Source organism: Bacillus cereus group sp. BcHK124 (genome assembly GCF_027712065.1).
Classification (GTDB): domain Bacteria; phylum Bacillota; class Bacilli; order Bacillales; family Bacillaceae_G; genus Bacillus_A; species Bacillus_A pacificus.
In genome coordinates this window covers 57672-115342 of record NZ_JAQFPJ010000010.1, presented here as the reverse complement: position 1 = coordinate 115342, position 57671 = coordinate 57672, and the positions used below count along the sequence as shown (strand labels likewise).

Below are 57671 nucleotides of genomic sequence, written 5' to 3'. Positions count from 1 at the left end.
ACAGAAAATCATTTGCTGTCACACTGTCTCCATTTGACCATTTTGCATCTTTACGCAAATCAAATGTATATTTTTTACCATCTTCACTTCTTTTAAACGATTTTGCTACTGCTGGAATCGGCTGATCTTGATCATCTAATACATACAACCCTTCAAATATGTTCTGCATAACGTGCGCTGACGTACCATCCATCGTTTTCGCTGTATCAAGTGAAGGAATTTCTTCTGATACTGTTACATTTAATACTTGTTTTTTTGCCTCTCTGTCACTTTTATTCGCTTTATTATTACAAGCTGTTAATAATAAAGATGTAACAAGTGCCATTACCATTAAATGGCTCTTTTTTCGCTTCATGAATCGTTCTCCTTAAATATAAAATATTATAAAGCGTTATATATTATAGCAGAAATATGAACAGAAAGATGCGACATTCTTTTGAATATTTATTCGTTCAAAAAAAGCTACTCTTTTAAAAAGGATAGCTAAATATTGAATGTTTAATCTGCGCTGTTCGCTCAAGTGTTTATAAAAAACTCTTATTGCATACCTCCTTTTTTATTTTAACTTTTCTCTGTTTCATGTAAATGCCCCCATAACTAACTTAATAGACGTATAGGTTACAGTTTGGTTAGGATATTTTCGTATCTCCATTCAGCAATGCCACTTTGTTTTTTGGAATTCAGGTTAAGTAGAAAATGATATTTTACAAATCTTATACACTTAAGGATTTTGTAAGAATCAAGTAAGAAAAACGAGAACTTTGTTTCGTATAGTCAAAATATAAAGTGAAGGAAGAAAGAGAGGGTTGAAGCTGCCAAAGCGATTACGACAAAACAAGAACTGTTGGTTTTAGATGAACATATCAATGGTTTAGGCGTTTTTACAACAAAACCTTAATTTATCATACCTGTTTTTTACCATCACATATTGGAGGTTAAAACATGAATAAAAAAAAGAAAATACAAAAATCAGTACTTTCCTTTACCCTGTTCTTTTCTTTAGGCATTTCATCTTTTCCGCTTACAACAGCTATTCACGCAGATACACGTGAGGAACCATCTGTAGAAAAAAAACGAGTCTCTTTAACGGAGCGTACATCATTATTTTTTGAATATCTCCAGCAAGGTAATTATGTAGAGGCACTTCAGTTGACGTCTGCTGCTTTTCAATCCAAGTTCACAGCAAACACATTACAAAACTGGTGGACACAAAGTGGTTGGAGCGTGATAAAAATCATAGGAACCCCCGTGATAAAAGAACGAAACTTAGTCCATCAGACGGTGGAAATTTCAGGAACTACCCAAGGTACTACCATACCGTTACTCCTTAAATTCACACCTGGGGGGAAAGTAGATGAGGTTGGGGTAAGGACGCCTCCGGAATCTTATATTATCCCGCATCCTAGCTATGATCAACCTGCTTTCTATCAAGAACGTGAAATCGTCATTGGAAATTCTACCTATCCGTTACCAGCCACATTAACAGTTCCGAAACATAAAGCTGGTGAGAAGGTACCCGTAGTTGTTCTTGTTCATGGTGCTGGCATCCACGATCGCGATAGTACATATATGGGAACAAAAATTTTACGAGACCTTGCGGTAGGCCTTTCGTCCAACGGAATTGCAGTGTTGCGCTATGAAAAACGCACCTTAGAACACGCATTAAAGATGAGTGCAGAACCTGTTACGTTAGACCGTGATACTACAGATGATGCCATATATGCAGCAAAATCAGCAGCACAGCAGGAAGGCATTGATCCAAACAATATTTTCATTCTTGGACATAGTCTAGGAGCTGGCACAATGCCGCGTATACTAAGCAAAGCACCTTCCTCACTTGTTAGAGGTAGTATCCTACTCGCACCACCTGCACGGGCATTAACTGACATTGCCATTGATCAGAATCAATACCTCGGGGCGCCAAAGGAAGTAATGGATGAACTAAAAAGACAAGTCGCTTTTATCCAGGATCCTACTTTCAATCCTAACCACCCTCCAGCTGGCTACAATTTTGGGTCACCCCATTTTATGTATGATGTTTCTAGGTGGCGTCCAGTTGAAGAAGCAAAATCACGAAAAGAGCCTTTACTGATTCTGCAAGGAACACGCGATTATCAAGTAACAGTAAAAAATGAATATACAAAATGGCAGGAAGGGCTTTCAAACCGCAAGAATGTTCAGTTCAATGAATACCCAAAATTGAATCATTTCTTCACGGAGGGTGATGGGGCATTAAGTCTTCCTAGTGAATATGAAATTCCTGCTAATGTTCCTGAGTACGTTATCCAGGACATTATTAAATGGGTCAACGAGACAAAAAAATAAGAAACATTTAAATCCTTCATATAATCATTATTACGTGAAGGATTTTTGAAACTAGTGATTTTATCTAAATCATTCTCTTCTGTTTTATTAATAAAAAAGTTCAGACAAAAAACAGGCTGTGGAGAAGTCTTTCTCCACAGCCTAAAAATACCTATCTTTGCAAACCTCGTTTATATCGACTCGCTTCAAATATAATACGCTCTTCATCTAACGTTTTACATTCGCTATTCCAAACGACACGTTTTCCGTTAATAATTACATCGCTTATATCTTTTCCACTAGCTGCATATACAAGGTGTGATAACACTTCATCCGCTGGTTGTAAATGAGGCTTATTAGACGGATCAATTGTAATGAAATCAGCGTACTTTCCAACCTCAAGTGATCCTGTTTGTTTCATGCCGATTACTTCAGCCGCTCCTTTAGTTGCAAGTGTAAGAGCTGTTTCAACCGGTAACGCTGTTGCATCTCGATGAATACCTTTTTGTAGTAAAGTCGCTATACGCATTTCTTCAAACATATCTAAATTGTTGTTTGATGCCACACTATCTGTTGCAATACCTACTTTCACTCCTGCTTCTAGCATCGCTTTTACATTCGCTATACCAGAACCTAGTTTTAAATTACTATTCGGGTTATGTGCTACTCGAACATCATGTTCTGCTAAAAATGCACGCTCATTGTCATTTAATACTACACCGTGTGCAATAACTGTTGGGCGTTTAAACAATCCGCAACTTGCTGCATATTCTACTGGACGTTTTCCGTACTGTGCTTCAATATCACGTACTTCACGCTCTGTTTCCGAAAGATGTATATGAACCATCGTTTGATTTTCTACTGCAATACGAGCGCACTCTTCTAACAGTTCTGTACTGCATGTATATGGACTATGCGGTGCAACCATCGTAGTTAACATACCACTTTCGTTATAGTAACGCTTCACATATTTTTCAGCTTCTTCAATGGCTTTTTTTTCATCATCTTTCGTTCCGAAGCTAAATAAAGTTCTTGAAACAGCAGCTCGCATCCCGCTCCTTGATACCGTTTCCATAATTGCATCTTGATCTACTCCAATTGGATTAAACATATCAGAGAATGATGTTGTACCACTTTTCACCATTTCAAGTAATCCTAATTCCGTACTAGCGACCGCAAGCTCTGGAGTAAACTGACTTTCAAGTGGCCAAATTCTCGTCTCAAGCCACGGCTGTAATAACATATCATCACCAATACCTCTTAAGAGACTCATTACAACGTGTGTATGTGTATTTACAAGCCCTGGTAAAACCCACTTTCCTTTCATGTCAATTACTTCATCTACTTCAAAATCATTAGCGAATTCTCCGCTCTTCACATCTATAATTTGATCATTTTCTACAATGATATATCCATTTTCTATCACTTCATTTTGTTCATTCATCGTTACGATTGTAGCGTTTACATAAGTTGTTTTCAAAAGTATTTCCCCTTTCAACTCTATGAAGTTCCCTTTAATAAGTTACCACCATTATAGTAACTTATTAAAGATTAAGAGTCAAAAGATAATTTCAATTCTTTCGTTATCTTTTTCTTCAACATGCTATATTGTTTTTCATTTACATCATCCACTCTAATCTTCCCCTACTATTAATAGTTTTACACATCATATTTCAAAAGAGGCAGTAAACGATCCTTAAAGACCGTTGATGGTGTCTCTCCGATTAACTGTGCGCCCATTTTCAAGTAATATCCTTTTGCATTCGGATCACTATCAATCGTAAAACTTTTTAAGCCTAGTTCATTTGCTTTTTCTATTACATACTTCCAAATTATTTTCCCGTAGCCTTTCCCTTTGTAACGAGGATGAATGTACAGGAAATCGAGAGCTTGATCATTACGTAAAAATGAGAAAAATCCAATCTTCGTATTATCGTTTTCAAAAACATATACAAAATTATTATTTATATACTCTTCTGTAATAGTTAAATCTTCCTTACAGGCAATTATGAATTCTTCACTATAATCCCACGTCGCTTTTGATTGTAGTGCGAGTTCACTTAATTCATTTGCTTCACTTAATAACGCTTCTCTTATCTTCATGATTCTTTCTCCTCACCTTCGATATGTAAACTATTAAAATGATTCGAAAAGTAATTAAAAAACCCTCTTATTTTCATAAATCTTTATTATAATCAGTACGGCCTGTAACAATGTATTTAAAGAAAAAAACGCCATCTTTGAAAGTTGGCGTTTTCTTCTTCTAAAATTTTTTTCAAACTCAATCTTTCGTTTTACTATTTCTAACGATACACCTATACAGTTTCTACTACCGCTTCAAGCATTGTTCCATTTTTAGCATAATTCGTATGCCAAGAAAAAGCTTTTTCTAAAACATGAGGAGTTTGTCCACCTCTCGTTTTAGCTTCTTCGTAATAAGCTCTTAGCTGATCACGATACATTGGATGTGCGCAATTCTCTATAATTAATTCCACTCTTTCTCTTGGGGCAAGTCCTCTTAGATCAACATACCCTTGTTCAGTGACGATAACATCTACATCGTGTTCCGTATGGTCCACATGTGAAACAAAAGGAACGATACTTGAAATGTTACCACCTTTCGCAATCGATTTCGTAACAAAGATAGCTAGGCGAGCATTTCTCGCAAAATCACCAGAACCACCGATACCGTTCATCATTTTTGTGCCTAAAACGTGAGTAGAGTTCACATTTCCGTATATATCTAATTCTAAAGCAGTATTAATCGAGATTAATCCGAGGCGACGAATGATTTCAGGATGATTAGAAATCTCTTGCGGGCGCATCATTAATTTGTCACGATATTTTTCAAAGTTGGAAAATACTTTTTGCATTTTCTCCTCAGAAAGTGTGATTGAGCAGCATGAAGCGAAATTGACTTTTCCAGCATCCATAAGATCAAAGACCGCATCTTGTAAAACTTCAGAATACACTTCTAAATCTTCAAACTCCGAATCTAACATTCCATGAAGAACTGCATTAGCCACTGAGCCAATTCCTGATTGTAGCGGCGCTAAACGATTTGTTAATCGACCTACTTCGACTTCTTTTCGAAGGAACTCTATTAAATGCTGTGCCATAATAACAGTTTCTTCATCCGGAGGAACAATTGTCGATGGTGAGTCTAATTGGTTCGTAAACACAATCCCTTTCACCTTTTCAACATCGATTGGAATGCCAATCGTTCCAATTCGATCATCCGTTTTCACAATCGGAATTGGAAGTCTTTCTCCTTGCTTACCTGGTTCATATAAATCATGCAGTCCTTCTAACTGCGTGGATTGAGCCATATTCATTTCAATAATAATGGACTTAGCATTTAAAGAAAACGCTAAAGAATTTCCTATTGAAGTTGTCGGAATAATCATGCCATCTTCAGTAATCGCAACCGCTTCCAAAATAGCAAAATCTACATCCATAACGTCAGCGCGAAGTAACTCTGCTGTATGAGATAAGTGCTGGTCCACAAATAAAAAATCTCCGTTATTAATTCCTTTTCGCATAGTCGCATCAGCTTGGAAAGGCAATCTTTTCCCTAAAATTCCTGCTTCCGCAAATAATTTATCTACATCAGAACCTAAAGAGGCACCAGTATAAACATTTACTTTAAAAGATGTATCATTCTTAACTCGGTTTACAAGCGCAAATGGGACTGCTTTTACATCACCTGCACGTGTAAACCCACTTAAGCCTAAAGTCATTCCACTTTCAATCCATGAAGCTGCTTCTTCAGGTGTAACTACGCGATCTTTCAGACGTTCATCCCTAATTCTATCCAAATTATTCTCCATATGTAATCCCTCTCCCTGTGAATATTCATAATTATTTTACACTTTAACAGTATCTAAATAGGGATTTCAGTATACAATGGCAAAAATTCAGACAAAACAGCGAATCTAACCTCTAAAGCAGAATAATTTAGAATCCTAGAAGCTTACGAAAATAACTAGCATATGATTGACTCACTGGTACCCTTTCTCCGTTATCCATTGAAAGTAAAAAAGTAGAGTGGGTATCAGGATAAATCGCTTTAATATGATTCACATTTACTATAAAGGAACGGTGGCATCTAATAAACGAATCTTTCGGAAGTAAGTATTCAAATTCTTGTAGAGAGTACTTATGTGTTCCTGTTAACTCTTCTGAATTCACATACGTCTTTTTATCTTTAGCTTCTAAATACATCACCTTTGAAAAAGGAACTGGAACCCATCCGTCTGTTGTTTTTAAAGTAACGACTGACTTTCCATCCGTTAAAGCTGGATAAATTGCCGTCACACAACCTTCAATCTGGCCATTATTTGAAAATGGTACCGCCATTCCATGATAAGGAATACCGAAAACATCTCGGTTAATAAACTCGGAGGCTTTTTGCTTCGTTACCATTGCTTTATGAGCAATCGTTCCTTCCTTAATAGGATCCCCGGCGCTAATCTTTAAATCAATACGTTTACTTGGCCGATAGTAAATATATTCTTCCTTATTCGAAACGGCGATTGATATTTCATCTGAAAATAATTCCCCAACAACATCTAGTAGTATACCTAACGTTTTATCTTCCATAGTATTAACACCTCATTTACTATTATACTACTATTATGATTTATAAAACCGTTCAACAATTTGAATGGTTTTATAAACAATTTAGTTCACCTTAGCCCCATAACACCTTGCTACTGCAACTGCCTGCGCTATATCTAATTTTACATTTTTCAAATCGAAACTTGTAAAATCAATTCTATCAACTATCGCTCCTTTTAAATTTGCACCGCTAAGTTTCGCCTTACCTAACTGTGCACCAGTTAAATCCGCTTCACGTAAATCTGCTTTTTCTAAATTACATTCATATAGGTCAGCTTCCACTAAACGTATACCCTTTAACATTTGTTTACTTAAGTTCGCAAACCTTAAATTCGTGTATGACCAATCACCCGATATGATAGTTATTCCATCTAAATTCGCTTCTTCAAAATCAGAGCCAGTCATTTTACATTCTTCAAACTTCGATACAAATAAATTCGCACCAACAAGCTTACAATTTGCAAATGTAGTTCCTTGATGGATAGAAGCGTTAAAAAGAGCACCGGTAAAATCACATTCTATGAAATTACAATTTTCAGTAGAAATTTCTGATGCATCTATCCCTCTAAAACGGCATTTTATGAACGTACAATTCTTCAATTCCTCTTCTTTAATCAAAATATCTTGAAAATCTATTTCTACATATTCTTTATTTACAAATTCACTCATAACTATTCCTCCATCTCCTTAAAGAAACCTCACTTCAAAAAGTGAGGTTTCTTCTCATACAATATGTCCATCTAACCAAGAAATCAAATCTTGAAATACTTCATCTCTATTTACTTCATGGAACATTTCATGTCTTCCATTTTCATATAAACGCAGTGTTACATCTTTCACACCGCATTTTTTATAATTTTCATATACTTCTTTTACACCTTTCCCCATATCTCCAACAGGATCACGATCTCCTGAAAAAATATGTATTGGAAGGTTTTGCGGTGTTTTCTTAAACTCTTCTAGTTTATTTACTTCTAACACACCAGAAAATAATTCTCGATAAAAACTAGTCGTACAAATGAATCCACATAACGGATCCGCAATATATTTATCTACTTGGCTGTTATCTGAAGATAACCAATCAAATTTTGTACGATTTGGTTTAAAGTGTGAATTGAAGTTTCCGAAAGATAAAAAGTTTAGCATCGGACTTTTCGTTTTTGCCCCGCGTAATTTCATCTCAATTGTCGCTACTTTATGACCGATACTTCCTAGAAGCCCTGGGTTTCCACCAGTTCCTGAAATAAGGAATCCATCATATAATTCACCTTTCAGTTGTACAGCACGTCTTGATAAAAAAGAACCCATACTATGTCCAAGTAAAAATAACGGGCATGTCTGCTCTTTTCTTATCGTTTCAGATACAAATATAACATCAGATACAGCCTTACTCCAACCTACATTTGGTTCAAAATGACCATAATCCTCTTCTCTTTTCACCGTTTTCCCATGTCCTTTATGATCATGCGCATAAACACCATACCCTGCTTCTAATAACGCATCAATAAAGTCTGTATAAACACCTGCATGTTCTGTCATACCATGTGCAATTTGAATAATCCCTTTCGGTTCACCTTCTGGTAACCACTTGCGTAAATAAATTTCCGATCCATCCATTGCCGTAACGAAACTTTCCTGTACGTTCATTTCGTCAGCCCCCAACTCTATTATGTATCTCAAAAATGAATATCTATTCATTATTCTTATTATGTATTATATGCAATTGCTTTCATTATGACAAATGCCTTCCTTTTCCGATTAGCTTTCAAACTATTTCTGTTGACGAAAACAACACAAAATTATATAGTTACTTACATAAAGTAATTATTATATTTTTAGGAGGTTTCTACTATGATGCCATCACTATTTTTAGCACATGGTTCACCAATGCTCGCTATTCAAGATACAGATTATACAAGTTTTTTAAAAATACTTGGAGAAACGTATAAACCGAAAGCAATTGTTATTTTCACTGCTCACTGGGAAAGTGAAGTATTAACGATTTCCTCATCAGATAACGAATATGAAACAATTTATGATTTTGGAGGTTTTCCTCCAGAGTTATACGAAATTAAATATCGTGCAAAAGGTTCTTCTAGCATTGCATCCATGTTAGAAACAAAGTTTAAAAACAAAGGTATTCCAGTCCATCATAATATGACGAGAGGTTTAGATCATGGCTCATGGACACTCTTGCATCGCATGTATCCAGAAGCAAATATTCCTGTCGTCCAAATATCAGTAAATCCATTCCTTTCTGCAAAAGAACAATTTAAGATTGGAGAAGCATTAAAAGGACTTGGACAGGAAGATATTTTAGTAATCGGTAGTGGTGTTACCGTTCATAACTTACGAGCACTGAAATGGAATCAAACTACGCCCGAACAATGGGCAATTGAATTTGATGATTGGATTATTAAACATATGCAGGCTGCTGATAAAGATGCATTATTTAATTGGGAGAAAAATGCCCCTCATGCACAATTAGCAGTACCAAGAGCAGAGCATTTTGTACCTTTATTTATCGCTATGGGAAGTGGTGAAAATAGCGGTGAAGTCATTCATCGCAGTTACGAGCTTGGTACATTAAGTTATCTTTGTCTCCAATTTTAAAGAAAAAAGGATGAAGCATTCATTGCTTCATCCTTTTTTCTTTCACTTAGTTAACTAACTTCCAAATGTCGTTTCTCTGATACCTCTTCGTTCTTATTATGAAAATAAACCCAAATGCACGCAATAAACAATAGTGATGATGTAGAGAAGAAAACATATTGGAAACCAGCATGCGCTGCAATTTGTCCACCAAGTATTGGTCCAATCATATTTCCTAAAAACTGAAACGATTGATTATACCCAAATATTCGCCCCGTTACATGGGTTGGTGTATGTTGTTTTAGTAGAGTTTGTACGGAAGGTAATAATCCTGCTTGTGCGATACCTAATAAAAATCGAAGAATTAATAGTTGCCAAGCTGAGGTTACAAATGCTTGTGGAATAAAAATAATTCCTGCAGCAAACAACGCTACAACTAACGTTTTTTGAGGACCGATATGATCTGATAATCGTCCGAGTCTTGGTGCTGCCAAAATAACAGCTAATCCTGTCGCTGACATAACAGCGCCCGCAATTGTTTCAATATGCGCAGTTTGAGGACCAACTAAATTTTTCACGTATAATGTAACAATTGGCTGAACAGACATATTAGCAAGTTGAATAATAAATGTTGTTACAAACAAACTAATAATTAAATGCTTAGCTGGAACCATCGTCCATACTTTTTTCGTTTGTACTTTTTTTGCTTGAGCAGAGTGATTTTCTTCATGTAAGAAGAAAAAAACGATGAGAAAGGAAAGGAATAAAAAAGCTCCTGTAACAAGAAAAACATGGCGCATTACAATTAACTCAGACAAATATCCTCCAAGTAATGGACCAAGTAAAGAACCGCTCACGCCACCAGTTGAAATTGTAGAAATTGCCCAACCTGAATGTTCTTTCGGAGTTTCTGCTGCAATAAATGTCATCGCGGTTGAAAGGAAACCAGATACTGCTCCCATTAAAAATCTTAGTGCGACTAATTGATATACATCCGTTACAAACCCCATAAGCGTCATAATAATCGCCATACCAAGGCTAGCACGAATTAGCATCAATTTCCGTCCATGTATATCACCAAGCTTTCCCCATATTGGTGATACGATCGCACCCATTAAAAATGTTACACCAAATGCAAGTCCCGACCACTGTGCAATACTAGAAGTGCCAGTCACACCTAATTCCTCAATATAAAAAGATAAAAAAGGAATTACTAAACTCATACCGGCTGCAGTGGTAAAACAACCTAGCCAACAAATCATTAAATTTCGTTTCCAGCTGGCCATTTTCACACCTTCTTTCTTTAGATACCCATTCTACACCCTTTCTTGTAAAAAGTTTAGTAATTTGCTTTATATGTAAAATTTACTACAAAACCCGCTATTTTCTAATAAGAATCACTACATCTCTACATTATTTTCATAATAAAACCAACTCCACCTAAATGAAGTTGGTTAATAATCCATGATTGGTATTAAACGCGCATTACAACATCTCTCATAAAACTCAACCGGACCTGCTTGTCCAATAATTGCATATTCATATCCATCTTGCTTCATACTATGCAGACTACAATGTAACAATTGCTTCCCTACACTTTTCACACGATTTTGTTTCGCCGTGCCCATTGGACCAAACAATCCTTTCTTTCCTCTCACTACGTCATAACAAGCGAAACCTACTATCACTTCTTTTTGTTCTGCTATATAAATAGGTACATTTTCTTTATATGTACGAAATCCGTACTCTATCGAATGTAACCAACGTTCACCAAATTCCTCACTAACAAAACTTACTAATTTCCCAAAATCAGAAGAGTTAGCCTTTCTAACATGACAAGTTAAATGAGTATAAGCAGGAACAAAACATTTTAAATCAACCGCTAAATCTCTTGGCTCTTCTACAATACGTAATATCTCTTTTTGTATTTGTGGATTTTCAATAAACGTATCCGCGCGAAAGAGTGCATATATAACATGTCCTTCGTTCATTAATACTTGCTGAAAACGTTCCATACGTTTCTTCGCTATTTGTAAAATTTCTAGCACCTTATAAGATACCTTATATTGCCCTATTTTTTCATACTCTTGATCCGTTAAATCGTCTTGTTTTCGTAATGAAAGTTTTTCTAAAAAATCCGTCCCCACGTTACGAAACAAATACATATACAACTCGCTGCATACGCCAGTACCTTCTTTACACATGCCAATAAATAAATGAACTGGTTGAATGATATTACTTTCTCCCTCTTCTGCTGCAATCTTCAATATGTTATGAACACGTTTTGTAAATTGAAATTCCTCCATATGTACCTTCATCCCCTACTACTTTACTATTAAACCGTAACCATAAATAAGTGAAACAATGATTCCAACTATCAATATACCTGGCAGTAAATTTGCCACTTTAATTTTAATAATACTAAGTAAGTTCAATCCGATAGCGGCTATCATAATACCACCTGTAGCTGTCATTTCTACTATAAATTGATTCATTAATTCTTTCGGGACCAAACTATTAATTTGTGTTGCAAAAACTGCGATGCCACCTTCATATAAAATTACTGGAATCGCTGAAAATACTACGCCAATCCCTAGAGTTGTCGTTAATATAATAGAAATAAATCCATCGATAATTGCCTTTGTAAATAAAATATCGTGATTTCCGCGAATCCCACTGTCGAGTGCACCAAGTATACCCATCGCACCAATTGCAAATATTAAAGTAGCTGTTACAAAACCTTCTGATATACTCCCTTTCCCTTTCGATCCAACTTTATTTTCTAGCCAATCTCCTAACTGTTTTAACTTTCCCTCTAATTGTAACCATTCCCCGATAACGGTACCAATTACTAAACTTAGTATGACAACAAGAAAATTTTCACTTTTCAATGCCATTTGAAGTCCAAGTACAGTAACCGCTAAACCGATTGCATGCATAATTGTTCCCTTCATACTTTCTGGAATTCTACTAAATAATTTACCTAGTAAAGTACCACATATAATGCAAATTCCATTTACAACTGCTCCTAATATAACCATTTCTCATTCTTCACCCTTCAAATTCTTTATTTCTATATTTTGGTTTATTCATTGATTTACAGGTTATCTATATGTTAACTTAATATTGAGAATATTAACAAATGTTTTCCACTGCATAAACCGCATTTTTTATATCTGTACATAAACCAATTACTTTTTTGTAGACTCATTGCTAATTGAATTGCGGGATAAACTCAAAAGGGAAGGTATTTATGAAAACTTTACTAAAACGATTTTTGTTAATAGCCTTTTGCATTACGCCAATTGTTGTATTAATTAACCACTCTTTTACTTCAAAAGCGAAAGACAAACCCGATTTCCAAAACAAATCTAGCAAAACTGCTTCAACGAGCGAGAAGAAAATAGAAAACCCGGAAATTACCCTCACCTTTTCTGGTGATACAATGTTCGATTGGCAATTACGTCCGGTAATCGAAAAAAACGGGGCTGATTATCCATTCCAACATGTAAAAGAAGAAATAACAAAAGCTGATATTTCTTTCGTTAATTTAGAGTCAGCATTTACAACGAGAGAAAAGAAAGCTCCAGGACAACTGTTTTGGATTAAAAGTGATCCATCCACGCTTCAAGCTATAAAAAACACCGGTTATGACATCGTAAATATCGGGAATAACCATACACTTGATTATGGGCAAGATGGATTATTAGATACAATCTCTCATGTAGAAAAATTAAAGTTCCCTTATATCGGAGCCGGAAAAAATGCAAAAGATGCATATACAGCACGAGAAATGACTGTAAAAGGAAAAAAATTCAAATTTCTTTCCTTCGTTCGATTTATGCCTGATACGAATTGGGTAGCTGGTGACAATAAACCTGGTGTTGCGAATGGGTATGATTTAAATCTCGTAACAAAAACAATTAAAGAACAAAAGAAAGACGCAGACTATTTAATCGTCTATATGCATTGGGGCGTTGAGAAATCAAATCGTCCTGTAGAATACCAAAAACAATATGTACCTAAAATGGTTGAAGCAGGGGCTGACGCGATTGTCGGGAGTCACCCGCATTGGTTACAAGGATTTGAGTATTATAATAAAGTTCCTATCGCTTATTCATTAGGTAACTTTTTATTCCCAAGTTATGTGAACGGAAAAAGTGCCGAAACTGGCGTATTAACTTTAACTTTTAAAGGAAAGGATGTCCAAATGTCATTCAATCCTTATATCATCCGTAACAATCAAGTTTCCCCTGTAAATGAGGAAGAAAAGAGAAAAGCTCTACAATACTTACAAACAATTTCAACTGATGTAGACATTGATGATACAGGGAACATAAAAAACAAACGAAACTAGACAACGCAAGATCTATTTCTCTGTAACATACTTTGCAGAATAGGTGATGAACATGCTGAAAGATTTATTAGAAAATGTAAGTTTGTTAGAAAACATTTATAAAATATCTATAGCCGTTCTACTTTTATGTTCATTTTTCTCTGTTAGACTTCTAAAAAAATAAAACGCGAGCGAAAACTTACTACCTTTGAATTTACTATGTATGTAATTATTCGCATTGCGATACTCTTTTGGTTAACTAGCTTTATCCTTCTTGAATATGGAAAGTATATAGTTTAACTATAAAAAAGATAGAACAAGCAGCATTTCCATTGCTTGTATCTATCTTTTTTATTTGGATGCTAACTCTTTCCTTCTATTAAATAAGTAAATCAAACAAAACAGGATTTTTATTAAGCTCCATAAATTGAATGTTATTTTCTTTAAAACGGGTAATTAACTGCGCGTAATCTTCTTTATGTTTTAACTCTACTCCGACTAACGCTGGACCATTTTCCTTATTATGTTTCTTAATATACTCAAAGCGCGTAATATCATCTTCTGGTCCTAATCCTTTATCAAGAAATTCTCTTAGCGCACCTGAACGCTGCGGGAATTCAATGATGAAATAATGTTTTAATCCTTCGTAAATGAGAGAACGTTCTTTCATCTCCTGCATTCTATCAATATCGTTATTTCCACCACTTAATGTGCATACAACTGTTTTACCTTTAATTTCATCCTTGTATAGATCAAGTGCTGCAATAGAAAGTGCACCAGCAGGCTCTGCTACAATCGCATTTTTCTTATACAGTTCTAAAATCGTCGTACAAACCTTTCCTTCTGGTACTAAAACGATGTCATCAATTACATCTTTACACGTTTCAAATGTTAACTTTCCTACCTTTTTAACTGCTGCTCCATCAACAAAACTATCTATTTTCTCCAATGCGACATTATCGTTTTGAAGAAAAGCCTCTTTCATAGATGCTGCTCCCATTGGCTCTACCCCAATAACCTTTGTAGCAGGACTAACACCTTTCACATATGTACCAACACCTGATGCTAATCCACCGCCGCCAATTGCTGTAAAGATATAATCCACTGGTTTCTCCATATCATGCATAATTTCAACTGCCACTGTTCCTTGACCAGCAACCACATACGGATCATCAAATGGATGAACAAACGTCATTCTATTTTCTTCACAATAACGCTGTGCTTCTTGAAAAGAGCTATCGAATGTATCACCAACTAATACAATCTCTGCGAAATCACCACCGAAAAATTGTACTTGCGATACTTTTTGTTTCGGCGTCGTTGTTGGCATAAAGATTTTTGACGGAATCTTCAATAAATTACACGTATAAGCTACCCCTTGTGCGTGATTACCAGCGCTTGCGCAAACAACACCGTTTTGTAATTGTTCTTTCGGTAAGCTTTGAATTAAATTGTACGCACCACGAATTTTGAAAGAGCGAATCAATTGTAAATCTTCTCGTTTTACATAAACGTCACAATCATATTTCTCAGATAAAACTGTATCACGTTGTAACGGTGTTTTAATAACGATATCTTTCATGCAATTATGAGCCATTAAGATATCTTCAATTTTCACTCTCTCCTTTACCTTTTGCACCATTTCATATCATCCTTATCTCTTTTTAATTAGCTCAATCAAAATTCGGGACTTTTAAGACTGCACCTGTATTCGCCGATGTTACCATTTGTGCATAACGCCCAAGCCAGCCCGTTTTCACTTTCGGTTCTGGTCGTTTCCATTCTTTTTTACGCTTATCTAATTCTTCGTCACTCACTCTTACTTCTAACAACCTTTCCTCAACATCAATACAAACGATATCCCCTTGTTCAAGAAGTGCAATCGTCCCGCCCGCAGCTGCTTCTGGTGAAATATGCCCTACCGAAATACCACGTGAAGCACCAGAGAAACGACCATCCGTTAATAGCGCAACATCTGCACCTAATCCCATGCCAGCAATTGCTGACGTTGGTGCTAACATTTCCGGCATACCAGGGCCGCCTCTTGGTCCTTCATAACGAATAACAACTACATCTCCTTTCTTCACTTTCCCAAGCATAATACCCGCAAGAGCCTCATCTTGTGAATTAAAAATAACGCATGGTCCTTCAAATCGTTTTACTTCAGTTGCTCCGCTTTTAATAACTGCTCCATCTTTCGCGAGGTTTCCTTTTAATATACGTAATCCCCCTTCTTCACTATGAGGGTTTTCAAGAGAATGAATAACTTCCTTATCTTTAATCTCTGCATGAGCAATATTTTCTCTTAATGTTTGCCCCGTAGCAGTAATACGATCTAAATGAAGTACTCCTTCTTTTCGGCTCATCTCTTTCAAAATTGCACTAATCCCGCCTGCACGATCAATATCTTCCATATGCCAATTGGAAGCAGGGCTTACTTTACATAAATGTGGTACACGCCTTGAAACGGCATCAATACGGCTCATATCATAATCTAGTCCTGCCTCATGTGCGAGTGCTAATGTATGTAACACTGTATTTGTTGAACCGCCCATCGCCATATCAAGCGCGAACGCATCATCAATTGCTTCTTCTGTTACGATGTCTCTCGGTTTAATATCTCTTTCAATTAAAATCTTTAATTTCTCTGCTGCTTGTTTAATTAATTCTTCGCGTCTTGGATCAATAGCTAAAATACTACCGTTACCAGGAAGAGCTAAACCTAATACTTCACATAAACAATTCATAGAATTCGCTGTAAACATACCAGAACAAGAACCACAAGATGGACAGCCATGATCTTCAATATCCTTTAATTCTTCTTCTGAAATTTTCCCAGATTGATATGCTCCTACTCCTTCGAACACAGAACTTAAATCGACAACTTCTCCTTTAGATGTTTTTCCGGCCGCCATCGGACCACCTGAGACAAAAACAGTTGGAATGTTAATACGAAGTGCCGCCATCATCATACCAGGTGTGATTTTGTCACAGTTTGGAATACAAATCATACCATCAAACCAATGGGCATTTACAACCGTTTCTACTGAATCTGCAATAATTTCACGACTCGGAAGCGAATAACGCATACCGATATGCCCCATCGCAATACCGTCATCTACTCCAATTGTATTAAATTCAAATGGAACCATACCTGCTGCACGCACTGCTTCTTTAACAAGTTTCCCAAACTCATTTAAGTGCTTATGACCTGGAATAATTTCAATAAAAGAATTACAGATTGCTATAAACGGTTTATCAAAATCTTCATCTTTCAAACCAGTTGCTTTTAATAAACTACGATGCGGCGCTTTATCAAAACCTTTTTTAATCATGTCACTTCTCATCTTGTCAAATCCCCTCTTACGTATTTTTCACTTGCAATCTATTACTCTATTTCTTTACTAATTCTTTCGGTGCATCAATCCAGCTCATCATTTCACGAAGCTCAGCCCCTACTTTTTCTAACTGATGATTTTGCTCTGCTTTTTTCATCGCATTATACGTTGGACGCCCAGCTTGGTTTTCTAAAATCCATTTCTTCGCGAATTCACCTTGCTGAATTTCTGTAAGTACTCGTTTCATTTCTTTCTTCGTTTCATCTGTAACAATTCTCGATCCTGTTACATAATCTCCGAACTCTGCCGTATCGGAAATAGAATGGCGCATGTTCGTTAAACCACCTTCGTACATTAAATCAACAATTAACTTTAATTCATGTAAACATTCGAAGTATGCAATTTCAGGGCGATATCCGCCTTCTGTTAACGTTTCAAAACCAGCTTTCACAAGTGCAGTTACACCTCCGCAAAGTACCGCTTGCTCACCAAACAAATCCGTCTCTGTTTCTTCTTGGAATGTCGTTTCAATTACACCTGCACGTGTACACCCTACACCTTTTGCATACGCAAGTGCTACATGTAATGCGGTGCCCGTTGCATCTTGATGTACTGCGACTAACGCCGGAACACCATTTCCTTCTTGAAATACACGGCGAACGAGATGTCCTGGACTTTTTGGCGCGACCATCGCTACATCTACGTAACTTGGCGGATTAATTTGTCCGAAGTGAATATTAAATCCATGTGAGAAAAGTAACATTTGCCCTTCACGGAGATTCTCTTCTACCCCTGCTTTATACACATGTGCTTGCTGTTCATCTGGCAGTAACATTTGTACAACTTGCGCGGTTCGAACTGCTTCTGAAACAGACATTACTTCAAATCCATCTGCTTTTGCTACTTCAAAAGACTTACCTGGTCGAACACCAACTACAACTTCCACACCAGAATCACGTAAATTTTGTGCCTGCGCATGACCTTGAGATCCATAACCAATTACCGCAACTGTTTTCCCTTGTAATAACTCTACATTTGCATCTTTCTCATAATACGTTTTCATATTCGATACACTCCTTATAATTTATTTACTTGCAGTACATCAATTAATTTTTTCAACTGACTAACGAGTAATGTCGCTTCATTTTCAGTACAAACTGCTGTGAGTTTCATTTCAGAAACGCCACTAGTATCTCTTTCGTTTAAATGTAAAGAAGAAATATAATAGCCACGCCGAGCAAAAATCCCACTTATACGTAATAAGACGCTTGGCTCGTTATGAATAACGAGTGAAAAAGTATGACTCATTCTTCCCACCTCTTCATAATCATTTCGTTATTCCCTTTATTTGGCGGAACCATCGGAAATACGTTTTCACCTTCTTCTACACAAAAATCAACTACGACAGGACCTTCATGAGCAATTGCTTCTAACATCACTTGTTTCGCCTCTATTGAATTTGTAGCCCTTAACCCCTTCACTCCATAAGCTTCTGCCACTTTCACAAAATCTGGCGATCCAATTTTTGATTCTGATAAACGATTTTCATAAAACATTTCTTGCCATTGCCTTACCATCCCTAAAAATTTATTGTTTATAATAAATACTTTTACAGGGATGTTATTTTCAGCAATTGTTTGTAGTTCTTGAATATTCATTTGAAAAGAAGCATCACCCGCAATACAAATGACGAGTTCTTCTTCTTTCGCAAGCTGAGCACCAATTGCCGCCGGGAAACCAAACCCCATCGTTCCTAGTCCGCCAGATGTGAGAAAAGTTCGTGGATTTTTCGCTTTATAAAAATGCGCAGCCCACATTTGATGCTGTCCTACTTCTGTCGTAACAATCGCTTCACCATTCGTTAATTCACTTACTAAGCTAATAACATGCTGCGGTTTTAAATCACTTTCTTTTTGATTATAGGAAAGAGGGTATTCTGCTTTCCATTCCTCGGTTTTCGTAAGCCATTCATCCGTCTGTGTACAAATCGGCATATGTAACAACATGTGTAACGCTTTTTTCACATCCCCAACAACTGGATATTCCACAGTTACATTTTTATGAAACTCCGAAGGATCTATATCAATATGTACCTTTTTTGAATAGGGAGAAAAGAGTTCTAATTTTCCTGTTACACGATCATCAAAGCGAACACCTAAAGCAAGTAATAAGTCACATTCTGTTACTGCCATATTTGCAGCGTACGTTCCATGCATACCGAGCATTCCTAAAAATAATGAATCTCCCGGCGGATATGCACCTAGTCCCATTAAAGTTGACACGACTGGAATACGATTTTCTCTCGCAAATTTGATAAGTTCATCAGATCCACCTGAATGAATGACACCTCCTCCAATATAAAGAAGTGGGCGTTTCGCTTTTGAAATTTCTTTAGCTACCTCTTTCAGTTTCATACTGTCTGGCATAGGCTCTAGTTTGTACCCTGGAATCTCAATCACTTCATTGTAAAAACTTGTTACATTTTCATTTTGAATATCTTTTGGAATATCAATTAATACCGGCCCCGGCCGCCCGCTTTCGGCGATGTAAAAAGCTTCTTGTACGATGCGTGATAAATGATTCACATCACGAATTTGGTAATTATGCTTCGTAACAGGTACTGTGATTCCAACAACATCCGCTTCTTGAAATCCATCTTTACCAATTAAAGACTTTGCAACTTGCCCTGTAATGACAACTAAAGGAATCGAATCCATATAAGCATCCGCTAAACCCGTAACTAAATTCGTCGCCCCTGGGCCAGAGGTAGCAAAGACTACCCCGACCTTTCCAGAAGCTCTCGCATATCCTTCTGCCGCATGAATGGCAGCTTGTTCATGACGAGTTAAAACGTGCTTCAAACCACTTCCGTATAACGCATCGTATACTGGCAAAATCGCTCCACCCGGATAACCGAAAACAGTCGTTACACCCAATTTCTTCAAACATTGAATCACGTGCCCAGCGCCTGTCATTTCTTCATACTGTAACTTCTCATACGCTGTATACTGCTGCTTCATTTCAATTAACTCCTCTCTTTATTTATGCTAAGCTTTCCGTCAGCCCGGGGACACGTACTCCTCTTTCTCTCGTTAATTTTTTAAATTCTTCGGTCAATTGTTTCGTTACACTTCCTGGTTTCCCATCTCCAATTTCTCTTGAATCAACTTTTACAACTGGAATTAACTCCGCTGCCGTTCCTGTTAAAAACACTTCATCTGCTACATATACGTCATGGCGAGTGAATGGTCTTTCCTCACACGGAATATTCAGTCGTTCACATAGCTCGATAACACTATTTCTTGTAATACCTTCTAATGCTCCTAAATAGGATGGCGGGGTTAATACTTTTCCATCTTTCACAACGAAAACATTATCTCCAGATCCTTCACAAACATATCCTTGTTGATTTAACATAAGAGCCTCTAGCACTCCTGCTTGTGCCGCTTCAATTTTTACAAGTACGTTATTTAAGTAGTTCATCGACTTAATGCGTGGGTCTAATGCATCTGGTGTATTACGTCTTGATGCAACAGATACAACGCTTAATCCATTATCGTAAAATTCCTGTGGGAATAACTTTAATTGTTCTGCAATGATAATAACGCTCGGTTTCACACAACTTCTCGGATCGAGCCCTAAGTCCCCTTTTCCTCTTGAAACAATTAACCGAATATAAGCATCTGCATACTCATTTTTTTGAAGTGTCTGTAAAACCGCTTCTTCCATTTCGTCAACCGTCAGCGGGATTGTAAGTAAAATAGATTTTGCCGATTCATATAATCGTTTTACATGTTCTTTTAAACAAAATACATTTCCACCGTAACTACGAATCCCTTCAAATACACCGTCTCCGTATAAAAAACCGTGATCATATACTGAAACAACTGCCTTTTCTTTTTCTACAAATTCCCCATTCATATAAATGTACTGATTTCCCATCTCACATCGCTCCTCTTTTTTTCTCTCTATTTTTGCAATCTATTTCTATATCGATTGCTGAGATGAGTGTTTTTTAACAGAATATTCAGTATATAAACCTTAAAAATATACTCGTCTCAACAATCGATTACATACATACTTGTAGCGATCCATTGCTGAGACGAGGGAATCGTGGTACCACTCAGCTTCCTTACACTTCTCACGAAATATAAGCTCTGCAAGTCCAATTAGACTTTTGTTTTTCTATCGGAAACAACTCCGCTACTTTTTACTAGTTTTCAAAAGTAGTGCTCCGAGGTGATCTTCAATGATGAAATTGTTGCCACCCTCACAGCATCTGGGTAGCTCTCTGAAACAATTTTTATCATTTACTCTCCTCTTCTACGCATTCTCTTATTTTTAAAAATAAAAACTCTCGCCTCAGCAATCAACTACTACAATTTAGTAGCTTTGATTGCTGAGGCGAGAGTTTCGCGTTACCACTCAGCTTCCTTATACTTCTCGCGAAATATAAGCTCTGTAGGTCCAATTAGACCCCCGTCCTTTTACCGGAGACGATGCCGTCGCTCTCTACTCAGTTTCCCTTTCGCAAGCGATGCTCCGAGGTGATCTTCAATGATTCGATTGTTACCACTCTCACAGCCTAGGAGCAGCTCTCTGAAACGATCATAACCATCTACTTTCCTCTTCTTTGCATATACAACATATAAAGTTAGAAAATTCTTAATTAACTTTTATTTGTTACACGTATTATAGGACGTTGTTCTTTTCATTGTCAACATGTTTTTTCAAAAAAATCAAAATTGGAATACATTACTTACATACACTCATATATTACTTAAGTATGTTTGCATTACTACATAAAGAAAAACTTATAAAGTTTACGAGGAGATGAGGAGACTATGTTAAAAGGGAAAGTAGCGTTAGTTACAGGAGCAAGCCGAGGAATTGGACGAGCGATCGCTAAACGTTTAGCAAATGACGGTGCATTGGTTGCTGTTCATTACGGTAATCGAAAAGATGACGCTGAAGAAACTGTTCATGAAATTCGATCAGAGGGTGGTCAAGCTTTTTCTATCGGCGCAAATTTAGAATCCTTACACGGTGTAGAAAACCTTTATAACGCTTTAGATACTGAATTACAAAAGCACACTGGTGAAACACAATTTGATATTTTAATAAACAATGCTGGCATTGGTCCTGGTGCTTTTATTGAAGAAACGACTGAACAATTTTTTGATAGAATGGTTTCAGTAAATGCAAAAGCACCATTCTTTATCATTCAACAAGCACTTCCACGTTTACGTGACAATAGCCGAATTATTAATATTTCATCCGCTGCGACCCGCATTTCTTGCTTCTCCAGACAGCCGCTGGGTTACTGGACAATTAATTGATGTGAGCGGAGGATCTTGTTTATAAAAAACATATATTTTCAAATCTTTTTTATTGCGCAATAAAACAAATTGTATAATACTATATAAAACATATATATTTAGGAGGATTACAGCAATGTCCGAAAAAACATACGAACTCGCAACCTTTGCAGGCGGTTGCTTTTGGTGCATGGTAAAGCCATTTGATGAACTTCCTGGCATTCATAAAGTACTTTCCGGCTATGCAGGTGGTCATGTAGAAAACCCAACATATGAACAAGTAAAAGCGGGTACATCTGGTCATTTAGAAGTTGTACAAATTACATTTGATCCTTCTATTTTCCCATATGAAAAATTACTGGATTTATATTGGCCACAAATCGATCCAACTGATGATGGCGGACAATTTTTTGACCGTGGTCCATCTTATCGCACCGCTATTTTTTATCATACCGAAACGCAAAAAGAGCTTGCTGAAAAATCAAAACAAGCTCTTGCAGAAAGCGGTATGTTTAAAGAGCCAATCGTAACTGAAATTCGCCCGGCTGCACCTTTTTATGAAGCCGAGGAATACCACCAACATTTCTATAAAAAGAACCCAGAAAAATATGCTACTGAGCAAAAAGAATCTGGCCGTGAAGACTTTATAAAAGAAAATTGGCAAAAGAAATAATAAAAACGCATCGTGCTTTTTAGTACGATGCGTTTTTATTTTTGATAAAAGTACCATACAATGATAAAAACAACAGCTGTTAATGCCCAAAGTACTATCTCGTTTTTCACCCTACTCTTTTTCTGATTCATTCCATCCCCTCCTAGTAACAATTAAGCATAGTCAAGACTTCTTTTGTTCAATTGTCCACTGGATAAAAGTAAATAAATCCTTACATATTCTTATAATAAAACCACCAATAATTCCAATTGCAATTGAAATTACTAACATCTTTCCAAAACTAAAAGAATTTGTATATGTTATGTAGAGAACGATACATATAAGTAAAACATCCAGTAAAGAAAGTAAAAACCTTTTAAACATTCCTTTTTCTCCCCTTTACTTTATTTATCTCTTCTACTGTCAACTTTGCAATAAAGTTTGTTCAAAAATTCCATTTAGACAATCATTTTACGAAAAACAATAAGAATCCCTTTTCAAAAGGGATTCTTATTCAGCAGATTTAAGTTTAATTATTTTCTACATATCCTATTCCATAATTACTCCTAAATAGAATAATATTACTAATGATTTATTGTAAATTGACTATTTTCCAGGCAACCGGATGTTACGCCAGCTACTTACGTCACATTGACCGTATGTATTTTCACCTACTGCTACCACCGTGCCGTCTGATTTCAGGCCGACTGTATGTGCACAACCAGCCGCTATCGCTACAATATCGCGCCAATCACTTATATTACATTGACCATACTCATTCCACCCCACCGCCACAACGGTACCGTCTGATTTCAGGCCGATTGTATGATTCGTACCAGCTGCTATCGCTACAATACCTCGCCAGCCACTTACGTCGCATTGGTTATGTTTATCATTCCCCACTGCAATCACTGTGCCGTCCACTTTAAGGCCAACAGTATGAAGATACCCAGCCGCTACCGCTACAATATCTCGCCAGCTGCTCACATCGCATTGTCCATATCGATTATTCCCCACCCCCATCACTGTGCCGCCCACTTTAAGACCGACTGTATGCCAGTCACCCGCCGCCGTAGCCACAATATTTCGCCAGCTGCTTACATTACATTCTCCTTCTTTATTTCGCCCTACTGCCATTACCGTTCCATCCAGTTTAAGGCCAATGGTACGACGCCACCCAGCCGCTACCGCTACAATATTATGCCAGTCGTTCACATCACATTGACCATGCTTATTCCATCCCACCGCTTCCACAGTATTATTACTTTTAAGAGCGATTGTATGAGCATTACCTGTGTTCGTCGCCATATGAACATTGCCCGCTGCGACGGCTTCAATATTACACCAACTGCTTACATTGCATTCTCCTTCTTTATTTCGCCCCACTGCCACAACTGTGCCATCCGATTTAAGAGCAACGGTATGACCACGACCTGCTGCTATCGTATTTTTAGGCCACCGTTTCACTTTTAATACCTCTTCTTTCGGTGAAATATAATTCATGTTTACCTCCTTGCATATAAACAACCGTGTCCAATTAGATATTTTCATCAAATTTCATTATAAATGACCTGACTTTTTTTATAAATCTACAGCTACAAAAGAAACCTGTTATTACTTCTTCCAAAATAAAAGACCTCCAGTTTAAGCACTAGAGGTCTTCCATTTTATTTCTTTAATCGCTCAATAAAATCATGTAATTTATCAAGTGACTTCATATTCTGATTACAAGCTACACCATCTTTGCAAATATAGTTTCCCTTTTTAACGAAAGTTCCTGGTATATCACCTTTAATTTCAACTAAAAACATCCCAACTTCTTCATGTCCATGACATAATGAACAAATGCTTTTTTTATTTAAACTTTGGAACGTTCCTTGCAGACCAACAAACTTATTTTTATCATTTTTCGCTATAATAAATTTCCTGCTTGACCCCTTATCAACCCAACTTAAATAAGATATTTCTTTCATATCTATTTCTTCCATATCGGGAAGTTTTAATTTTTTCGCTTTAGGAAATAATTTTTTTAATGTTTGTGCTGTCACTTCCTGAAAAGGAATGACATACGGATTTATTTTCATTAAGAATGCTTCTGCATCTTCTCTATTTTGAACTGTTAATACCGTATCGATTAACTCTTTCTGTTCATCTGTTAAATTCTCAAATACATGTATTATCTTTTCAATCGCAAGTGATTTTAACGCTTGAATAACACCTCTATCATTTGCAGTTGCATGCCCGTTTGCTAAATTATAAGCTTGTGATTTTATAAAATTGTATTGATCACTTCTAATAAATGCTTCCATCTTTATCACTCCATACAAATTGTTGATCTAGTTTTATTGTATACAATGATTACGTTTTTTGATATGTAAAAGATAACTTGGAAACAAACATTACATACATAGCTTGTACTCTACCGCTGCATTTCCTGACAAAAGAAGCCATCATCTGTTTTCCATTCCGCATATAATACGTCTTCAAACTTAGTAATCCCCTTTTGTTTTATTTGCTTATACAGCCATCCTTCATCAAAACCAGCTTCTCTCAAATTATCTTTCACTACTTTTCCGTCACTAATTAATGAAATTGGTAAGTATACAGGCTTATGTTTTAAACTTAAATCATTTATAGTAGGAGATTCATATTCGCTCTTTTTCAGAACACTTATGTTTCCGTTAGGTTCCAATATCATATATTCAACTTCTCGAATCGAAAAAATATCTTTTTGTTGTCTAAGCATTTGTTGTAATTGATTAATATCCAAATGATTTGAATTTAATTGTTCTCGGTCAATCTTTCCGTTACGAATAATAATGGAAGGATACCCTTCAAAAAACCTTCTTGTTCCTCTTATTTTTTGCGTTATCACTTCTATTGAATAAATTAAAATTACCCATACAAATACTGAGTATAAAATAGACCACACTTTAATTTTAGGGTCATATATTGAATTTCCAACAAGCTCACCAAGGACGATAGCAGAAATAAAATCAAAGGGGGTTAGCTGTGATATTTGTGTTTTCCCTAATATTTTCGTAGCAATTAACAGCACAAAAAAGCCAACTAAAAGCTCTATCGTTATTTGTCCAATATGATTCATAGAAGCTCACCTTTCTACTTTTCAAGTGCTCGGTATAACTTTTAATAAAAAAACGGCACATTTTTTCTATTAGTATGCCCTGTCACAGTCCATATATCCAATACATATAAAACAAAAAGAGTCTGATGCAAAATAACATTTGCATCAGACTCTTTTTCTCTTATTTAGAATACACAATTTTTTTAATCGTTTCTCCGGAAAGAAAATACTCTTCTGCAAGTTGATGAATAGCAATTCCGCTTTTAAACGCTTCTTTAATCGCTTTATTTCTTTCATCTAATTGTTTTCTTCCTCCAGATCGTGTGCCCCATTTATAATGTTTCGTTTCTTGTTTTGGAATGTAAATTGTTTCACCTTGTATATACTTTTGAATTTCAGTAATTAAACTTTCTGGTAAAACCGTCGCTGCTTTAACGTATTTCATTTCTGCTCGCCCCTTATTTTTTATGGTTCATTTCAATAAGGTGCAAAGCCAAATATAAAAAATGATACGAGCTCATTTAGGCGATTGTATATTACTTGTCTACCTCACGCAAAGTATCGCCATTTCCATACTTGGCTTTGCATGAGACGCTGCAGTGTCCGGCAATTGAATTGTAATCGCCATGTAAACACCTCCTAATATACCTTTTTCATTACATTATATGATAAATTCCTTCCTCTTGCATCCACATCCTTTTTAAAGCATGAAACTACTTAGTTTGATATAATACTTTTTAGTCCAATCGAAAAGTATAGTGAGGTTGCTTTATGAAAAAGAAAATAATCATTACAATCGTTACATTATTCAGTATTACTGTAGCATTATTTGGAACATACAAATTGATGAATGCAAGAAGCTTTCAATTGTTTGGAGATTTAACAAATCGAGTAGAAACAAATGAAAAAGTGATTGCTTTAACTTTTGATGATGGCCCTACTAACAATGTAAAACAAATATTACCGCTACTAGATACATACAATGCAAAAGCTACTTTCTTTTTAATCGGAAATGAATTAGAGAAAAACCTATCGTTAGGAGAAGCTATCGTACAATCTGGACACCAAATTGGAAACCATACATATTCTCATAACAGAATGGTTTTTAAAACACCTTCTTTTATTAAAGAAGAAATCGAAAAAACAAATTCATTAATCCGCCAAACAGGATTTACAGGCGCAATTGATTTTAGACCACCTAACGGGAAAAAACTAATTGGCCTGCCCTATTATTTAAAGAAAAACAATATCGAAACAATCACCTGGGACCTTGAACCTGATACTTTTTATAAATCTGCAACTGATAAAATTGAATATATTAATAAAAATGTAAAACCAGGTTCTATCATTTTACTGCACTCTATGTATGATGAGTCTAATGAAAATTTACAGACCATAGAAGGTATTTTAGACTCTTTAACTAAAAAGGGCTATCAGTTCGTAACAGTAAATGAATTGCAAAAAAGAGCAAAATAAAAAGGTAGCGTATCCAGAGCGATACGCTACCTTTTTTAAATAATGCCAAGTACATTTAAGAATACGATAATAATCGCAATTGGTGCGATGAAGCGAAGTAAGAATAACCATAATACAAACAATTTATAGCCTTTATTTTTACTTACACCAAGCTCTCTCATTAATACATCTTTCTTCATTTTTAAAGGAACAAAGATAGAAACTAATAAAACACCCAGTGGCATGAGTACGTTACTAACTGCATAATCCGCTAAATCAAAGACTGTCTTTCCGAAAATCTTCAGATCGCTTAATATACCAAATGACAATGCTGACGGTACTCCTACAACGAAGATTAATAAACCTACGATTAAAGCCATTTTTTCACGTTTCCCTTTACCTTTTGCAGTTAAAGATGCCACGCTAATTTCTAACATCGAAATCGCTGATGTAATAGTAGCAAAGAAGAATAGTAATAAGAAAACAATGAAGAATAATTTTCCAAATGCCATTTTACTGAAAATAGCTGGCAGTACGATAAATAATAACCCTGGTCCTTGAGATGGTTCCATTCCAAATGCGAACACTACTGGGAAAATTGCAAGTCCTGCAAGTAATGTAATCACAAGCGTTAAAGCTACGATAGAAAATGCTGAACGCGGTAAGCTTTCTTCTTTCGGCAAGTATGAGCTATACGTTACCATTACTGCTACTCCGACTGATAGTGAGAAGAACGATTGCCCCATTGCATATAAAATGACTTCTGATGTTACGTTTGCGAAATCAGGTTGTAAGAAGAAACGAACTCCTTCTCCCGCACCATCTAACGTAAGTGCACGAACGATTAATACAAAGAATAAAACGAATAGTGCTGGCATGAAATATTTATTTACTTTTTCAACACCATTTTGTACACCTTTACTTACGATGAAAATAGTAATAAGGATGAATAATAGCTGTGAGCCAACTGCTAAATACGGATTGGAAATGATTTCACCAAACGTAGCTTCGTATGCCCCATTTCCTTCCCATAGTCTACCTGTAATTGCATTCCATAAGTATAATAAAATCCAGCCTCCTACAACACTGTAGAAAGAAAGTAATATGAAACATGTTACAATCCCTAATTTCCCTAACCATGGCCATAGTGTTTTTGGTGCGATTTCTCTATACGCATCAACGGCCTCTTTTTGTGTACTTCTTCCGATAACAAATTCAGCTAATAATAGCGGTAAACCAATTAATAATGTGAAACCGATGAAAATAAGGAAGAACGCGCCGCCCCCTCCAATTCCGGCCATATACGGGAACTTCCAAATTGCCCCTAGACCAATTGCTGAACCTGCTGCAGCTAATACGAAACCTAATTTCGATGTCCATTGCTGTGAATTCATTTGTTAATCTCCTCTCTTTATCTTTTTCTGTTTTACAATTCGGTATTTATATTGTTCTATCCACACTCTTTTCTAATACGTTCACTTCCTCTCTACTAATAAAAAACGCCCCTACGTAAATACGTAGGGACGACAAAAATATCGCGGTACCACCCTAGTTATGAAGATACAACAAAGTTAGGACCTAAATAAAAAACGCCCCTACGCAAATACGTAGGGACGATAAAATATCGCGGTACCACCCTAGTTATGAAGCCACAACAAAGTAAGACCTAAATAAAAAACGTCCCTACGTAAATACGTAGGGACGATAAATATCGCGGTACCACCCTAGTTGTGAAACAATCTTCACCACTTTATTTGATAACGGTATAAACTACCGTCTTTCATTTCCTCGTAATGTGAGATTTATGAAAGATGCTCCAGGACGAACTTCATGAATAATCTATATACTGATTCACACCAACCATCAGCTCTCTGAAATAGGGAGATATTCACTACTATACCCTTTCATTGCCCAAATATTATTTTCCGAATTGATTACTATCATTTTTATCATACATTAAAAATAGTGTCAACTTATATTTTGAATTTTTATGTATTACATTCTATTTAAAAATTCAAAATATGACTTTTAAATGAATAGTATTAGAACATTTATGGTTTATACTGTATTAACTTCCCTAGCAGGTTTATAGTAGTATACGATGAATGCAAGACAGCAAGAGTAGGAGGAAAGAATTTTGTCTACGTCAAAAGTTTTAAAAGGAACTGCTTTATTAAGCGGGGCCACAATGATTTCACGTATATTAGGTTTTATATACTTCTTCCCTTTTCAATTACTAGTTGGAACGCAAGGGGTTGCTTTATATGGATATGCATACTCTTGGTACGGTATTTTATTAAGCTTTTCAACAGCGGGTATTCCTATTGCCGTTTCCAAATTCGTTGCAAAGCATAATGCGCTTGGTGATTATAGTACAAGCAAAAAATTATACAACTCTAGTGTAAAATTAATGTTGTTTATGGGCTTTTTAGGATTTTTAATTTTATTTATTGGAGCACCGTACATATCACAATTTATTATTCGCTCGAAAACGCCAGATCCACAATTTATCGCTGACGTAACACTTACGATGCGAGCATTAAGTTTTGCACTTATTATCGTACCAGCTATGAGTGTTACACGTGGTTATTTCCAAGGATTTCAACATATGAAACCAAGTGCTGTTTCTCAAGTCGTGGAACAAATTGCACGTGTTGTTTTCATTTTAGTTGGTAGCTTCATCGTCTCAAAATTATTAGGGGGTTCAGTAGCTTCTTCGGTTGCAGTTGCTACGTTTGGAGCTGTTATCGGAGCACTTGCAAGTGTCTCTATTTTAATGATGTACTGGAAAAAATATAATGGGTTAAAACCTCCCGAAGGTGAATTAAAATCAAGAGCATCGAATATCCCATTAAAAAATATTTATATAGAATTACTTCGCTATGCAATCCCAATTGTATTTGTCGGCATCGCAATTCCACTTTACACGTTAGTAGATCAATATACTGTAGCTGATGTCCTTAGAGCGATGGGAGAGCCGTTAGAAACAGCAAATGCAGTTTTCGCTTATATAACGAACTATGCCCAAAAGTTAATTATGATTCCAGCTTCACTTGCAACTGGATTCTCCTTAACGATCATTCCGGCTATAACGAAATCTTATACAAGTGGGAAATTAGAAGAATTACAAGAACAAATTTCAAAGATATTTCAAGTCTTGTTATTCTTCACGATCCCGGCTGCCTTTGGTCTTGCTAGTATCGCTTACGATGCATTCCGTATGGTTTATGTAAATCCTGAAATTGCACTTGGTGGATCACAATATTTAATTTCATTCGCACCGTCTGCTATATTAAGTGCGATTTTCACAGTTTCAGCAGCTATTTTACAAGGAATCGATTATCAAAGAAAAACAATGATTGCATTCTCAGCCGGGATTCTCGTTAAAGTTGTAGTAAATACACCGCTCTTACATTTATTTGGCGGACACGGTGCTGTACTTGGAACCATTCTTGGATACCTCGTTTCCAATAGTATTATGTTGTACTGCATCGTTAAGTTTGCGAAATTTAAAATTGGTGAGACAGCAAAAACAGTATTTCTTATTACAATTTACTCCGCAGCAATGTCTGCTGTTGTGATGGCATTAAAATCAATTTTAACATGGTTAATTCCTGGACAATCTTATATCGAATCACTTCTCATTGTTGTTATATGCGGCGCTGTAGGAGGACTTGTTTACCTTTTATTCGTATTAACTAGTGGACTTGCTTCACATATTCTCGGTGATAGAATTCAACGCTTACCTATACTGGGGAAATTAGTAAAATAAAAAACAAAGAGATGTAACAAGGGTTACATCTCTTTGTTTTTTATTTCGCATATTGAATACGCTTTTGCTGTTCAGCAATATGTAATTCCGGAGCATGGTGTTCTACTAACTGTAATAGCTCCTCGATTAACACTCCTAACTCCTGTATACTATACTCCGGTTTCCCTATTAACGTATTCGTCATACGCTCATATAAGTTTTCAGGCTTAATAATCATTCGTTCCACATTATATGGCATCCATTTAAACGCTGGGTGATGTACATACATTTTATTCAAACCAAATAAGACCCCAAATATATTTCTTTGCGCTTCACAAATAACATCATATAGCATAAGCCAATCTTTTCGCTTTAAAAGAGCCTCTCGATTATGCCAGCGATTGCTTAACCAAAGATTTTCTGAAATCATCCGTTTCGCTAGGTCTTCTGGATATGCCAACACCCTATCTTTTAATTCATGTACTTTCTCTTCTCCATACAAACTAACACCATCATGAATGGATGATACGATACATTGTTTTTCATAACTTATATCATATTGAACCACCACATCCTCAATAACTTTCTCTACTGTTTCTGTTAAAAAGTTACTAATCTCTAATTTAATTCCTTCTTTCGTCAAATATGTTTCTGACCATTCTTCTTCCTCGTAAGGATGGTATGACAAAATTGTTCCACCAATATAGTTAATAGGCCCTTTACGATCCTCATCCTCTGGTAGCATTGACCATAAAATATGTAGTTCTATATCTGAATGTTCATCTTCTAGCTTTCTAGCTACTGAACCAGCTAAAATAATAGCCTCCACTTTCGGATTTTGCCTATAAACCTCCGACATTTCTATTGCTTTCTCTTTTAATTCCACTTCATTTCCCCCTATAATTGCAGTACACATTTAACTTTTCATTTATCTATTTCGATATTATGCATTGCACTCCCTTTTCAATGTTCCACTAAATCATATTTCTACCCAATAACGCTGAACAATTTCCCCAGTATGAGAAGAAACTACTTCATTTTCTAGCACACCGCCAACCTTTTGAATCGTTTTAGCCGAAGCAATATTAGCTTTATCGCAAGTTATTAACACTTTCTGCAACCCTAACTTTTGCGCTTCATATAATGCGAGTTTCAATTGTTTTGTCGCGTAACCTTGACGACGTTTATTTGGATGGACACTATATCCAATATGACCACTTTCCCGCAATAATTCTTCGTTTAATCGATGTCTAATATTCACAAAACCTATAAGTTCCCCTTTTTCAAAACTTAAAAATTGACTAGATGGTACTCGATTACCTTGTAAGTTTTCTCCCGCTTCTTGTATACTCACTTTTTCAAACCATTCATCGAGAGAATCAAAATTTTGTAAAGAACTACTGCCATGTGGTTGTTCTCCTGATTGTAAAAACGCATGTTTATATTCCATAATTTCTCCACTATATTCATGTGTTGGTTTTAATAGTTTCATTTTTATTCTCCCCCTCTTTACAACCTAAAACAAACACCTTACTCGTAACAATTTCACGAGTAAGGTGTTTTTATCATTTTCATTCAAATAATCCCATACTCAAATAACGCTCCCCTGTATCAGGTGCAATACATAAAACTTTTTTACCAGCGCCTAATCGTTTTGCAATCATAATTGCTGCATAAACAGAAGCACCAGAAGACGGCCCAACTAATAACCCCTCTTGTCTAGCTAAGTTTCTCATTGTCGTTAAAGCCTCTTCGTCTGCAATTTGAATAATTTCGTTATACACTTCCGTATTTAAGTTTTTCGGGATAAACCCTGGACTTGTTCCTACTAGTTTATGAGGACCCGGAACACCGCCTGATAAAACAGGAGATCCTTTCGGTTCTACTACTGCAACATATAAATTTGGTAGTTTCTCTTTTAACGTTTCACCAGTCCCAGTAATCGTTCCACCAGTTCCTGCCGTTGCTACGAATGCATCAAGCTCTCCATCCATTTGTTCATAAATTTCAAGTGCAGTCGTATAACGGTGAATATTCGGGTTTGCTGGATTTTCAAATTGCTGCGGAATAAAACTATTTGGAATTTGCTTTTGCAATTCTAACGCCTTCGCAATTGCTCCTGGCATTCTTTGTTCTGCCGGTGTTAAAACTACTTCTGCTCCGTATGCTTTCAATAAGTTAATTCTTTCTTTAGACATATTATCCGGCATAATTAAAATCGCTTTATATCCTTTTGCGGCTGCATTCATTGCTAAGCCTATTCCTGTATTTCCACTTGTCGGTTCAATAATTGTATCTCCTGGTTTGATGAGACCATTTTCTTTTGCAACGTGCAGTAAATTATAAGCAGCGCGGTCTTTCACACTGCGCGACGGATTAAACATTTCTAGTTTTACATACACCTCCGCTGCGTCTTCTGGAATAAATTTAGATAATTGGACGACAGGTGTATCTCCTATTAATTCTGTTACGTTTTCACATAATTTCATAGCGCATCCCCTATTCTATCGTTTTCTTATCACTTGGTAATAACCAAGAAGTGAGTCCAATTAATGGTAGACAACTACATAGTAACATAATGAATTGTAGACTATATATATCAGCCAATTTCCCAAGGACTACAGATCCTAAAGCGCCGAGTCCAAACGCAAGCCCTACAATTAATCCAGATACCATTCCTACTTTTCCAGGAACAAGCTCTTGTGCATAAACAACAATTACACTAAAACTACTTGAACTAATAAAACCGATACATAAAAATAGCGGTACGACCCACACGAGCGAAACGTGAGGTAATAAAAGTGCAAGTGGCGCTGAACCTAGCATTGAAAATACAATAATTGTTTTCTTTCCAAATCGATCTGCTAACGGTCCACCGAAGAAAGTTCCTAGCACACCGGCAATCATAAATGCGAATACGAAATACTGGGCATTTTTTATAGATAAACCGTAATGCTCAATTAAGTAAAATTGATAAAAATTCCCGATACCAGCACCGTACCAAGATCGTACAAAAGTAAGAAACACAAGAAGTAAAATAACAAATTTAATATGTGTACTGACAATCGCATTTTCCGCCTCAAGCGCAGCCCTCTTTTTTCTTCTCACAGCACCAGTTGCTAATTCATTCCTATACCAATTTGATACGAAAATTAATAATACAATTCCTACCGCCGCAAAGGCAGTAAAACCTAAAGAACCAATTTGACCGAGTGGAACGAAAATTAATGCTGTAAAAATAGGAGCTAGAGAATTCCCTGTATTTCCTCCCACTTGATAAATTGCTTGCGCTAAACCTCGCTTTGCACCAGCTGCCATATAAGCAACTCGAGCCCCTTCTGGATGAAAGACTGCGGAACCCAATCCGATAAATAAAACAGAAATAATAACAATAATAAAGTTCGGTGCAAACGCGAGTCCAATCATCCCAAGCATACTCGAAAACATTCCGAGCGGTAATAAAAATGGTGACGGTTTCTTATCCGAATACATACCAAAAACCGGTTGCATAATCGATGATGTCATATTTAACGCAAACGCAATCCACCCTACTTGCATATAGGATAAATTCATCGTTTTTTCCAAAATAGGAAACAACGCGGGCACAACTGCTTGCATCGAATCATTTAAAAAATGACCGAAACTAATCGCAAATAATATTCGATATATTGTCGGTGTTTCTACTCTGTTTTTTTGCGAAACTGCCTGCATATGTGAATCTCTCCTTTCTGTAAAATATATATATTTATTACAGTAGGTGTAATAAATTCTGACTTTTGAAACATTTCTATTCTATACTGGTTTCATTTCTTTTTCCAGAAATATCACTTCTTACATAATATATTTTTTCTATACGTTTTATCGGATTTATTTATAGAAATTTTCTATATTTTCTCTTATACTAAGGCAGAGATGAAGGAAAGGATGACAACTATGAAGAAAAAAACAAAGGGAATCGTTGCACTCTCAATCACATTATCTATGTTTTTAACAGCATGTGGTCAAAAACAAGAGGCAACAACTACTGGAGAAAAGAAAAAAGAATCTTCAAAACAAGTATTAAACATTGTAGAAGCTGGGGAAATTTCTACACTTGATTCATCTATCGCAACCGATGGATTTTCTTACGCTGCATTAAACAACGTAATGGAAGGATTATATATGCCTGGGCCTGATAATAAACCTGTTCCTGCAGCAGCTGAATCATACAAACTGAGCGAAGACGGAAAAACATATACATTTACATTACACGATTCAAAATGGTCAAATGGCGATCCAGTAACTGCTCATGATTTTGAATATGCATGGAAACGTGCCGTAAATCCAGAAACTGCTTCTGAATACGCACATATTATGTTCGATATTAAAAACGCAGAAAAAATAAATAAAAAAGAATTGCCAATTGACTCATTTGGTGTAAAAGCAATTGACGATAAAACATTAGAAGTACAGCTAGAACACCCTGTCCCATACTTTTTAGGTTTAATGGGATTTGCAACATTTTATCCTCAAAACAAAAAGGTTGTAGAAGCACAAGGGAAAAATTACGGACTTGAAGCTGCAAATGTAGTTTATAACGGACCTTTCCAATTAAGTGAATGGAAACATGATACAAGTTACAAAATGACAAAAAACCGGAACTACTGGGATAATAAAAATGTGAAATTAAATGAAATTAATGTAAATATCGTAAAAGATACTTCAACAGCTGTTAATTTATTTGAAAGTAAACAAGTAGACCGTATTACGATCAATTCAGAGTTTGTTGATAAATATCAAAAAGATCCGAGCTTAAAGAAAATGGAACGTCCTTCTGTGACATTTTTCCGATTTAGTCAAAAGAACCCTTTATTAGCAAACAAAAATGCTCGTAAAGCTATTTCGCTTGCTTTTGATAAACAAGGAATCGCAACAACGATTTTAAACAATGGTTCTATACCTGCGAATGCATTCGTTCCAAAAGGATTCGTAAAAGGACCTGACAATAAAGATTTTCGCAGTACAAGTAATGTAAAAGTAGAAACAAATGTGAAAGAAGCTAAAACACTATGGGAAACTGCGAAAAAAGAAACAAATTTACAAAACGCTTCTCTTTCAATCATAACAACTGATGAATCTAACGATAAAAAAATTAGTGAGTTTTTAAAAGGTGAACTGGAGAAAAACTTACCTGGATTAAAAATCACATTACAACCACTTCCAGTAAAAGCATTTTTAGATCGTGAAGGAAATGGTGATTTTGAAATTTCACTTTCTACATGGGGACCAGATTATCCTGATCCTACAACATTTTTAAATATGTTCGTCACAGACGGACCGTTTAATAAGATGAGTTACTCAAACAAACAATACGACGAATTAATTGAAAAAACGAGCTCTACTTTAGTAACTGACTTACCAGCACGTTGGAAAGCGTTCCAAGATGCAGAGAAAATCTTACTTGAAGATGATGCAGCTATCGCTCCAATCTTCCAATCAGGACTTGTATATTTAGAACGTCCAACAGTAAAAGGTGTTGTTGTTCGTCCATTTGCAGGAATTTATTCTTATAAGTGGGCCTCTATTACGGAATAAGAAAAAGGCGATCCTAAAACATATTAGGATCGCCTTCTTTCTTAAATTGCAAAACGCTTATATTTTTCGTAATCGCTCGTCTTACATTCCACTTCTAGTTTCGTACCTTCGTTTTCATAACTCGTAGATAGAACGTGCGCATGAGTATTGAAATAAGAAACTACCTGTCCTTGATCATACGGAATTAACATTTCACACTTCGTATACTCTTTATAAATGTGTGAGCGAATCATTTCGACAAGCTCTTTTATTCCAACATGTTTCTTCGCCGATAAATAAACACGGTCTTCTTGTACTTTCGGAATTTCAACATCTACCATATCTGATTTGTTATAAGCATAGATTGTTGGAATATTTTCTACTCCAATTTTCTTTAACGTTTCATTTGTAATATCAATTAACTGTTCATAATTTGGATTTGCATAATCTACAACGTGAATAAGTAAGTCTGCTTCCGCTACCTCTTCTAATGTTGACCGGAATGCTTTCACAAGATGATGCGGTAATTTACTTACAAATCCAACTGTATCTGTTAATAAGAATGATTTATTATCTGGTAAATCAATATTTCGCACCGATGTTTCTAACGTCGCGAATAACATATCTTTTTCAAATACTTGTTTTTCTTCTGTCCCATTATAAATTTCAAGCATCGCATTCATCGTTGTTGATTTTCCTGCGTTCGTATAACCTACTAATGCTACAACAGGAATTTCATTTTTCTTACGTTGCTTTCGCTGCGTTTGACGCTGCGCAACAAGAGCTTCTAAATCTTTATTTAAAACTGAAATTTGTTCTTCAATTTTACGACGATCCAACTCTAATTTCTTCTCACCGACACCTTTATTTTTCGTACCAACACCGCCGCTCTGTCTTCCTAACGACTCACGAAGACCAATTAAACGAGGCATCATATACTGAAGGTGGGCCACTTCTACTTGCAACTGCGCTTCTTTCGTTTTCGCACGTTGCGCAAAAATGTCTAAAATTAATATGGTACGGTCAATTACTTTACAATCTAAATCTGCTTCTAAATTTCGAATTTGAGAAGGCGATAATTCGTCATTAAAGATGACCATATTCGCACCTACTTCATTTACATAGGCTGCTACTTCTTCAATCTTTCCTTTTCCAATATAATGGGATGGATTTACACGTTGTAAATTTTGCGTCACTTGTCCAATTACCTCTACATCACAAGCTTCTGCAAGATTCGTTAGCTCTTCCATCGAATATGCAAAATCATCCTCATTACCTAAATTTACTCCAACTAAAACTGCTCTTTGTAATAATTCTTCCATATATTTATTCCTCCATTTCGATTACGTAAAATAAAAAACACAGGTCGCTGCCTGTGTTTTCGTAAACGGATAAGGGTTCACCAAAGAAATAGAAGAAAGTTGTGCTTTCATCCTATCTCATAGTTAAAAAGTCCCAAGATCGTATGCGTATCCACAATAAGTGTTCACCTATACAATCCCATTCTATTTATAAAGGCAAAACAAAAAGAGGGCGTATTCGTCCCTCCCTCTTTTTCACATATAAGCTTAATAAAGGGTTCCTTTAAAATAGGCAGACCAATCCCGTTCACTCTGCACACAGACAGAGCCTTTGAGCGCTATTCAATTATTGGCACAAAGTATTGAGACGTAATCTGATTAAGATCAAAGGAAGCCCCTCCGTTCATTTTAAGTTACATAAAGTGTAGCATAAGTAATTCGCTTTCACAAGATTAAACCACCTATAGAAACAGAAAGAAAATCTTTATATATTTACTTTAATCGTCATTTTTTGCGAGTTCTTCTCACAACAAAAACAATGATTAATAATAGACAAATGGAAATGATAGCAACTTGCCACCAACTGAAACCGCTCACCATCTCCCCTTTTAAATCCACTTTCTTCGTTGGAACAGACTCTTTTGCAATTTGACGTAAAGCCACTTTGTCCGCCCCTGCCTCATCTAATCTCTTCGTTCCACTACAACTATTTGTGTGTAATTGTTTTTCAGATCCTCTTTGAGAAGAATATATTAAGTACTCTCCTCCTTCCACAAAATGAAACACACAATCACCACCATTTGTATATACAATAATTTGCGAAGAATTTGTCCCTTTCCAAATTTTCTTCACTTCAAATAATACTTCAATTCCACCTCCTTCTTTCCTTCCAACCTCAATTACTTGTCCCTCAAACACTACATCGTTTTTTTGAAAAGCCTCTTCTGCTGATACGTTAATACAATCACAAGCATAAGATTTCTCTGGAAAAATAATAAAAATAAAGCTACAAATAATGACAAAAGGCAACATGCGTAAAACTGTTTTCAAGGAGCCCAACTCCCTTCATTATCAATTTTAGAAACTTCTCGTATATTATTTTTACAACACTCGCTAAATTCCTCCATAGTAAGCTAAGTCGTTCAATACACTAAAAATCTATATTGACATTTTTATAACCTGATATTAGTATCAGGTTATAAAATAAAGTTAGGAGCTGTTCCTATGAATTCTAAATCCCGTATTACTGCAATTGGTACTCATGTTCCAGAACAAATATTATCAAATCATGATTTAGAAAAAATGATCGATACGAATGATGAATGGATTGTACAAAGAACAGGAATGAAGGAAAGAAGAATCGCTAGCGAAGATGAATACGCCTCAAACTTAGCCATTAAAGCAGTTGAAAATTTATGTACAACATATAAGAAAAACTTAGAAGATGTCGACTGTATCATTGTCGCTACTACTACTGCTGATTACGTTTTCCCTAGTGTTGCTTGCCAAATACAACAATACTTCAACATACCTCATACAATGGCATTTGATTTAAATGCCACTTGCGCTGGTTTCACATATGGCTTGCACGTCAGTAATAGCTTGATTACTTCTGGATCACATAAAAAAGTACTTGTCGTAGCGACAGAGACATTATCAAAAGTTACTGATTACACCGATAGAACGACCTGCATTTTATTTGGCGATGGTGCTGGAGCTATTTTATTAGAAAGAGATGAAAACAAACCAAGCTTTATCGCGTATCATATGGGCACAAATGGGCACGGCGGTATTCATCTATATAGAACAAACTTATCTACTACTATGAATGACACCCCACTGCAAACAAATGAAAAAATCGTTCAAAATGGAAGAGAAGTATATAAATGGGCAACACGTACGGTGCCAGCAGGTATAAAAGAACTATTACATACTGCAAATATGCAAAAAGATGATATAGACTGGCTCATTCCTCATAGCGCTAACTTACGCATGATTGAATCTATTTGTGAAAAATCTCAAATTCCAATACAAAAAACATTAACGAGCGTGGAATATATGGGGAATACATCTTCTGTCTCTATTCCACTCGCTCTAGATTTAGCTAGAAAAGAAGGGAAATTAAATAACGGAGACACACTTTTACTGTACGGATTTGGTGGTGGTCTTACACATTTAGGTCTTATTGTGGAGTGGGATTTAAGTTAAGTGCATGAAAAAGAGGTTCTAGTCAATAACTAGAACCTCTTCTTTAATTTCTTTCTCCTTTTCGAGACCATATCACAACAGGAATCAGCATGAAAGCTAACACTCCTCCAGCTAATGACAATGCCGCATAACTTGAATTCGCTACTACCATTCCTGACATCGCTCCACCAGAAGCTCCAGCTAACGCAATAAACACATCTATCTTCCCTTGTGTTTTTGCACGTGTGGAAGGTATAGTTGCATCAACAATTTGAGCAGTACCACTGATTAAACCGAGGTTCCACCCTAATCCAAGTAAAGACAAAGCAACGATTATTAGTATTAAAGAATCACTCGGCGCTATCGCAGCTATGACACCTGCTGCTAATAAGATTACTCCACCAGCTATACTCATCGTAGTTCTGCCAATTTTATCAATTAATATTCCTGTAACGAGAGATGGAAGATACATTGCACCTACATGAAAACCAATTACAAGACCTACTGCACTTAAAGCATGACCATGGTGCCCCATATGAACTGGCGTCATTGTCATAATTGCAACCATCACGATTTGTGTAAGTATCATTACGATAGCTCCAACCGTAATGCCTCTTTTATTTTCTTTCGCTTCTTCTGTTACTGGTTGCCCTTTATATGTATGCTCTTGTTTATATGTTTCTATCATATTAGCAATAAGTAACGGATCTGGACGTAGCATAACAAAAAGGACAAGACCCGCCAGTATAAACGCCACCGCTGATAATATGAACGGACCAGCAAGTTCAGGAATTCCAATTGAATGAGCAAACCTTCCCATTACACCTACTAAATTGGGACCTGCGACCGCACCAAAAGTCGTCAGTACCATCGTAATACTAATAGCAGTTGCTCTTTGCTTCTTATTCGCTAAATCCGTTCCAGCATAACGCGCTTGTAAATTTGTAGCTGTGCCCGCGCCATATATGAGTAAAGAAACTAGTAAAAGAATAATACTATTTATTAAAGCTGCCAACACAACGCCAATAGCTCCTAGTCCGCCTACTATAAAACCTGCTGCAAGCCCTACGCGGCGACCATACTTTTGTGATAACTTCCCAACAAAGAAAGCCGCTATCGCAGATCCCATCGTAAACATAGCAGCCGGTAAACCTGCAAATGCATCTGTCCCAAGCATTTGCTGCGCAAGAAGTGCACCTACCGTAATGCCAGCAGCCAATCCTGCTCCGCCAAACATTTGTGAAATACTTACGATTATTAACGTTCTTTTGTATAATTTTCGTTGTCCCTCTTCTGTATACATACGATTACTTATTAAAGCCCCCGCCTTATGTAACAATTCTTCATCCTCCCTTTAAAATTAAACCCTCTTGTTAATGTACTATGTTTAACGTTACATATTCAATGCCATTTTCCATTCTTCTCTTTCATTCTAAAAAACTTTCTAACCAAACTCGACTTCTCTCATGCTATATTAAAAATTCTACCATTCACAATATGTAATCAAAAAACAAAAAACAGGCTGCTATTAGCCTGTTTTCTTTACACTTCCTCTACTACTCTTCCACTTTTCTTTTTACTCAAAACCTTTCTTTCCGAAAATAACAAACTTACTAAAGCACAAATTAAAATAATTGGCACACTCGCTTTATATAAATCTGTAAAACTCATCGCCATCTGACTCTTAGCATAATGGTTTACATCATTCGAAAATGCGAGTACTTCTTTCTTTATACTTTCCTCTTGTTTTTCAACTTCATTTGTCACTTGATTCATAACTTCTTCTCTTTTTATATCTCTATATTCTACTGGAACAGCATTTAACACTTCATCTACTTTTTGGTGAATTAATTCGTCTTTTTTCTCTTTATGTAACCCTACAAATTTTTCATTTTGATGCTTTTCTACATTCGTTTCTATACTTTGATTCTCTATTTTTTCTTTTGTCATTTGTAATATCTCCGCTTGCTGAGCATTACCTACATGAATATTACGCACCTTTTCTTCTGCATAACGATATACATTCTCTTTATTTACAGTTAAGTTGTGAGTTAAGTTAGATACAAATATTGCGACCGCTAAAACAATACCTACTTGCCGCAACATTGACACGACACTTTGAGAAGCAGTTAATAATTCCCCTTCAAACGAAGAAGCACTTAAAACTGTAATTGGACCTACTACTAAACCATACCCAACACCCAATATCATACATGGAATAATAATTTCTATATTTGTTGAATTAACATCAATCATTTGCAACCAATAATAAGATAAGCCCATCACAAGAAAGCCTGATAAAATAATAGTTACTTTTCCGAGTTTTTTAATTAAAGTTGCTGCAGCTGGTGAGACAAAAAATATCATTGCTGAAATAGGTGTCACTAAAAAAGCTGCTTCAATTTCCGTTCGACCTTGTATTTTCGTCAAGAACGTCGGAAGCAATACAGTAACTCCAATTAAAAATACATTACTTAATATAACAACGATAGATGCTCCAACAAACATTCGATCTTGAAATAAATTTAAATTCACCATTGGATTATGAACCTTTCGTTCCACTAGAACAAATAGAATAAGAGAAATAGTGCTAATTGCATAACAAGACAAGGCTATATTACTTTGCCATCCCCATGTATTTCCTTTTACTAATATGAGAGTAAAAGAAAAAATTGCTAAGCTACTTAATAGTAGTCCTACCCAATCTATTTTTGAGATAATACGTTCTTCATTTTTTATTTGTAACATAATGCAGCATAAAATGATTCCAAGAATACAAATTGGAACATTTACGAAGAACACCCATCTCCAACCGAAATTTTGTGTAATAATTCCACCTATTACTGGACCCATCGCAGCTGATAGTCCCTGTGTTACTCCCAAAATCGCAAGTGCAACATGCCTCTTTGCTAATGGCATAGCTGATACGCCAATTACCATACTAGTTGGAAATAAAATCGCTGCACCTACACTTTGTATAAAGCGAGAAAAGATAAGAAAATCGCCCGTATTAGCAAAAGCACAAAGTACTGATCCACCACCAAAAATTATCAAACCAACAATATACATCTTTGCTTTCCCAAAAATATCAGCTATCCGTCCTAGCGGAATAGCGAGTACAGCTATTGTCATTGTATAAACATTTAATACCCAAGACATCTTTTCTAATGAAGTATTTACACTCGTTTGTATCGCTGGTAAAGCTATATTCATGATTGTCGTATCAATCATACAAAGAAATATACCTAAGCACATTAAAAAGACAATCTTAATACCCTTTGATTGTTCCATGTTCTTCTACCCCTTTATTTATTATGAACGTTTTTTCACTCTTCCATTTTATTGTGTTCTTTTGCTTCTAGTTGCTCTAGTTTTCTTTTCAAAGTCTCTACTTGAGCACTATACGATGCGATTCCTACATCAAGTGAAATTTCCTCAACAAAAGTAATACCTTCTCTCCACTTTTCATATTTCAGACGTAGATCCGCAATGTATGCTTCTTTCCTTTCAATTTCGTCCTTAATCCATTTTTTTATCGCCTGACCATCGCTGTAATTACCGAAATACATCCTCATTAAAAAATCTGAACGTAAAACATCTTTCTCTACATCCGTTTGCATGTATTGATAAAACTCTTCACGCCCTGCATCTGTAATAAAGTACATTTTCTTATTCGGTTTCCCTTCTTGCATAACAACTTCTTTTTTTATTTTCCCCTCTTTTTCCAACTGACGTAACGTTGGATAGATCATCCCAAAACTTCCATCAAAGAAATGAGTAAATACATCTTCAAACACAATTTTAATATCATAACCAGACAATTCTTTTCCCATTAATAAACCTAAAACAACATCTCTTCCTTTCAAAATAAGACCCCCACATAGTATATAATCAATAATCATATTAACAATGTTAATATGATTATTGATTATATACTTTATTCTGTTATTTGTAAAATGTTTCTAAATAAAAAACACCCTGTAATTTTATTGTTCAAAATTACAGGGTATTTCTACTTTATATTTCATAAACAAACTTTGTACTATTTTACAACTACATCTTAATTCATTTTAAAATCTTCTGTCTTACCTTCTTTCATCTCATAATAATACGAAGGTAATTCTATATTATGTTCTAACAGGTAATCCTCAATTAACGAAATAATTACTTTCAACGTTTTCAATCTAGCGTATAATTTATCGTTACTCGCAATAATTTGCCACTTCGCATTTGGCTTATTTGTTTTTTCAAACATTTCTTCCATTGCTTCAACATACTCGTCCCATTTTTCACGGTTACGCCAATCTTCATCTGTAATTTTCCATCTTTTCAAAGGGTTGTTCTCTCTATCTTTAAACCTTTTTAACTGTTCATCTTTACTAATATGATAGAAGAACTTCCCGATTATATAATGATCATCTGTTAATAGTTTTTCAAAATCGTTGATCTCGTCATACGCTCTCGTCCACTCTTCCTTTGTAGCAAAACCTTCAACCCGCTCAACTAACACACGGCCGTACCATGAGCGATCAAAAATAGTAATTTGCCCGTACTGAGGAAGTTTACGCCAGAAACGTTGCAAGTAATGGTATCGTTTTTCATGAGGTGCTGGTGCTCCAATTGGATTTACTTGAAACCCACGCGGATCAAGGTGTTCCGTCACTCGTTTAATCGCCCCACCTTTTCCAGCCGCATCCCAGCCTTCCATAACGAGCATAACTGCAATTTTTTCTTCTTTTACAATTTGCTGCAACGCTAATAAGCGCCTTTGATATTTTTCAAGTTTCTTATTGTACTTAGATTTCGATTCAATTCTTTTCGTTACATCTACTTTAGCAAGAACTCCATTTTCCATAAAACAAATCCCCCTTGTTGTATGACAATGTTATCTTACCATACTTTTGGTAATTTCTTCATAATTCTATTCCCTTTGACTTATACTTCAAATCGAGAACCAAAATGATAAATCACATCCGTACATACTTTATAGCACATCATCAACAAATGTATATTCCTATTAATATTTCAAACAAAAACAACCATCAGCTGATATATAAACAAGATAATGGTTGTTTGAAAATAAAAAGCTCTACGTGTTAACTATTCTCGATAAATATCTTCTAAAATTATATCTTCATTGACTTTTCCTCACATTGATTCAACGCTACATAACAAGCTCCATATACACCAGCATCATTATGTAATGATGCTAAAGCGATTTCCACCTTATTTTGATAGATATCCATTATTTTGTCATGGAACCTTTCTTGAATTTGTTTCAAAAATGGTTCACCTTGCTCTGTAATACCTCCCCCAATAATAATTAATTCGGGGTTAAATATATAAGTAATATTTACTAAACCAGCAACAACATACTGTAGAAACTGTTCATATACATCCTTTGCCAATCGTTCTCCTCTGTACATACGTTCTATAATTTCTTCACCTGTGATTGTACCTATCTCTAGCCCTTGAATTTTTGATGCTTCTTTATACTGACGAATCAATGCCGAAGTCGATGCATATCTCTCATAACATCCCTCTCCGCCACAACTACATTTTTCTCCATTATGAACAATTATCATATGACCAAGCTCTCCTGCTAATCCTTTCACTCCCTGAAGCATTTTGCCATTTATAATGATTCCACTACCAATTCCGGTTCCAAGTGTGATTAAAACAATATGTTCTTTCCCCTGCCCTACTCCTTTCCACATTTCACCGAGACAAGCTGAACGAACATCATTTTCAATACTCGCCACATACCCTGTCTCACTATAAATGTAATCTGCTATTTTTGTACCGCTATATCCCGAAATATTGGCAGAATACAGAACTTCCCCCTTGATATTATCAATAATCCCACACGATGATACACCTACAGAATGAATTTTATAGCTCTTTTCAAACTCATATATTACTTCACAAATGCGATACAAAATTTCTTTCTTTTGATTTTGTACTGGTGTTGTTATTTTCCCTTGTTCATGTACCATTCCTTGTTCATCAATCATTGCATATTTTATAAAAGTTCCTCCAATATCAAAACAAGCAACGTACTTCCCCATATTTCTCCCCTTCCTACTTTTAGACAATTGTAATTTCATTATAGAAATTCTCTACATTTTTAAGCTGTATGTAACCTGTTATTTCCTCAGCTGCGTTAGCCATTCCACACGCCACCGAAAAACGAAGTGCATCCTTTATCCCATACCCCTTTGCGAGTGCTAACGTTATTCCTGCAACCATTGCGTCACCTGAGCCAACGGCATTGATTGTTTTTATTTCTGAAATAATTGCCCTTATGCTTTCATCTTTCGTAATAAGTATCGCTCCTTCTCTTCCAAGTGATAACAAAACATACTGCACGCCCCCCTCGCAGATTTTAGTTGCTTCCGCAATCATTTCTTCCTGTGACACACGTTTTTTTTGAAGCAACTGACAAATTTCTTGCCTGTTTGGTTTAATTAAAAATGGTTTTCCTTGTATGCCATGCAATAATGGTTCTCCACTTGTATCTAATATGAATTTTTTACCGTTTTCAGCCGCCTTTTGTGCCAACTGTTGATAAAATGAATTTGGAATACCCTTAGGTAAACTTCCCGATGCAACAATAAACTCAAAATCTTTTACTATCCTTTCATATTTTTTTATAAAAAGAGCTATTTCATCCTCTGAAATAGCTGGTCCTGCTTCTAATACTTCAGTAGCTGACGCAGATTTTTTTGTGATTAACGCTATACAATTGCGAGTTTCTTCTTTAACGGAAACAAACTCATCAATAATTGATAAATCTTTCAATCTTTTTCTTATGAACTCACCATTACTACCACCAAGTAACCCAGCTCCTGTTACTTCTTCTCCAAGCAAACGAAGTACTCTCGATACATTAATGCCTTTTCCACCCGCAGTTTTTTCATAGTCTTTCGTACGATGTATTTTGTTTAGTTTTAATTCTCCTAATTCATATCGCATATCAACAGATGGATTCAATGTAATTGTCGCAATCATAAGAATATCTCCTTACACACGATTTAAACTTTTGCACATCTTTATTTTATCTGCAACAACCCGTTTCATCGCCATAATTGCATCTGAAAAATATTTACGCGGATCATTTTCTTCTGGATGAGAATGTAGATAATGGCGTAATGCTGTTCCGAATGCAATTTTTAGCTCTGTTGCAATATTTACTTTACAAATTCCTAAACGAATCGTTTCTTGCACTAAACTGTCTGATAATCCAGATGCCCCATGTAGTACAAGAGGAATATTGACTTGCTTTCTGATATTTATTAATCTTTGTAAATCTAATTTTGGTTCCCCTTTATATAGTCCATGTGCCGTTCCAATTGCAACTGCCAATGAGTCAATATTCGTGCGTTCTACAAATTCTTTCGCTTGGTAAGGATCTGTATAAATTGAGTTTTCTACTTTTATATCTTCTTCTATTCCTGATAATTGCCCTAATTCAGCCTCTACTGTTACTCCATATTGTTTTGCATACAACGAAACTTCCCGAACAATCTGAATATTCTCTTCAAATGGATGATGCGATGCATCAATCATAACAGAGCGAACTCCTGAATCAATACAATTTTTAATATCACTTATATCCTCATGATGATCTAAATGTAGGCTAATTGGTATTTCATATTGCTTTCTCGCTGCTTCAATCATATGCAAAAGATATTCTTTTCCCATATATTTTATTGTGCCTGGTGTAGCAGCTATAATAACAGGTGACCTAAGCTCTACTGCGGATTCAATTACTGCTTTTAAAGTTTCTAAATTATGAATATTAAAAGCCGGAACCGCATAACCCTGTTCTTGTGCATTTCTCAGTATAAATTGAGTTGAAACAAGCATACTCTCAAATCCTCTCTTTATTCTTTTTATATTTCATTTCTCCCCCTACAACTGTTCCTATAAGATCTAAATCCTCTGTTAATATAAGAAAATCAGCTCTTTTCCCTGGTGCTATACTTCCAATTTCATTATCAACTCCAATACTTTTAGCAGGAATTAACGATCCCATATGAACACATTCCCATAACGATGCATTTGTCCATTTCTCTATATTCTTCACACCATCAATAAATCGAAGTGTACTTCCTGCTAAAGAACCCGCCTCTGTTCGGGCAATGCCGTCTTGCACTTGGACAACAAATTCTCCTAAATTATATGTGCCATCCCCTAATAAGCCCGCTCGCATACAGTCACTAACTAAACAAGTTTTGTCGTATCCTTTACATTTATATAAAATATTCACTACGCTTGGATGTACATGATGTCCATCTACAATGATTTCACCATACACATGCTCAGTTGAGAGTACCGCTCCAACAACGCCAGGTTCACGGTGATGTAATCCTTTCATTCCATTAAACGTATGCACAAAAATCGTCGCTCCTGCTTGAATCGCATTCTGGCATATCTCATAGTTTGCATTCGTATGCCCAATTGCTACATGAATATTCTTTTTCACAGCATGATGTATACACGCAATAGCACCTTTCCTCTCTGGTGCCATGGCAATTTTTTTAATTGTCCCTTCTGATGCAACAATCCACTCCTCTAACATTTCAATGGTTGGATCAATAAAATATTTAGAGTTTTGTGCACCTTTATAGACCTCCGTAAAACAAGGTCCCTCCAGAAAAGCTCCAATAATATTGGCCCCATCCACTCCTCTTTTTTTTGCATGAGCTATATTTTTTAAAGCTTTCATTATATTTTCCGAAGAATCAGTTAATGTTGTAGGTAAAAAACTCGTAACACCATTTTCCAATAACATAATAGAAATATTGTTTAACGATTCATGTGTGCTATCCATTACATCATGTCCCGCTACACCGTGAATATGTGTATCCACAAATCCTGGAGAAATAATACTTCCTTCAAAATCCATTACTAACGCTCCGTCTACTATTTCTTCAACATGTTTTAGAAAGTAGCCATTTACAATATGTAAATATCCACCCTCACGAACACCATCTTCTAGTAGATACATAGATGCTTTGACATAGTAGTTCATAAATTGCTATTCCTTTCCTTTATAAGGATGTACTGTTACCCCTCGAACGATACGATTTACACTTCCACTTGGACAAGGGTTATCTGGAGTAATCCCTAATGCAATAGATTTATATAACGCTAAAATTTGTCCGTATAATATATAAATAAACGTAATATACATGTCATCTTTCAGATTGCGTCCGTCATTGCATAAAAACGTATTTGAATTTCGCCTTGCTTCCTGATTATCTTGATGTGCTATAACAATAATCTCGCTTCTTTCTTTCTCTTGAAAAAGCTCTTTTAATAAATCAAGATCATATTTTTTCGTATACTCATCATTAGATAAAAATAATACAACAACTGTATCCTTATCTAAAATTGATTTCGGTCCATGCCTAAACCCAAGTGTTGTGTCAAACGTAACTGGGATACGACCAGCAGTTAACTCTAAAAATTTTAAAGCAGCCTCTCGAGAAAGTCCCTCGAATACGCCTGATCCTAAAAATACAATTTTACGAAATTCTTTTTCTGCAATTCGTTGAATTTCCTGTTCTTGTTTTTTGATTACATCTTTTCCTAATCTTACAATATCCATAATGCTAGGTTCTAAAAGATGGGTCTGATTATAGTTACATAACATAAGTGCAGTTAACATCATAGAGGTAAAACTTCCTGTCATTGCAAACCCTTGATCGTTTGCCTCCTGTGGCATATACATAACAAAAGCGTTCTCTTTATGCTGAAATTGCTTCGCTAAATTTCCTTCTTCATTACATGTTAAAATAATATGATAAACTGAATGAATAATTTGTTCTCCTAATTGCGCTGCCGCTACACTTTCTGGACTATTGCCTGAGCGAGCAAAAGACACTAAAATTGTTGGGATGTCTGGCTGAAGATAGTAATAAGGACTTGAGACTATATTTGTTGTTGGAATGCTTTCAATATGCATTTTCTTTAAATCCGTAATCCTTTTTACATATGGAACAATTGTGTCTCCAACAAAAGCAGATGTCCCTGCACCAGTGAAAATAACCCTCACTTGTTCATGATCTCTTGAAATACGTGAAAAGAAGTCTATAATTTCATGATGTTTGCTTTGAAAATTCAAATATACTTGCTCCCAAAGATCTGGCTGTTGTGCAATTTCTTTCGCTGTAAAACACGCTCCATATGTTTCTCTTATTTCATCATTTGCATGTAATAACATTTCAGAACCCCCTTAATATTAGTCCACATCTTATCACGTCATCATTACCAGTTGAATTACAATAAGTATAACTATACTTATTGTAATTCAACTGTGTAAGTAAATTTATCTCCTCTTGCAATGGTCTGTGTGTATTCAATTATATTTTCTTTCGCATATGCAATACGTTCTAGAGATAAAGATGGTTCATTCTTTTCAACTTGTAGCCATGTTGCATGCTCTTTTTCTGCTGCAATCGCTTTGAAACTTTCCACCGCACGTGTGATATGAACTTGGTATTTTGTACGGAAAATCTCGTACATTGGTGTTTCTTCTAATTCTTTCTTCGTTAAATATGGAAAGAACTTTACAGGAATATAAGATGTTTCAAATAGCATGGGTTCTTTATCAGCTAACCTTAATCTCGTAATTTGATATACCTCTTCTCCATTGTTAAGATTCATAATTTTCGATATTTTTTTATCGCAATGAATTATGGAAAATGATACGACTGTTGATGATGGAACCTTTCCAAATTTTTTCATTTCTTCTGTGAAACTATAAAAACGGACAAGACTTTGATTAAATACACGAGGTGAGACAAAACTCCCTTTACCATGTTTTTTATAAATATATCCTTCTTTTTCTAATTCTTGCATCGTCTGCCTTACTGTTGTTCTACTTACATCATGAATCTCGCATAGTTCACGTTCTGATGGAAGCTTATCATGTTCTTGTAAATTCCCAGTTTCAATTTGCTCCACAATAATATCCATTAGTTGGTAGTATAATGGTGTTCGATTATCTTTTGCAATCATGTTTTACTCCCTCATCTATAAAGTTGTTATGACCAGTTTATGGCTATTATATCGAATGAAAATAGGAATTACCATTACTTTCTCACAGAGAAAGATAAGCTTATTCTATCTGTTAAAATTTACTTGAATCGTATATTTAATTTGTTTCTTTATATGCACTTTTCTTACTTTGCTAGATTCATCGATTGTTGTAACTCTGTCACATATTGCTTAAGATTTACTGTTTCACCCGTTATTCTTGATCTTTCAGCAGCAAATGCAATCAAATGACTATTTGCCGAAATCATTGCAGACGTTAAACTTTCTGTTTTATTGCTTTTTACCTTTTCGATAAAATCAGTCATAATTGCATTATCTGCTCCCATATGTCCACCTTCTATTGTTTTTGGGTAAATCGTTTCAACTTCACCTGAAAAATATTTGACCTTCAATTCATTTAATACATCATGACCATGAATTTCACCATGTGTTCCCATAATTTTAAACGTACGGCAACACTCTTTTGTAAATGCAGACATTGTAAAAGCAACTGTTACATCATTATCAAACAGCAAATTTACTACTTGATGATCCACAACATCATTGTCACAATGGTACACACAACGCCCATAAGGTCCCTTTTTTAGTGCCTCCAGTCTATTTTCAATGCTTGTATCAATAGAAACTACATTCGCTGGCCATTCATCTCTCTCATGTAAATACCATTTTAAAGCAGAATATTGGCAGTTTCCCTCAACTTCACAACCATCTGTACAACGTAACGTCGAACCCTTAGGTGCATGTTCGGATTTAAAATGAGTCAAACTTCCAAAAGATGAAATCTTTTCACACTCTGCACCCACAAGCCATTGTAGCACATCCATATCATGACAACATTTTTGCAAAATCATTGAACTTGATTCAGACTTATTACGCCAATTCCCTCTTACAAAACTATGTGCTTGATGCCAATGACCGACATTTTCATTCCATTGAATTGAAACGATATCCCCTATCTTCTTTTGATCAACAATTTCTTTTAAAGTCCTATAGAATGGTGCATACCTTAACACGTGACATACTGTTAATAACACGTTATATCTCGTGGCAGCCTCTGCAATTTCCAATGTCTCTTTAGGACTTGGTGACATTGGTTTTTCTAATAAAATTTTGTATCCCTTCTCAATCGCTTGCATTACAGGTTTATAATGAAACCGGTCGGGCGAACAAATAAGCAATACATCACAAAGCTTTTCTTTCGCTAATAACTCTTCCCATGTTTCAAATTGCATATCTTCCGAAACGTTATGCATTTCAGAGAATTTCTGTCTTTTTGCATTATCCAATTCTGCAACCGCAACAAAAGTTATCTCTGTTGGATGTTCTAACGCGTAAGAAGCATAAGCGTACATTCCACGACTTCCTGCCCCAATTAATGCCGCCGTAATCATACATATCCTCTCCTATTCTATTATTCTTATTTTCCACCTGTAATTGTAATTCCTTCAATAAATTGTTTTTGTAAAAAAATAAACAATAACAACATTGGTAAAATCGCTAAAAATGATCCCGCCATTAGTACAGGATAGTTTGTTGCATATTGCCCTTGTAGTGAAGATAAACCAACTGATAATGTCATCATATCTGGTGAATTATTTACAATCATCGGCCACATCAATTCATTCCAAGACCAGAGTGTTGTAAATATACCAAGTGCAATTAAACCTGGTTTCGCAAGAGGCAGCATAACATACCAATAAATTTGGAAGTGATTGCAACCATCTAATCTCGCCGCTTCTTCTAGTTCCTTTGGAACGCCCATAAAAAACTGACGCAATAAAAAGGTACCAAATGCACTAAATAACCCAGGTACAATTACCGCTTGTAATGTATTCAACCAATCCAGTTTTACCATAATTAAATATTGTGGAAGCAAAAACACTTGAGCTGGAACCATTAGGACGGAAAGAGTTAGTAAAAACAGTACATTTCTACCTGGAAATTGTATTCTAGCAAAAGCATAAGCTGCTAATGAGCATAAAAACAACTGCCCAATCGTTCTAGCTATTGTAACAATTACAGTATTCATCATAAATTTTAAAAATGGTAATAAGTTGAATATTTCCGTATAGTTACTCCACATAAATTGAGATGGGATAATAACTGGTGAAACTTGAACAGATTCTGCATAAGTCTTTAGAGACGTTAATATCATCCAAATAAAAGGACCAATGGTTAATAAGGCACCTATGATAAGTATTGTATGAATCATAATTTTATTTTTATTGACTGCACCTACTCTTTTATTCATCATAATGCACCCACTTTTTCTGTAATATCATTTGAATCGCTGTAATGATTAATATAATAATTAATAATATAACTGCTATGGCTGCCGAATATCCTTTTTCATTCAAAATAAAGGCATTTTGATAAAATAAATAAACAATAGATTGTGTATTTTCAATTACATTACTTGTTCTACCAATCATCATAAAGATGAGATCGAATACTTGAAATGCCCCAATTAAAGACATAATCGTTACAAAGAAAATAACTGGCGATAAAAGTGGCAATGTAATCTTAAAGAAAATTGTAATTGGCCGGGCTCCATCCATAATTGCTGCTTCATAGTATGTTTTAGGGATGTTTTGGAGACCAGATAGAAAAATAACCATGTTATATCCTATCCCACCCCAAATCGCAACTATAATAATTGAATATAATGCAATGTTAGGGTTGGTAAGCCAATTAGGACCATCAATTCCAAAGCATGATAACATGTAATTGAGTAACCCATAGTCAGAATTATAGATCCATTTCCATACCATCGCGATTGCAGCAGGCATTGTAATAACAGGTAAAAAATATAATGTTCTATACAGGGATTTCCCTTTAATGTTTTGATTTAATAGCACCGCTAATATGATGGATAAAAATATACTGATTGGAACAGTAAGCACGATATAAATAAATGTATTTTGAAAAGCCTTTCCTAAATCTTGATCAGTAAACATCTTTTTATAGTTTTCTAATCCAATCCATTCATAGCTACCAAACGCATCCCACGCTGTAAAACTAAAATAAATATTTTGCAAAATTGGCCACATATAAAAAATGAATAACCCTAGCATAGTTGGGGCAATCATGACATATGCCCATATATAATCTAATTTCTTTTTCTTTTTATATTTTTTTTGTATATGTGTGTTTTTTTGCTCCACTACCTTTATTGATAGATCCTCCATCTCTTCACTCCTCCCATAATTTTTGATTTAAAGTAAGGAGAGGATCCCTCTCCTTATTTTTTAGAAAGAACTTCATTTGCCTTCTCTGTTAATTCTTTTGTTGCATCTTCAACATTCAATTCTCCTCCCCATACCCTTTTTAATACTTTCGTTTCTTGCTCCCATAAAGCTCCTGTATTTTTCACACTCGGTAATGGGTAAGAATATTCAAGACCAGTGATATACGCTTGTAAATTCAAGTTTGGAACGGATTTAACCCATGCTTCTTGTGTTCCATTAAAAGCAGGAATAACTGTTCCAGTTTCTGCAAACACATCTGCTGCCTCTTTAGAACCTAAATATTTCACAAATTCCCAAGCTGCATCCGGATATTTTGTTTTCGCTGAGATGACATTTGCTAGACCATGAATCATAACAGCTCTTTCTTTCCCTTTTGGCATAACAGCAATATTTAAATCAGGATTTTTCTTATATTCTGGTACCATCCAAGGCCCATCAAAAATCATCGCTACTTTACCTGATAAAAACAAATCAGATGCTGTTGTCTCTGTCATTTGAGCAAATGTTGGTGATAATCCTTCTTTAATAAAACTAATGTTATAATTAAACGCTTCAATTGCTTGTGGTTTATTAAATCCTACTGTTTTTTTATCTTTAGAAAGAACATACCCTTTATTTTGGTAAATGAGATCATAATAGCCACCTTGATTTCCCATTGCTGCTGCAAATCCCCAAACATCTTTTTCCTTTTTCGTCAATTTTTTTGCAGCTTCTTTCATTTTCTCCCAATCCCATGAATCATCTGGATATGCTACTCCAGCTTCATCAAATAATTTTTTATTATACCAAAGTGCCGTTGTATCAAAATCTTTTGGAATACCGTAAGTTTTATTATCTACTGTATATAAATCAACTAAAGATTTCGGATAATTTTCCAATTTATACTTATCCTTTTTCGCTTTATCATCCAAAGGCATCAATACTTTCCCCGAAGCGTATTTCACAACATTTGGTCCATTCATCCAAAATACATCCGGCAATGCATTTCCTGTTGCTGCCGTTTCAAGCTTCTGAAAATACTGCCCATACGCTGTTAATTCTATTTTCACCTTAATATTCGGATGTTTTTCATTAAACTGTTGAACCACTTTTTCCACTGCTGGTAGTTGTTTCTTATCCCAAAGTGCATACCGTAATTCTATTTTTTCATCTTTAGATGACGTGTTAACTTTTTCGCCACTGTTAGAACATCCTACTATTGCCAATAGCAATGTTGACAAAAAGAAAATAAACCACTTTTTCATCCCTTTTCCTCCTCTAGAAACAATCATCTATATAACATAATCTTTACTTATGTTTCTTGTAATTCACTGACGACAAATTAAACTAATATAATCAACTTTACAAAAGATTTTGAGCACCTTGTAAATAAAGCGTTTACAAACGAGTTTTATTCATTTATAAAAACAATGCTCTTCTCTCCCTTCCCTATCAATTTTAGTAGACTTATGTCATTACCAGTTGAAGGAATAAACTATCATTGATATATTATTTATACATATACCAATTTGATCACGACATGATGTTGTCATTACCAGTTGTTATGAAGTATAACACTATCACTTTTTCCTCCGCAATATATTTTCTGAATTTTTTAAATTTTCATCACGAACTGTATTAATCCATTATCCCTATATAATTTGTTATTAATAAATAATATAAAGATAAGGAGTGTTGATATGATTCAACAATTAAAAAAATATTACGCTAAAGATATAAAAATTAATGAAGCCATACTTTCTGAAGATTACAGTTGGTTTTTGATTGACGGGAATAGAGTAGGAATTCGTAAATCTCGCTTACATAAACGGGAGTGTCAATTGCTTTCATCCCTCTTAACTCCCATCCATACTGACACATGCTACGAAACAAAAATAGAAAAGTATTGGTACGAAGCGTTATATCAGAGTAAAGATATTCAAATAACATCTGTACGCTTTTTACATTTCTTCACAACGCATCCTATAACGGAACGAGAAGAATTTCATAATGCTTTACATTCAATATTTGGTTTTGATACTCCTACAATATGGGAAACTTCACAAACTGGAGTCCTCATCTTAACAGAAAATATATCTGAATATAGATTGCAAACAGCCCTTGATACGCTAGAAACAGATTTTTTTATATCCTTATCCTTTTTTGTCGGCAGACACTACACCCAAACCAATCAAGTTTCTCACTTGTATCAATGGGAACGAAATTTATTTTCTTATCTTTCTCCCTATTTATCAAAGAAAATTACATACATTGAACAACTTCTCCCTTATCAATTAATGACCTTATTACCAAAAGAAAAAAGAGAAAAATATACAAATTGTTTATTGGAAAATATTTCCAATGACAAAGAACTAATAGAGAGTATTAAAGTATTCTTCCAATGTAATTTAAATGTATCACTTGCGGCTAAACAATTATATTTACACCGAAATACTTTACAGTATCGAATTGACAAATTTATTGAAAAAACAGGATTGAATATAAAAACATTTGAAGGTGCTGTGGCTGTTTATTTGGCTTTTCTTTCTTTGAACATCTCGTAATTTTGCATAAAAAAATTAACTTTTTTTGTGCAACTTACCAATTCACCTTACATTAAATAAAACTTATAATTCAGTTAATTATAAAAATAGGGGTGATGTATAATGGCCGAACTCGTATTAAATCATATTTTCAAATTATACGATAATAAAACAACTGCTGTTTCTGACTTCAATTTACATATTCAAGATAAAGAGTTTATTGTATTTGTTGGCCCTTCTGGTTGTGGAAAATCAACTACTCTACGGATGATTGCAGGTTTAGAAGACATTTCTGACGGCTCATTTTATATTGATGGTAAACTTATGAATGACGTCGCTCCA

At 35.5% G+C, this 57671-nt stretch carries 52 protein-coding genes, 3 pseudogenes and 3 other annotated features (2 of these 58 cut by a window edge); of the genes and pseudogenes, 12 read left to right on the top strand and 43 right to left on the bottom strand.

The window, feature by feature from the left end; all coding sequences use genetic code 11:
* On the bottom strand, positions 1-355 hold the 5' end (the start) of the coding sequence (locus PDK19_RS16665; RefSeq protein WP_000823509.1) for a peptide ABC transporter substrate-binding protein. Its footprint begins 1274 nt before the window's first position; only the first 355 of its 1629 coding nucleotides appear in the window; its start codon is at positions 353-355; its stop codon lies beyond the left edge, outside the window.
* A 587-nt stretch (positions 356-942) separates the two neighbouring features.
* Here PDK19_RS16665 and PDK19_RS16660 point away from each other — a divergent pair.
* Positions 943-2325, top strand: coding sequence for an alpha/beta hydrolase family protein (locus PDK19_RS16660; RefSeq protein WP_074614936.1), 1383 nt, complete (start codon positions 943-945; stop codon positions 2323-2325).
* A 151-nt stretch (positions 2326-2476) separates the two neighbouring features.
* Here the strand turns inward: PDK19_RS16660 and PDK19_RS16655 are convergent, their stop codons facing one another.
* From PDK19_RS16655 to PDK19_RS16630, 7 genes and pseudogenes are all read right to left on the bottom strand, one after another.
* On the bottom strand, positions 2477-3802 hold the full coding sequence (locus tag PDK19_RS16655) for a bifunctional S-methyl-5'-thioadenosine deaminase/S-adenosylhomocysteine deaminase (protein ID WP_139302968.1): 1326 nt from the start codon (positions 3800-3802) through the stop codon (positions 2477-2479).
* A gap of 53 nt (positions 3803-3855) precedes the next feature.
* A pseudogene (locus PDK19_RS27460) lies at positions 3856-3930 on the bottom strand (YunG family protein); the annotation flags it as partial.
* 33 nt (positions 3931-3963) lie between these two features.
* Positions 3964-4407 (bottom strand): GNAT family N-acetyltransferase, encoded by a 444-nt coding sequence (locus tag PDK19_RS16650; RefSeq protein ID WP_000701905.1) that lies wholly within the window; start codon positions 4405-4407, stop codon positions 3964-3966.
* Between the two features lie 212 nt (positions 4408-4619).
* Positions 4620-6134, bottom strand: coding sequence for an acetyl-CoA hydrolase/transferase family protein (locus PDK19_RS16645; protein ID WP_000429779.1), 1515 nt, complete (start codon positions 6132-6134; stop codon positions 4620-4622).
* A gap of 127 nt (positions 6135-6261) precedes the next feature.
* Positions 6262-6906, bottom strand: a complete 645-nt coding sequence (locus tag PDK19_RS16640; protein ID WP_000389695.1) for a LytTR family DNA-binding domain-containing protein — start codon at positions 6904-6906, stop codon at positions 6262-6264.
* An 81-nt stretch (positions 6907-6987) separates the two neighbouring features.
* On the bottom strand, positions 6988-7593 hold the full coding sequence (locus tag PDK19_RS16635; protein ID WP_014893850.1) for a pentapeptide repeat-containing protein: 606 nt from the start codon (positions 7591-7593) through the stop codon (positions 6988-6990).
* A gap of 54 nt (positions 7594-7647) precedes the next feature.
* Positions 7648-8571 carry an alpha/beta hydrolase gene (locus tag PDK19_RS16630; RefSeq protein WP_001102609.1) on the bottom strand — a complete coding sequence of 308 codons (924 nt, stop codon included), beginning with the start codon at positions 8569-8571 and terminating at the stop codon, positions 7648-7650.
* A 204-nt stretch (positions 8572-8775) separates the two neighbouring features.
* Between PDK19_RS16630 and PDK19_RS16625 the strand changes: the two genes are divergently transcribed.
* Positions 8776-9537, top strand: a complete 762-nt coding sequence (locus tag PDK19_RS16625; protein ID WP_000982923.1) for a DODA-type extradiol aromatic ring-opening family dioxygenase — start codon at positions 8776-8778, stop codon at positions 9535-9537.
* Positions 9538-9587: 50 nt separating this feature from the next.
* On the opposite strand, the gene PDK19_RS16620 is transcribed toward PDK19_RS16625, so the two are convergent.
* From PDK19_RS16620 to PDK19_RS16610, 3 genes are all read right to left on the bottom strand, one after another.
* Positions 9588-10802, bottom strand: a complete 1215-nt coding sequence (locus tag PDK19_RS16620) for a multidrug efflux MFS transporter (protein ID WP_074614935.1) — start codon at positions 10800-10802, stop codon at positions 9588-9590.
* Between the two features lie 168 nt (positions 10803-10970).
* Positions 10971-11822, bottom strand: coding sequence for a GNAT family N-acetyltransferase (locus PDK19_RS16615; RefSeq protein ID WP_000390879.1), 852 nt, complete (start codon positions 11820-11822; stop codon positions 10971-10973).
* 18 nt (positions 11823-11840) lie between these two features.
* Entirely contained in the window at positions 11841-12557 is a 717-nt protein-coding gene (locus PDK19_RS16610; RefSeq protein WP_000236008.1) for a DUF554 domain-containing protein, read from the bottom strand.
* Between the two features lie 212 nt (positions 12558-12769).
* Between PDK19_RS16610 and PDK19_RS16605 the strand changes: the two genes are divergently transcribed.
* Both PDK19_RS16605 and PDK19_RS16600 read left to right on the top strand, forming a co-directional pair.
* Positions 12770-13873: a CapA family protein gene (locus tag PDK19_RS16605; protein WP_000854506.1), complete on the top strand. Its 1104-nt coding sequence runs from the start codon at positions 12770-12772 to the stop codon at positions 13871-13873.
* A gap of 52 nt (positions 13874-13925) precedes the next feature.
* Positions 13926-14152 (top strand): annotated as a pseudogene (locus PDK19_RS16600) (hypothetical protein).
* A 79-nt stretch (positions 14153-14231) separates the two neighbouring features.
* Here PDK19_RS16600 and ilvA read toward each other — a convergent pair.
* From ilvA to ilvE, 6 genes are read right to left on the bottom strand one after another with little or no spacing between them, the layout of a single operon-like run.
* Positions 14232-15494 (bottom strand): threonine ammonia-lyase IlvA, encoded by a 1263-nt coding sequence (ilvA, locus tag PDK19_RS16595; protein ID WP_000250335.1) that lies wholly within the window; start codon positions 15492-15494, stop codon positions 14232-14234.
* Positions 15495-15525: 31 nt separating this feature from the next.
* Positions 15526-17199: a dihydroxy-acid dehydratase gene (gene ilvD, locus PDK19_RS16590; RefSeq protein WP_001255810.1), complete on the bottom strand. Its 1674-nt coding sequence runs from the start codon at positions 17197-17199 to the stop codon at positions 15526-15528.
* A gap of 46 nt (positions 17200-17245) precedes the next feature.
* Positions 17246-18253, bottom strand: coding sequence for a ketol-acid reductoisomerase (ilvC, locus tag PDK19_RS16585; RefSeq protein ID WP_000861133.1), 1008 nt, complete (start codon positions 18251-18253; stop codon positions 17246-17248).
* Between the two features lie 14 nt (positions 18254-18267).
* Positions 18268-18498 (bottom strand): ACT domain-containing protein, encoded by a 231-nt coding sequence (locus tag PDK19_RS16580; protein ID WP_000019916.1) that lies wholly within the window; start codon positions 18496-18498, stop codon positions 18268-18270.
* Entirely contained in the window at positions 18495-20210 is a 1716-nt protein-coding gene (gene ilvB, locus PDK19_RS16575) for an acetolactate synthase large subunit (RefSeq protein WP_000813479.1), read from the bottom strand. The genes PDK19_RS16580 and ilvB overlap by 4 nt, the downstream gene beginning before the upstream one ends.
* Positions 20211-20232: 22 nt before the next feature.
* Positions 20233-21132 (bottom strand): branched-chain-amino-acid transaminase, encoded by a 900-nt coding sequence (ilvE, locus tag PDK19_RS16570; protein ID WP_000528130.1) that lies wholly within the window; start codon positions 21130-21132, stop codon positions 20233-20235.
* A 153-nt stretch (positions 21133-21285) separates the two neighbouring features.
* Positions 21286-21525, bottom strand: a binding site (T-box leader).
* A 62-nt stretch (positions 21526-21587) separates the two neighbouring features.
* Positions 21588-21833, bottom strand: a binding site (T-box leader).
* Positions 21834-22034: 201 nt separating this feature from the next.
* Between ilvE and PDK19_RS16565 the strand changes: the two are divergent.
* Both PDK19_RS16565 and msrA read left to right on the top strand, forming a co-directional pair.
* Positions 22035-22554: pseudogene (locus tag PDK19_RS16565) on the top strand (SDR family NAD(P)-dependent oxidoreductase).
* A gap of 90 nt (positions 22555-22644) precedes the next feature.
* A complete protein-coding gene (gene msrA / locus PDK19_RS16560; protein WP_001291871.1) occupies positions 22645-23181 on the top strand; it encodes a peptide-methionine (S)-S-oxide reductase MsrA in 537 nt (178 codons plus the stop codon).
* Positions 23182-23343: 162 nt separating this feature from the next.
* Here msrA and PDK19_RS16555 read toward each other — a convergent pair whose 3' ends face one another.
* The 5 genes from PDK19_RS16555 to PDK19_RS16535 form a co-directional block, all read right to left on the bottom strand.
* Positions 23344-23544, bottom strand: coding sequence for a hypothetical protein (locus tag PDK19_RS16555; protein WP_000476275.1), 201 nt, complete (start codon positions 23542-23544; stop codon positions 23344-23346).
* 222 nt (positions 23545-23766) lie between these two features.
* Complete coding sequence (locus tag PDK19_RS16550; RefSeq protein ID WP_001106809.1) at positions 23767-24663, bottom strand: RCC1 domain-containing protein; 897 nt, start codon at positions 24661-24663, stop codon at positions 23767-23769.
* A 164-nt stretch (positions 24664-24827) separates the two neighbouring features.
* A complete protein-coding gene (locus tag PDK19_RS16545) occupies positions 24828-25469 on the bottom strand; it encodes a FusB/FusC family EF-G-binding protein (protein WP_000387088.1) in 642 nt (213 codons plus the stop codon).
* Positions 25470-25579: 110 nt separating this feature from the next.
* Positions 25580-26266, bottom strand: coding sequence for a DUF421 domain-containing protein (locus PDK19_RS16540; protein ID WP_014893851.1), 687 nt, complete (start codon positions 26264-26266; stop codon positions 25580-25582).
* A gap of 160 nt (positions 26267-26426) precedes the next feature.
* On the bottom strand, positions 26427-26690 hold the full coding sequence (locus tag PDK19_RS16535) for a CD3324 family protein (protein WP_000878308.1): 264 nt from the start codon (positions 26688-26690) through the stop codon (positions 26427-26429).
* A gap of 326 nt (positions 26691-27016) precedes the next feature.
* Between PDK19_RS16535 and PDK19_RS16530 the strand changes: the two genes are divergently transcribed.
* Complete coding sequence (locus tag PDK19_RS16530; RefSeq protein WP_000726883.1) at positions 27017-27721, top strand: polysaccharide deacetylase family protein; 705 nt, start codon at positions 27017-27019, stop codon at positions 27719-27721.
* A 35-nt stretch (positions 27722-27756) separates the two neighbouring features.
* On the opposite strand, the gene PDK19_RS16525 is transcribed toward PDK19_RS16530, so the two are convergent.
* Positions 27757-29094 (bottom strand): sodium-dependent transporter, encoded by a 1338-nt coding sequence (locus tag PDK19_RS16525; RefSeq protein ID WP_001088180.1) that lies wholly within the window; start codon positions 29092-29094, stop codon positions 27757-27759.
* A 300-nt stretch (positions 29095-29394) separates the two neighbouring features.
* Positions 29395-29617, bottom strand: a binding site (T-box leader).
* Positions 29618-29837: 220 nt separating this feature from the next.
* Here PDK19_RS16525 and PDK19_RS16520 point away from each other — a divergent pair.
* Positions 29838-31472, top strand: coding sequence for a putative polysaccharide biosynthesis protein (locus tag PDK19_RS16520; RefSeq protein ID WP_000107870.1), 1635 nt, complete (start codon positions 29838-29840; stop codon positions 31470-31472).
* Between the two features lie 40 nt (positions 31473-31512).
* Here PDK19_RS16520 and PDK19_RS16515 read toward each other — a convergent pair whose 3' ends face one another.
* The 4 genes from PDK19_RS16515 to PDK19_RS16500 all read right to left on the bottom strand — a co-directional run bounded on the left by PDK19_RS16515 (position 31513) and on the right by PDK19_RS16500 (position 35162).
* Positions 31513-32337 carry a DUF4037 domain-containing protein gene (locus PDK19_RS16515; RefSeq protein ID WP_074615673.1) on the bottom strand — a complete coding sequence of 275 codons (825 nt, stop codon included), beginning with the start codon at positions 32335-32337 and terminating at the stop codon, positions 31513-31515.
* A gap of 93 nt (positions 32338-32430) precedes the next feature.
* A complete protein-coding gene (locus PDK19_RS16510; protein WP_000771307.1) occupies positions 32431-32943 on the bottom strand; it encodes a GNAT family N-acetyltransferase in 513 nt (170 codons plus the stop codon).
* Positions 32944-33022: 79 nt separating this feature from the next.
* Positions 33023-33940: a cysteine synthase A gene (cysK, locus tag PDK19_RS16505; protein ID WP_000762253.1), complete on the bottom strand. Its 918-nt coding sequence runs from the start codon at positions 33938-33940 to the stop codon at positions 33023-33025.
* Between the two features lie 10 nt (positions 33941-33950).
* The gene (locus PDK19_RS16500) at positions 33951-35162 is read right to left on the bottom strand and encodes an MFS transporter (RefSeq protein ID WP_001149406.1); all 1212 of its coding nucleotides are present in this window, start codon (positions 35160-35162) and stop codon (positions 33951-33953) included.
* 222 nt (positions 35163-35384) lie between these two features.
* Here PDK19_RS16500 and PDK19_RS16495 point away from each other — a divergent pair, with 222 nt between their 5' ends.
* A complete protein-coding gene (locus PDK19_RS16495) occupies positions 35385-37025 on the top strand; it encodes a peptide ABC transporter substrate-binding protein (RefSeq protein WP_000730646.1) in 1641 nt (546 codons plus the stop codon).
* A gap of 41 nt (positions 37026-37066) precedes the next feature.
* On the opposite strand, the gene hflX is transcribed toward PDK19_RS16495, so the two are convergent.
* Both hflX and PDK19_RS16485 read right to left on the bottom strand, forming a co-directional pair.
* Positions 37067-38326 carry a GTPase HflX gene (gene hflX / locus PDK19_RS16490; RefSeq protein WP_000391886.1) on the bottom strand — a complete coding sequence of 420 codons (1260 nt, stop codon included), beginning with the start codon at positions 38324-38326 and terminating at the stop codon, positions 37067-37069.
* Positions 38327-38809: 483 nt separating this feature from the next.
* A complete protein-coding gene (locus tag PDK19_RS16485) occupies positions 38810-39355 on the bottom strand; it encodes a cobalamin biosynthesis protein CbiN (protein ID WP_080495769.1) in 546 nt (181 codons plus the stop codon).
* Between the two features lie 174 nt (positions 39356-39529).
* Between PDK19_RS16485 and PDK19_RS16480 the strand changes: the two genes are divergently transcribed.
* Complete coding sequence (locus tag PDK19_RS16480) at positions 39530-40513, top strand: ketoacyl-ACP synthase III (protein WP_074568338.1); 984 nt, start codon at positions 39530-39532, stop codon at positions 40511-40513.
* 43 nt (positions 40514-40556) lie between these two features.
* Here PDK19_RS16480 and PDK19_RS16475 read toward each other — a convergent pair whose 3' ends face one another.
* The 14 genes from PDK19_RS16475 to PDK19_RS16410 all read right to left on the bottom strand — a co-directional run bounded on the left by PDK19_RS16475 (position 40557) and on the right by PDK19_RS16410 (position 56051).
* The gene (locus PDK19_RS16475; RefSeq protein ID WP_442868811.1) at positions 40557-41795 is read right to left on the bottom strand and encodes an MFS transporter; all 1239 of its coding nucleotides are present in this window, start codon (positions 41793-41795) and stop codon (positions 40557-40559) included.
* A 239-nt stretch (positions 41796-42034) separates the two neighbouring features.
* Positions 42035-43783: an MFS transporter gene (locus tag PDK19_RS16470; protein ID WP_000438141.1), complete on the bottom strand. Its 1749-nt coding sequence runs from the start codon at positions 43781-43783 to the stop codon at positions 42035-42037.
* Positions 43784-43818: 35 nt separating this feature from the next.
* Complete coding sequence (locus tag PDK19_RS16465) at positions 43819-44358, bottom strand: PadR family transcriptional regulator (protein ID WP_000678338.1); 540 nt, start codon at positions 44356-44358, stop codon at positions 43819-43821.
* A gap of 194 nt (positions 44359-44552) precedes the next feature.
* Positions 44553-45347, bottom strand: coding sequence for a polyphosphate kinase 2 family protein (locus tag PDK19_RS16460; protein ID WP_000427391.1), 795 nt, complete (start codon positions 45345-45347; stop codon positions 44553-44555).
* Between the two features lie 271 nt (positions 45348-45618).
* Positions 45619-46560: an ROK family protein gene (locus PDK19_RS16455; RefSeq protein ID WP_014893853.1), complete on the bottom strand. Its 942-nt coding sequence runs from the start codon at positions 46558-46560 to the stop codon at positions 45619-45621.
* A 19-nt stretch (positions 46561-46579) separates the two neighbouring features.
* The gene (pfkB, locus tag PDK19_RS16450) at positions 46580-47503 is read right to left on the bottom strand and encodes a 1-phosphofructokinase (protein WP_000562120.1); all 924 of its coding nucleotides are present in this window, start codon (positions 47501-47503) and stop codon (positions 46580-46582) included.
* 12 nt (positions 47504-47515) lie between these two features.
* Complete coding sequence (locus PDK19_RS16445) at positions 47516-48361, bottom strand: tagatose-bisphosphate aldolase subunit GatY (protein WP_000961490.1); 846 nt, start codon at positions 48359-48361, stop codon at positions 47516-47518.
* 4 nt (positions 48362-48365) lie between these two features.
* Positions 48366-49529: an N-acetylglucosamine-6-phosphate deacetylase gene (gene nagA / locus PDK19_RS16440; RefSeq protein WP_001110427.1), complete on the bottom strand. Its 1164-nt coding sequence runs from the start codon at positions 49527-49529 to the stop codon at positions 48366-48368.
* A 6-nt stretch (positions 49530-49535) separates the two neighbouring features.
* The gene (locus tag PDK19_RS16435; RefSeq protein WP_000924262.1) at positions 49536-50723 is read right to left on the bottom strand and encodes an SIS domain-containing protein; all 1188 of its coding nucleotides are present in this window, start codon (positions 50721-50723) and stop codon (positions 49536-49538) included.
* Between the two features lie 77 nt (positions 50724-50800).
* Positions 50801-51520: a GntR family transcriptional regulator gene (locus PDK19_RS16430; protein ID WP_000560690.1), complete on the bottom strand. Its 720-nt coding sequence runs from the start codon at positions 51518-51520 to the stop codon at positions 50801-50803.
* Positions 51521-51684: 164 nt separating this feature from the next.
* Positions 51685-52950 (bottom strand): Gfo/Idh/MocA family protein, encoded by a 1266-nt coding sequence (locus PDK19_RS16425; RefSeq protein WP_000626886.1) that lies wholly within the window; start codon positions 52948-52950, stop codon positions 51685-51687.
* A gap of 26 nt (positions 52951-52976) precedes the next feature.
* Positions 52977-53810 carry a carbohydrate ABC transporter permease gene (locus tag PDK19_RS16420; protein WP_002163696.1) on the bottom strand — a complete coding sequence of 278 codons (834 nt, stop codon included), beginning with the start codon at positions 53808-53810 and terminating at the stop codon, positions 52977-52979.
* Positions 53803-54747, bottom strand: a complete 945-nt coding sequence (locus PDK19_RS16415) for a carbohydrate ABC transporter permease (RefSeq protein WP_000389886.1) — start codon at positions 54745-54747, stop codon at positions 53803-53805. Before PDK19_RS16415 ends, PDK19_RS16420 begins: the two co-directional genes overlap by 8 nt.
* 53 nt (positions 54748-54800) lie before the next feature.
* Positions 54801-56051 carry an ABC transporter substrate-binding protein gene (locus PDK19_RS16410; protein ID WP_000758667.1) on the bottom strand — a complete coding sequence of 417 codons (1251 nt, stop codon included), beginning with the start codon at positions 56049-56051 and terminating at the stop codon, positions 54801-54803.
* A 435-nt stretch (positions 56052-56486) separates the two neighbouring features.
* Between PDK19_RS16410 and PDK19_RS16405 the strand changes: the two genes are divergently transcribed.
* The gene (locus PDK19_RS16405; RefSeq protein WP_000615933.1) at positions 56487-57350 is read left to right on the top strand and encodes a PucR family transcriptional regulator; all 864 of its coding nucleotides are present in this window, start codon (positions 56487-56489) and stop codon (positions 57348-57350) included.
* Positions 57351-57452: 102 nt separating this feature from the next.
* Positions 57453-57671 carry the 5' portion of an ABC transporter ATP-binding protein gene (locus PDK19_RS16400; RefSeq protein WP_074614965.1) on the top strand. The gene runs 885 nt beyond the window's last position, so 219 of the gene's 1104 nt are visible here — the first part of the coding sequence; its start codon is at positions 57453-57455; the stop codon falls past the right edge of the window.

Coding starts and splice junctions, on each gene's coding strand:
- PDK19_RS16410 (WP_000758667.1), bottom strand. CDS start 56,051: ATGAAAAAGTGGTTTATTTTCTTTTTGTCAACATTGCTATTGGCAATA.
- PDK19_RS16420 (WP_002163696.1), bottom strand. CDS start 53,810: ATGAATAAAAGAGTAGGTGCAGTCAATAAAAATAAAATTATGATTCAT.
- ilvE (WP_000528130.1), bottom strand. CDS start 21,132: ATGGGAAATCAGTACATTTATATGAATGGGGAATTTGTAGAAAAAGAA.
- PDK19_RS16635 (WP_014893850.1), bottom strand. CDS start 7,593: ATGAGTGAATTTGTAAATAAAGAATATGTAGAAATAGATTTTCAAGAT.
- PDK19_RS16530 (WP_000726883.1), top strand. CDS start 27,017: ATGAAAAAGAAAATAATCATTACAATCGTTACATTATTCAGTATTACT.
- cysK (WP_000762253.1), bottom strand. CDS start 33,940: ATGAAATTATGTGAAAACGTAACAGAATTAATAGGAGATACACCTGTC.
- PDK19_RS16630 (WP_001102609.1), bottom strand. CDS start 8,571: ATGAACGTACAGGAAAGTTTCGTTACGGCAATGGATGGATCGGAAATT.
- PDK19_RS16480 (WP_074568338.1), top strand. CDS start 39,530: ATGAATTCTAAATCCCGTATTACTGCAATTGGTACTCATGTTCCAGAA.
- PDK19_RS16650 (WP_000701905.1), bottom strand. CDS start 4,407: ATGAAGATAAGAGAAGCGTTATTAAGTGAAGCAAATGAATTAAGTGAA.
- PDK19_RS16625 (WP_000982923.1), top strand. CDS start 8,776: ATGATGCCATCACTATTTTTAGCACATGGTTCACCAATGCTCGCTATT.
- msrA (WP_001291871.1), top strand. CDS start 22,645: ATGTCCGAAAAAACATACGAACTCGCAACCTTTGCAGGCGGTTGCTTT.
- hflX (WP_000391886.1), bottom strand. CDS start 38,326: ATGGAAGAATTATTACAAAGAGCAGTTTTAGTTGGAGTAAATTTAGGT.
- PDK19_RS16425 (WP_000626886.1), bottom strand. CDS start 52,950: ATGATTACGGCGGCATTAATTGGGGCAGGAAGTCGTGGAATGTACGCT.
- PDK19_RS16495 (WP_000730646.1), top strand. CDS start 35,385: ATGAAGAAAAAAACAAAGGGAATCGTTGCACTCTCAATCACATTATCT.
- PDK19_RS16640 (WP_000389695.1), bottom strand. CDS start 6,906: ATGGAAGATAAAACGTTAGGTATACTACTAGATGTTGTTGGGGAATTA.
- PDK19_RS16475 (WP_442868811.1), bottom strand. CDS start 41,795: ATGTATACAGAAGAGGGACAACGAAAATTATACAAAAGAACGTTAATA.
- PDK19_RS16540 (WP_014893851.1), bottom strand. CDS start 26,266: ATGAATCATATTGGACAAATAACGATAGAGCTTTTAGTTGGCTTTTTT.
- PDK19_RS16610 (WP_000236008.1), bottom strand. CDS start 12,557: ATGGTTATATTAGGAGCAGTTGTAAATGGAATTTGCATTATATGTGGT.
- PDK19_RS16605 (WP_000854506.1), top strand. CDS start 12,770: ATGAAAACTTTACTAAAACGATTTTTGTTAATAGCCTTTTGCATTACG.
- PDK19_RS16645 (WP_000429779.1), bottom strand. CDS start 6,134: ATGGAGAATAATTTGGATAGAATTAGGGATGAACGTCTGAAAGATCGC.
- PDK19_RS16525 (WP_001088180.1), bottom strand. CDS start 29,094: ATGAATTCACAGCAATGGACATCGAAATTAGGTTTCGTATTAGCTGCA.
- PDK19_RS16510 (WP_000771307.1), bottom strand. CDS start 32,943: ATGAAACTATTAAAACCAACACATGAATATAGTGGAGAAATTATGGAA.
- PDK19_RS16620 (WP_074614935.1), bottom strand. CDS start 10,802: ATGGCCAGCTGGAAACGAAATTTAATGATTTGTTGGCTAGGTTGTTTT.
- PDK19_RS16550 (WP_001106809.1), bottom strand. CDS start 24,663: ATGAATTATATTTCACCGAAAGAAGAGGTATTAAAAGTGAAACGGTGG.
- PDK19_RS16545 (WP_000387088.1), bottom strand. CDS start 25,469: ATGGAAGCATTTATTAGAAGTGATCAATACAATTTTATAAAATCACAA.
- PDK19_RS16500 (WP_001149406.1), bottom strand. CDS start 35,162: ATGCAGGCAGTTTCGCAAAAAAACAGAGTAGAAACACCGACAATATAT.
- PDK19_RS16615 (WP_000390879.1), bottom strand. CDS start 11,822: ATGGAGGAATTTCAATTTACAAAACGTGTTCATAACATATTGAAGATT.
- PDK19_RS16580 (WP_000019916.1), bottom strand. CDS start 18,498: ATGAGTCATACTTTTTCACTCGTTATTCATAACGAGCCAAGCGTCTTA.
- PDK19_RS16470 (WP_000438141.1), bottom strand. CDS start 43,783: ATGGAACAATCAAAGGGTATTAAGATTGTCTTTTTAATGTGCTTAGGT.
- pfkB (WP_000562120.1), bottom strand. CDS start 47,503: ATGATTGCGACAATTACATTGAATCCATCTGTTGATATGCGATATGAA.
- ilvC (WP_000861133.1), bottom strand. CDS start 18,253: ATGAAAACGTATTATGAGAAAGATGCAAATGTAGAGTTATTACAAGGG.
- PDK19_RS16445 (WP_000961490.1), bottom strand. CDS start 48,361: ATGCTTGTTTCAACTCAATTTATACTGAGAAATGCACAAGAACAGGGT.
- PDK19_RS16435 (WP_000924262.1), bottom strand. CDS start 50,723: ATGTTATTACATGCAAATGATGAAATAAGAGAAACATATGGAGCGTGT.
- PDK19_RS16535 (WP_000878308.1), bottom strand. CDS start 26,690: ATGAAATACGTTAAAGCAGCGACGGTTTTACCAGAAAGTTTAATTACT.
- PDK19_RS16555 (WP_000476275.1), bottom strand. CDS start 23,544: ATGTTTAAAAGGTTTTTACTTTCTTTACTGGATGTTTTACTTATATGT.
- PDK19_RS16415 (WP_000389886.1), bottom strand. CDS start 54,747: ATGGAGGATCTATCAATAAAGGTAGTGGAGCAAAAAAACACACATATA.
- nagA (WP_001110427.1), bottom strand. CDS start 49,529: ATGAACTACTATGTCAAAGCATCTATGTATCTACTAGAAGATGGTGTT.
- PDK19_RS16405 (WP_000615933.1), top strand. CDS start 56,487: ATGATTCAACAATTAAAAAAATATTACGCTAAAGATATAAAAATTAAT.
- ilvD (WP_001255810.1), bottom strand. CDS start 17,199: ATGAGAAGTGACATGATTAAAAAAGGTTTTGATAAAGCGCCGCATCGT.
- PDK19_RS16430 (WP_000560690.1), bottom strand. CDS start 51,520: ATGATTGCAAAAGATAATCGAACACCATTATACTACCAACTAATGGAT.
- PDK19_RS16455 (WP_014893853.1), bottom strand. CDS start 46,560: ATGGGGAAGTACGTTGCTTGTTTTGATATTGGAGGAACTTTTATAAAA.
- PDK19_RS16660 (WP_074614936.1), top strand. CDS start 943: ATGAATAAAAAAAAGAAAATACAAAAATCAGTACTTTCCTTTACCCTG.
- ilvA (WP_000250335.1), bottom strand. CDS start 15,494: ATGGTGCAAAAGGTAAAGGAGAGAGTGAAAATTGAAGATATCTTAATG.
- ilvB (WP_000813479.1), bottom strand. CDS start 20,210: ATGAAGCAGCAGTATACAGCGTATGAGAAGTTACAGTATGAAGAAATG.
- PDK19_RS16460 (WP_000427391.1), bottom strand. CDS start 45,347: ATGGAAAATGGAGTTCTTGCTAAAGTAGATGTAACGAAAAGAATTGAA.